At 65.0% G+C, this 46,761-nt stretch carries 44 protein-coding genes; 32 read left to right on the top strand and 12 right to left on the bottom strand.

All coding sequences use genetic code 11. The annotated features are described in order from the left end of the window. From glcF to Q7V20_RS17145, 8 genes are all read left to right on the top strand, one after another. A partial coding sequence (gene glcF, locus Q7V20_RS17180; protein WP_370652491.1) for a glycolate oxidase subunit GlcF occupies nucleotides 1-1,312 on the top strand: 1,312 nt, incomplete at its 5' end. Between the two features lie 269 nt (nucleotides 1,313-1,581). After that, complete coding sequence (locus Q7V20_RS17175; RefSeq protein ID WP_304793928.1) at nucleotides 1,582-2,028, top strand: type IV pilin protein; 447 nt, start codon at nucleotides 1,582-1,584, stop codon at nucleotides 2,026-2,028. 2 nt (nucleotides 2,029-2,030) lie between these two features. Beyond that, the gene (locus Q7V20_RS17170) at nucleotides 2,031-2,600 is read left to right on the top strand and encodes a GspH/FimT family pseudopilin (protein WP_304793925.1); all 570 of its coding nucleotides are present in this window, start codon (nucleotides 2,031-2,033) and stop codon (nucleotides 2,598-2,600) included. Between the two features lie 4 nt (nucleotides 2,601-2,604). Beyond that, entirely contained in the window at nucleotides 2,605-3,015 is a 411-nt protein-coding gene (locus Q7V20_RS17165; RefSeq protein WP_304793923.1) for a pilus assembly protein PilV, read from the top strand. Next, nucleotides 3,012-4,124 carry a PilW family protein gene (locus Q7V20_RS17160; RefSeq protein WP_304793921.1) on the top strand — a complete coding sequence of 371 codons (1,113 nt, stop codon included), beginning with the start codon at nucleotides 3,012-3,014 and terminating at the stop codon, nucleotides 4,122-4,124. Before Q7V20_RS17165 ends, Q7V20_RS17160 begins: the two co-directional genes overlap by 4 nt. Next, a complete protein-coding gene (locus Q7V20_RS17155) occupies nucleotides 4,121-4,795 on the top strand; it encodes a hypothetical protein (RefSeq protein WP_304793919.1) in 675 nt (224 codons plus the stop codon). Before Q7V20_RS17160 ends, Q7V20_RS17155 begins: the two co-directional genes overlap by 4 nt. Nucleotides 4,796-4,814: 19 nt before the next feature. Next, nucleotides 4,815-9,017: a pilus assembly protein gene (locus tag Q7V20_RS17150; protein WP_304793916.1), complete on the top strand. Its 4,203-nt coding sequence runs from the start codon at nucleotides 4,815-4,817 to the stop codon at nucleotides 9,015-9,017. A gap of 28 nt (nucleotides 9,018-9,045) precedes the next feature. Further along, complete coding sequence (locus Q7V20_RS17145) at nucleotides 9,046-9,639, top strand: hypothetical protein (protein ID WP_304793915.1); 594 nt, start codon at nucleotides 9,046-9,048, stop codon at nucleotides 9,637-9,639. Here Q7V20_RS17145 and Q7V20_RS17140 read toward each other — a convergent pair whose 3' ends face one another. Genes Q7V20_RS17140 through Q7V20_RS17130 form a run of 3 tightly spaced genes read right to left on the bottom strand, consistent with a single transcriptional unit; the run spans nucleotide 9,640 to nucleotide 12,383 of the window. Beyond that, nucleotides 9,640-10,494 carry a sulfurtransferase gene (locus Q7V20_RS17140; protein WP_304793913.1) on the bottom strand — a complete coding sequence of 285 codons (855 nt, stop codon included), beginning with the start codon at nucleotides 10,492-10,494 and terminating at the stop codon, nucleotides 9,640-9,642. Then, on the bottom strand, nucleotides 10,491-11,396 hold the full coding sequence (locus Q7V20_RS17135; RefSeq protein WP_304793910.1) for an alpha/beta fold hydrolase: 906 nt from the start codon (nucleotides 11,394-11,396) through the stop codon (nucleotides 10,491-10,493). The genes Q7V20_RS17140 and Q7V20_RS17135 overlap by 4 nt, the downstream gene beginning before the upstream one ends. A gap of 21 nt (nucleotides 11,397-11,417) precedes the next feature. Beyond that, nucleotides 11,418-12,383: a tetratricopeptide repeat protein gene (locus Q7V20_RS17130; RefSeq protein ID WP_304793908.1), complete on the bottom strand. Its 966-nt coding sequence runs from the start codon at nucleotides 12,381-12,383 to the stop codon at nucleotides 11,418-11,420. Between the two features lie 82 nt (nucleotides 12,384-12,465). Between Q7V20_RS17130 and purE the strand changes: the two genes are divergently transcribed. The 4 genes from purE (at nucleotide 12,466) to Q7V20_RS17110 (ending at nucleotide 16,676) form a co-directional block, all read left to right on the top strand. After that, a complete protein-coding gene (gene purE, locus Q7V20_RS17125; protein WP_304793934.1) occupies nucleotides 12,466-12,942 on the top strand; it encodes a 5-(carboxyamino)imidazole ribonucleotide mutase in 477 nt (158 codons plus the stop codon). Next, nucleotides 12,939-14,105 carry a 5-(carboxyamino)imidazole ribonucleotide synthase gene (locus tag Q7V20_RS17120; protein ID WP_304793905.1) on the top strand — a complete coding sequence of 389 codons (1,167 nt, stop codon included), beginning with the start codon at nucleotides 12,939-12,941 and terminating at the stop codon, nucleotides 14,103-14,105. The genes purE and Q7V20_RS17120 overlap by 4 nt, the downstream gene beginning before the upstream one ends. A gap of 10 nt (nucleotides 14,106-14,115) precedes the next feature. Then, the gene (locus Q7V20_RS17115; RefSeq protein WP_304793902.1) at nucleotides 14,116-15,177 is read left to right on the top strand and encodes an L-threonylcarbamoyladenylate synthase; all 1,062 of its coding nucleotides are present in this window, start codon (nucleotides 14,116-14,118) and stop codon (nucleotides 15,175-15,177) included. An 80-nt stretch (nucleotides 15,178-15,257) separates the two neighbouring features. Then, nucleotides 15,258-16,676 carry a hypothetical protein gene (locus Q7V20_RS17110; RefSeq protein WP_304793899.1) on the top strand — a complete coding sequence of 473 codons (1,419 nt, stop codon included), beginning with the start codon at nucleotides 15,258-15,260 and terminating at the stop codon, nucleotides 16,674-16,676. Nucleotides 16,677-16,681: 5 nt separating this feature from the next. Here Q7V20_RS17110 and Q7V20_RS17105 read toward each other — a convergent pair whose 3' ends face one another. After that, nucleotides 16,682-16,978 carry a SemiSWEET transporter gene (locus Q7V20_RS17105; RefSeq protein ID WP_304793896.1) on the bottom strand — a complete coding sequence of 99 codons (297 nt, stop codon included), beginning with the start codon at nucleotides 16,976-16,978 and terminating at the stop codon, nucleotides 16,682-16,684. Then, nucleotides 16,975-18,525, bottom strand: coding sequence for a D-alanyl-D-alanine carboxypeptidase/D-alanyl-D-alanine-endopeptidase (gene dacB / locus Q7V20_RS17100; RefSeq protein WP_304793893.1), 1,551 nt, complete (start codon nucleotides 18,523-18,525; stop codon nucleotides 16,975-16,977). The genes Q7V20_RS17105 and dacB overlap by 4 nt, the downstream gene beginning before the upstream one ends. Nucleotides 18,526-18,584: 59 nt before the next feature. Between dacB and tsaB the strand changes: the two genes are divergently transcribed. Genes tsaB through Q7V20_RS17085 form a run of 3 tightly spaced genes read left to right on the top strand, consistent with a single transcriptional unit; the run spans nucleotide 18,585 to nucleotide 20,751 of the window. After that, nucleotides 18,585-19,349, top strand: a complete 765-nt coding sequence (tsaB, locus tag Q7V20_RS17095; protein WP_304793890.1) for a tRNA (adenosine(37)-N6)-threonylcarbamoyltransferase complex dimerization subunit type 1 TsaB — start codon at nucleotides 18,585-18,587, stop codon at nucleotides 19,347-19,349. 17 nt (nucleotides 19,350-19,366) lie between these two features. Continuing rightward, a complete protein-coding gene (gene rimI, locus Q7V20_RS17090) occupies nucleotides 19,367-19,900 on the top strand; it encodes a ribosomal protein S18-alanine N-acetyltransferase (RefSeq protein WP_304793886.1) in 534 nt (177 codons plus the stop codon). After that, nucleotides 19,897-20,751 carry a uracil-DNA glycosylase family protein gene (locus Q7V20_RS17085; protein WP_304793883.1) on the top strand — a complete coding sequence of 285 codons (855 nt, stop codon included), beginning with the start codon at nucleotides 19,897-19,899 and terminating at the stop codon, nucleotides 20,749-20,751. The genes rimI and Q7V20_RS17085 overlap by 4 nt, the downstream gene beginning before the upstream one ends. A 5-nt stretch (nucleotides 20,752-20,756) precedes the next feature. On the opposite strand, the gene Q7V20_RS17080 is transcribed toward Q7V20_RS17085, so the two are convergent. The 3 genes from Q7V20_RS17080 to hemB form a co-directional block, all read right to left on the bottom strand. Then, complete coding sequence (locus Q7V20_RS17080) at nucleotides 20,757-21,593, bottom strand: hypothetical protein (protein ID WP_304793880.1); 837 nt, start codon at nucleotides 21,591-21,593, stop codon at nucleotides 20,757-20,759. Nucleotides 21,594-21,745: 152 nt separating this feature from the next. Beyond that, the gene (locus tag Q7V20_RS17075) at nucleotides 21,746-22,858 is read right to left on the bottom strand and encodes a magnesium transporter CorA family protein (RefSeq protein WP_304793877.1); all 1,113 of its coding nucleotides are present in this window, start codon (nucleotides 22,856-22,858) and stop codon (nucleotides 21,746-21,748) included. Between the two features lie 14 nt (nucleotides 22,859-22,872). Further along, a complete protein-coding gene (hemB, locus tag Q7V20_RS17070) occupies nucleotides 22,873-23,874 on the bottom strand; it encodes a porphobilinogen synthase (RefSeq protein ID WP_304793874.1) in 1,002 nt (333 codons plus the stop codon). A 289-nt stretch (nucleotides 23,875-24,163) separates the two neighbouring features. Here hemB and Q7V20_RS17065 point away from each other — a divergent pair, with 289 nt between their 5' ends. The 12 genes from Q7V20_RS17065 to Q7V20_RS17010 all read left to right on the top strand — a co-directional run bounded on the left by Q7V20_RS17065 (nucleotide 24,164) and on the right by Q7V20_RS17010 (nucleotide 35,577). Continuing rightward, nucleotides 24,164-24,592: a CopD family protein gene (locus tag Q7V20_RS17065; RefSeq protein WP_304793872.1), complete on the top strand. Its 429-nt coding sequence runs from the start codon at nucleotides 24,164-24,166 to the stop codon at nucleotides 24,590-24,592. 25 nt (nucleotides 24,593-24,617) lie between these two features. Beyond that, complete coding sequence (locus Q7V20_RS17060) at nucleotides 24,618-25,766, top strand: VanZ family protein (RefSeq protein ID WP_304793869.1); 1,149 nt, start codon at nucleotides 24,618-24,620, stop codon at nucleotides 25,764-25,766. A 33-nt stretch (nucleotides 25,767-25,799) separates the two neighbouring features. Next, nucleotides 25,800-26,078 (top strand): hypothetical protein, encoded by a 279-nt coding sequence (locus Q7V20_RS17055; protein WP_304793866.1) that lies wholly within the window; start codon nucleotides 25,800-25,802, stop codon nucleotides 26,076-26,078. Between the two features lie 17 nt (nucleotides 26,079-26,095). After that, nucleotides 26,096-26,419, top strand: coding sequence for a ferredoxin (locus Q7V20_RS17050; protein WP_304793931.1), 324 nt, complete (start codon nucleotides 26,096-26,098; stop codon nucleotides 26,417-26,419). A 22-nt stretch (nucleotides 26,420-26,441) separates the two neighbouring features. Next, a complete protein-coding gene (locus Q7V20_RS17045; RefSeq protein ID WP_304793864.1) occupies nucleotides 26,442-27,077 on the top strand; it encodes an alpha/beta hydrolase in 636 nt (211 codons plus the stop codon). A gap of 26 nt (nucleotides 27,078-27,103) precedes the next feature. Next, entirely contained in the window at nucleotides 27,104-28,315 is a 1,212-nt protein-coding gene (locus Q7V20_RS17040; RefSeq protein ID WP_304793861.1) for a D-alanyl-D-alanine carboxypeptidase family protein, read from the top strand. A gap of 29 nt (nucleotides 28,316-28,344) precedes the next feature. After that, the gene (locus tag Q7V20_RS17035) at nucleotides 28,345-28,650 is read left to right on the top strand and encodes a YbeD family protein (RefSeq protein ID WP_304793859.1); all 306 of its coding nucleotides are present in this window, start codon (nucleotides 28,345-28,347) and stop codon (nucleotides 28,648-28,650) included. Nucleotides 28,651-28,727: 77 nt separating this feature from the next. Beyond that, nucleotides 28,728-29,054, top strand: a complete 327-nt coding sequence (gene yajC, locus Q7V20_RS17030; RefSeq protein WP_304793856.1) for a preprotein translocase subunit YajC — start codon at nucleotides 28,728-28,730, stop codon at nucleotides 29,052-29,054. Between the two features lie 22 nt (nucleotides 29,055-29,076). After that, the gene (gene secD, locus Q7V20_RS17025) at nucleotides 29,077-30,981 is read left to right on the top strand and encodes a protein translocase subunit SecD (RefSeq protein WP_304793853.1); all 1,905 of its coding nucleotides are present in this window, start codon (nucleotides 29,077-29,079) and stop codon (nucleotides 30,979-30,981) included. A gap of 29 nt (nucleotides 30,982-31,010) precedes the next feature. Continuing rightward, the gene (gene secF / locus Q7V20_RS17020) at nucleotides 31,011-32,036 is read left to right on the top strand and encodes a protein translocase subunit SecF (RefSeq protein ID WP_304793850.1); all 1,026 of its coding nucleotides are present in this window, start codon (nucleotides 31,011-31,013) and stop codon (nucleotides 32,034-32,036) included. 65 nt (nucleotides 32,037-32,101) lie between these two features. Continuing rightward, nucleotides 32,102-34,501 carry a DUF1631 family protein gene (locus Q7V20_RS17015; RefSeq protein ID WP_304793846.1) on the top strand — a complete coding sequence of 800 codons (2,400 nt, stop codon included), beginning with the start codon at nucleotides 32,102-32,104 and terminating at the stop codon, nucleotides 34,499-34,501. Nucleotides 34,502-34,863: 362 nt separating this feature from the next. Next, a complete protein-coding gene (locus Q7V20_RS17010; protein WP_304793843.1) occupies nucleotides 34,864-35,577 on the top strand; it encodes a PEP-CTERM sorting domain-containing protein in 714 nt (237 codons plus the stop codon). A gap of 374 nt (nucleotides 35,578-35,951) precedes the next feature. Here the strand turns inward: Q7V20_RS17010 and Q7V20_RS17005 are convergent, their stop codons facing one another. Both Q7V20_RS17005 and htpX read right to left on the bottom strand, forming a co-directional pair. Continuing rightward, nucleotides 35,952-39,239 (bottom strand): EAL domain-containing protein, encoded by a 3,288-nt coding sequence (locus Q7V20_RS17005; protein ID WP_304793840.1) that lies wholly within the window; start codon nucleotides 39,237-39,239, stop codon nucleotides 35,952-35,954. A 129-nt stretch (nucleotides 39,240-39,368) separates the two neighbouring features. After that, nucleotides 39,369-40,220 (bottom strand): zinc metalloprotease HtpX, encoded by an 852-nt coding sequence (htpX, locus tag Q7V20_RS17000; RefSeq protein ID WP_304793837.1) that lies wholly within the window; start codon nucleotides 40,218-40,220, stop codon nucleotides 39,369-39,371. Between the two features lie 167 nt (nucleotides 40,221-40,387). Between htpX and Q7V20_RS16995 the strand changes: the two genes are divergently transcribed. After that, nucleotides 40,388-41,401 carry a VWA domain-containing protein gene (locus Q7V20_RS16995; RefSeq protein ID WP_304793834.1) on the top strand — a complete coding sequence of 338 codons (1,014 nt, stop codon included), beginning with the start codon at nucleotides 40,388-40,390 and terminating at the stop codon, nucleotides 41,399-41,401. Here the strand turns inward: Q7V20_RS16995 and fmt are convergent. Together fmt and def are read right to left on the bottom strand one after the other, a co-directional pair. Beyond that, nucleotides 41,381-42,328, bottom strand: coding sequence for a methionyl-tRNA formyltransferase (fmt, locus tag Q7V20_RS16990; protein ID WP_304793830.1), 948 nt, complete (start codon nucleotides 42,326-42,328; stop codon nucleotides 41,381-41,383). The two genes, Q7V20_RS16995 and fmt, sit on opposite strands and share 21 nt — an antisense overlap. A 10-nt stretch (nucleotides 42,329-42,338) precedes the next feature. Further along, on the bottom strand, nucleotides 42,339-42,854 hold the full coding sequence (gene def / locus Q7V20_RS16985) for a peptide deformylase (protein ID WP_304793827.1): 516 nt from the start codon (nucleotides 42,852-42,854) through the stop codon (nucleotides 42,339-42,341). 253 nt (nucleotides 42,855-43,107) lie between these two features. On the opposite strand from def, the gene Q7V20_RS16980 reads away from it, so the two are divergent. The 4 genes from Q7V20_RS16980 to Q7V20_RS16965 all read left to right on the top strand — a co-directional run. Next, a complete protein-coding gene (locus Q7V20_RS16980) occupies nucleotides 43,108-44,277 on the top strand; it encodes a LysM peptidoglycan-binding domain-containing protein (protein WP_304793824.1) in 1,170 nt (389 codons plus the stop codon). 19 nt (nucleotides 44,278-44,296) lie between these two features. Continuing rightward, nucleotides 44,297-45,421, top strand: coding sequence for a DNA-processing protein DprA (gene dprA / locus Q7V20_RS16975; RefSeq protein WP_304793821.1), 1,125 nt, complete (start codon nucleotides 44,297-44,299; stop codon nucleotides 45,419-45,421). Beyond that, nucleotides 45,421-46,101 (top strand): lipoyl(octanoyl) transferase LipB, encoded by a 681-nt coding sequence (gene lipB, locus Q7V20_RS16970; protein WP_304793818.1) that lies wholly within the window; start codon nucleotides 45,421-45,423, stop codon nucleotides 46,099-46,101. The genes dprA and lipB overlap by 1 nt, the downstream gene beginning before the upstream one ends. A 17-nt stretch (nucleotides 46,102-46,118) precedes the next feature. Then, the coding region (locus tag Q7V20_RS16965; RefSeq protein WP_304793816.1) for a lipoyl synthase at nucleotides 46,119-46,761 on the top strand (643 nt) is incomplete at its 3' end.

Below are 46,761 nucleotides of genomic sequence, written 5' to 3'. Positions count from 1 at the left end.
TCATTCGATCCCCACGGGGTGTTCAACACCGGTCGCCTTCATGCAAACCCAGCTGTCTCCTGAGTTCGAATCCACCGCAGAAGGCCAGCAGGCCCAGGCGGTGCTGCGCCAATGCGTGCACTGTGGTTTCTGCAACGCCACTTGCCCCACCTACAAGCTGACCGGCAACGAGCTGGACGGCCCGCGCGGCCGCATCTATTTGATGAAGCAGGTGTTTGAAGGGCAGGCACCCACGCGCACCACGCAAACGCACCTGGATCGCTGCATCGGCTGCAACCATTGCGAGAGCACCTGCCCCTCGGGCGTGCCGTACCACGAGCTGCTGGCCGTGGGCCAGGCCGCGGTGGACGAGCGCGTGCAGCGCCCACGCCAGGAGCGCCTGATGCGCTGGGCCCTGCGCACGGTGATGCCCTCACGCTGGTTCGCGCCCGCCTTGCGCCTGGGCCAGGCCGTGCGGCCCTTGTTGCCAGCCAAGCTGCGCGCCCAGATTCCCTTGCGCGCGCCTTTGCCCCCCGCCGCCTGGCCCGATCCCAAGAAAAGCCTGCACACCCGCCAGATGCTGATGCTCAAGGGCTGCGTGCAACCGGCCTTGCGGCCCCACATTGATGCCTCGACCGCGCGGGTGATGGACGCCGTGGGCGTGCGCGCCGTGGTGGCCCCGGCCTCCGGCTGCTGCGGTGCCATCCAGGGGCACCTGGGCGATGTGGAGGGTGCCAAGGACCGGGCGCGCACCAACATCGACGCCTGGTGGCCTTTGATCGAAGGCCAGACGCCCATCGAAGCCATCGTGGTGAACGCCTCGGGCTGCGGGGCGTGGACGCGCGACTACGGCAAGCTGCTGGCCGACGACCCGGTGTACGCCGACCGCGCCCGCCGCGTCAGCGACCTGGTGCGTGACCCGGGCCAGTTGCTGCCCGAGTGGGTGCCTATGCTGTCGCGGCGCATGGCGCGCCGACCGATCGGCTCGCTGGGCTCGGTCACCTTTCACCCGCCGTGCAGCCTCAGCCACAGTTTGAAGCTGAGCAGCGCGGCCAAGCCCGGCCCGATCGAAACCGGGCTGCGCCAGTTGGGTTTTGACGTGCGCCTGGCCACCCGCGACAGCCACCAGTGCTGCGGCGCGGGCGGCGCCTACAGCGTGCTGCAGCCTGAGATGTCGCAGCAATTGCGCGACCAGAAAGTGCAGGCCCTGGAGGCCGCAGGCTCGCAAGTGATTGCCAGCGCCAACATCGGGTGCATCTCGCACCTGCAGGGCGGCACCGCCACGCCGGTCAAGCACTGGGTGGAGTTGCTGGACGAGGCCTTGACCGGCTGAGCCCTCGGGCCGGGCCTGCGCCTCGCCTGCTTTTCAAACCTTGAAATAGACCGCCGCCGGGGGCTTTGTTCGCCCCAGCGCGGGGCGCTCGCCTGCGCGACGATTGACGCCTGACGGTGATGGCCAACTGTGAATTAAGTCCGGTTTGGTGGGCTGGGGCGATCTGTTTGGCACTTGGGCCGCGATCCGTGCATTTAGTAACGCCTGGTGATGCCGATAGAAGTCGGAAGCCGTGGGTGGCGTTTGCAATTTGAGCTGAGGGGTTTGTGATGAAAAACTGGTCTGTTTCTGGCCGATTGGCGCGGGGTTTCACCTTGATCGAATTGATGATCGTGGTGGCGATTGTGGGGATTCTGGCGTCGGTGGCCTTGCCCGCTTACAACGACTACATCAGACGCGGCTCCTTGCCAGATGCGACCAGCGGGTTGTCCAACGCGCAGATTCGGATGGAGCAGTATTACCAGGACCACCGCTCCTACTTGGATGGATCCACGTGTGGTTTCGTGCCGCCGCAAACCAAGTATTTCACGTTCACCTGTGTAGACGCCGACATTTCGGCCACCACCTACACGCTTCAGGCTTCTGGGAAAAGCGGCACTGCTGCAAGCGGACACGTCTACACCGTCAACCACGGGGGAATCAAGGCCACGACCAAATTCAAAGGGGCCGACGTTTCTGGCAAGGATTGCTGGATGACCAAAGGTGACGAGTGCTGATCATGAAAACGCAACGCGGTTTCTCCATGATCGAGGTGGTGGTCACGATCGCCATCATGGGCATCCTGATGGCGGCAGCCATGCCCAGCGTGGGCGATTGGCTGCGCAATGCCAAAGTGCGCAACACGGCCGATTCCCTCCTCAATGGCCTCCAACAGGCACGCAGCGTGGCAGTCAACCGCAACCGCCCAACGACGCTCTACCTTGTCAATAACCTGACTGGCTCCTGCGCCTTGTCGAACGCCGCTGGCTCTTGGGTGGTCAGCCATGCTTCTCCTGTCGGGCAGTGCGACTCGACCACAGTGGTCCTGGCCAAGGGCTCGGTGCTGGATGGTGGCGGCGCCACGGTGACCGCGTCTCAGAGCAATTACTCTGCGGGCGCCACGGCGGTGACCTTCAACGGGCTGGGCATGTTGGCGCAATCGTCGCTGAGCACCGCCATTCGCCGCATCGTCGTGGCCAGCGCCGATGGCAGCTATGACCTGCGCATCGAGATTTCTCCCGGCGGCGCAGCCCGCCTGTGCGAACCGCGCATTGATACCACGGGCGATAGTCGCAAATGCCTGCAGTGATGCCATGAAGAAAGCCCAAGCGCAAACCGGTTTCATGCTGATTGAGGTGATGATCAGTGTCCTGATCTTTTCCGTCGGCGTGATCGCCCTGGTGGGCTTGCAGGCCGCGATGACGCGAGCGCAGTCCGAATCCAAGGTGCGGGCCGATGCCGCCAACCTGGCTGCAGAACTGCTGGGCATGATCTGGGCCGATGCCGCCAACATCGCCAGTTATGCCACCGCTTCCTGTGCTAGCGCTCCGCAGTGCGCAGGCTGGAGAAACAAGGTGTCGCTGGTGCTCCCATCTTCTGGCGACTCCACGGTCACCGTGGTGCCCGCCACCGGGCGTGTCGATGTGATTTTGACCTGGACCATGCCTGGTGGCACGCCGCACCAGTACACGACGTCCACCATCATCACGACCAACCCGCCATGAAACGTACCCATGGATTCACCCTGATCGAGCTGATGGTGGGCGTGGCCTTGGGCCTCCTGGCCACCCTGGTCATCGCGCAGGTGTTCCTGCAGTCCGAAGGCAACAAGCGCGCTGCCACCAGTGGTTCAGACGCGCAAGTGGCCGGGGCCGCCACGCTCTTCACCTTGCAGCGCGACATCCAGGCCGCGGGATACGGCTTGACGAGCTGGCCAGATGGCCTGGGCTGTTCACTGTCCGCCAGCTATGGCGGCACCGTGATCCTCAACCCCGCGACCGACGTCCTGGCGCCCGTGGTGATCGGCTTTGGCGCCACCGCCAGTGCTTCCGACACGATCACGGTGATGGCCAGTGGCAAGGCCGGTTATTCCGTGCCCATCAAGGTGGCGTCACCACATGGTCAGACCGATGGCCAGTTTGCGGTGGCCTCGAATCTTGGCGTGGTGGTCAATGACCTGATCCTGGCCATGCCAGCCGCAGCGGGCGGTGCCTGCACCTTGTTTTTAGTGTCGTCTGTCACGCCGACCACTTCGATCACTCACGCGACCGATTCGGGCTGGAACGCGAGCACCGGCATTTTCCCCAGTGGGGGCTATGCCGCTGGCAGCATGCTGCTTGACCTGGGGGCTAATCCTGTTCGGCGACGCTATTCAGTGAACACCGACAACTGGACCTTGCAAGCGCAGGAATTGCTGACGGCCACCGGCATAGGCGCTGCGCAGGAGGTATTTCCCCAGGTGGTTTTGCTCAAGGCCCTTTATGGCAAAACAGCGCCCACTGGCGGCGCGGTAGTCACCTACAGCGCCACTCCGCCGGTCACCAATGCAGATTGGCGGCTGGTCCAGGCCATTCGCCTGGTGATTGTGGCGCGCAGCGCGCAGTACGAGCGGGAGGAGGTCACCAGCTCTTCCCAACTGATCTGGGATCTGGGCCCACTGACGCTTGAAGGTGTTTCCGACGACAAGCTGGGCGAGCAAAGTACCTGCAACACCACCAACCAGTGTGTGACCCTGGATGTCAGCGCCAGTGGCCCTGCCAATGAATGGCGGCACTACCGCTACAAGATCTTTGACACCGTGGTGGCCTTGCGCAATGTGATGTGGAATCCATGATGACGACCCGCCCCGTTCATCGAAACCCGCGCCAGCGTGGCGCATCATTGATCTTTGCGCTGATCACCCTGGTGGCCTTGATGCTGGCGGCCATCGCCTTGGTGCGTTCGGTCGATTCTGGCGCCAAGATCCTGGGCAACATTGGTTTTCAGCAGGACACGATCGCGAGCGCAGACATCGCCACCACTGCAGCGACGGCTTGGCTGACATCATCGGGGGCGGACCTGACGGCGAGTTCGGGGGCGACCAAGGACTCGGCCACCGAAGATCGCACAGGTTATTACGCCAATGCGAAAGACCCGCTGGATGCCACCGGGCAACAGTTGACGGCCGCTTCGGTCATTGCCAGCAGGCAGTTGATCGATTGGGACCTGGACAACTGCGCCTATGCCAGCGGGGGCGGAACCTGCGCCCTCATTCCACGCGATGTGGTCATGACCGGCAGCACATCGACCGCCCGCTATGTAATCCTGCGGCTTTGCCAGGGTGACGGCGCGATCAGTTCGGACAGCTGCTCTCGGCCGCTGGTGGGAAGCAGTTCGGATGGCCTCAAGCGGCGTGGTTGCTGTTCCCGTCTAGGGACCACCACGGGACAGTATTTCCGGATCGTGGTGCGCACGGTGGGTGCCCGGGACACCACCAGCTTCACCGAAACCATTGTCCAGTACTAGCTTGTAAAGGATGGGCAGCATGAACATCAAGACACTCATGGCCGCGTTGATGAGCCTGGCGTTGTGGGCGCCGGGTTCTGCGCTTTCCGCGGCCACCGATCTGGCCAACGAGCCACTGGCCACCTTGGTCACCACCAAGACCAAGCCCAACATCTTGTTCATCCTCGACAACTCGGGCAGCATGGGCTGGGACTACATGCCGGACGATGTCAAGGATGCGGCCTCCAGCTACATCACGACTTATGGCTACAAGTCAGCCCAGTGCAATGGGGTGGCCTATGACCCGACTTATCCCTACGAGCCCCCGGTGAAGGAGGATGGCAGCCCCTATCCGAATGCTTCGTTCACTGCGGCCAACCCCAATGGCTTCGGACCGACCCTGAAGGCGGGCACCGCCTATTACAGCGACAGCACGGTCACTACGGGCACCGGGAGCAAATCCTTCGTTTTCAAAAGTGGATTTCTGGCAGGTCTGTTCAATGGGTTCAACTTTCTGGGGGGATTGCCGGGCTGGTCGATCGGCGACACCATCACCGCCGTGGACGCCAATGACGACAATCATTGGGTCATTGGCACTATCACGGGCATCTCCAATTCAGGGATCTGCCTTTTTTCCTGTACCCGGACCGTCACCATCAATGTGACCAGCTACAACGGTACCGACTCTGCGGGTGACTGGAAAGTCAACGAGATCCAGGTCGACAACCTCAACAACAGCACCTACTACCAGTACACCGGCACTCAAACCAGGATGGGCTGGACCTACACCTCCAGTGGGGTCGAGGACACAACCTTCAAACGAGAGTGCATCAGCCACCCAGGCAACCCCACTGGCGAAGCGGGCGATGGCAAGTTCACCGGCGTGGTATTGACCACGGGTTCGGATGCGGTTCAAAAGCAAAGGTATGCCAACTGGTACCAGTACTACCGCACCCGCATGCTGATGATGCGCACGGCGGCCGGGCGTGCCTTTCAGCCGTTGTCCAACCAGTATCGGGTGGGCTTCTCGACCATCAACAACACGGGGATCACCGAGAGCTCCTCCTTGTCGACCATCTCGGCAGGCAATGCCTTCCTGAACGTGCGGGACTACGACAGCACACAACGCTCGCAGTTCATGTACAGGCTCTACAACACCACGCCCAGTGGGGGCACACCATTGCGCACGGCCTTGTCCAAGGCGGGACGCTACTTTGCGAAACAGGTTTCAGGGCAGTCTTACGACGCGGTGCAGTACGCCTGCCAACGCAACTATGCCTTCCTGTCCACCGATGGCTACTGGAACGACTCGGGCAACCCCAAGCAATTGGACGGCATCACCGACATCGGTCAACAGGACGGGGCCGATGTGCGCCCGTTCAGCGATGGGGGCACTTCCACCAAGGTCACGAAGGCCGAAGAGGTCACCCACGAACAAACCACGACGCCCGTCACGGTGTCCCAGCAGTACAGGTACGAGACCTACACCTATGTCTCGACCGGTTGCTTTTTCAGCTTCAAGGAGACTGTCACCCCCCGGACGTTCACGTCATCGATATCCGGGAACCTGGTGGTCAACACAGACAAGACCACCACCACCACGGTGAATGCTGTGACCACGGCGGGCACCACCACCTCGACGACCTCGGTGGCGGGCCCGGTGACTTCCACGTCGAGTTCCTCGCCCACGCCGCCCACACCCACCTACGCCGCCGCATGGGTGGTCGGCACGCCGGTCGCCAGCAACACCTGCGGTGCGAAGCGCACCACGCCGGGTGCCATCTATCCCGTGAACTCGCAGGTCATCACGCCCACGGGCTCAGCCGTGACGGTCTCCCTGCCCACGACCACCACGGGCCCCACCGTCACATCGACGGGGGGATCCGGCGGGTCGTCGAACAGCCTGGCCGACGTCGCCGAGTATTACTACAACACCGATCTGCGCACCTCTGCCTTGGGCAACTGCACAGCCGGGGCCGGCGGCTCTGGTGATGTTTGCGACAACTCGCAGATGAAGGCTGCCGACAGCGATACGGCCACCTGGCAGCACATGTCCACCTTCACCTTGGGCCTGGGCGTCAATGGGACGCTGGCTTACGATCCCAGCTACCTTGCCCGTGCGGGTGACATCACGTCCACCTACTACAAAATACTCAAAGGCGATGTGAACTGGCCCACGCCGACGAGTGGCAATGCCACAACCATCGACGATCTTTGGCATGCCGGGGTCAATGGGCGGGGTGAATACTTTGGGGCCAAGAACCCGACGGCGTTGACGGCGGCGCTCAACTCTGCTCTGGGCAGCATGAACAATGTGCCTGGCGCGGGTGCCGCGGTGGGACCCACCGACATCAAGAACATTGGATCCAACTACCTGGATTTTGGTGGCAGCTATGCCACTGTAAAGTGGACCGGCAACCTCGTGGCCCGGACCAAAGACGGTGCGGTGCGGCCATTGAATGGGCGGGATGGGGTCGAGAACCTGGCGCGCCGGGCCACCACGCAAACGGATCGTCGCAACATTTACTACGGCAAGAACGGTAGCCCCGATCTCAAGAGCTTCACCTTCACCAATCTGAACAGTCCGAGTGACGGATTGGGAAGCAATTTCACCGGCTTCTGCAACAAGTACGTGGCGGACACAGGAACTGTTTTGCCCCAACAGTGCGTGGGCCTGGACACGACAAAGAAGAACCTGGCGAACGATGGCGAGCAGTTGGTCAACTGGCTGCGAGGGCATGTCGACTATGAAATGTCCAATCCCGACAACCCGCTCTTCCGCAAGCGCGAGAAGGTGCTTGGGGACATTGTTGGAAGCCAGCCGGTTTATGTGGCCGGGCCTTCGTTCCCCTATGCCGACGCGGGCTACGCTGATTTCCAGACCCTTAAGGCTGGCCGCACTCCGGTGGTGTACGTCGGGGCCAACGACGGGATGCTGCACGCATTCTCTGCGGCGGACGACAATAACCTCGGCAAGGAACTGTGGGCTTTCGTGCCGACGAGCGTGATGCCGCGGATGTACCGCTTGGCCAACACAGACTATGCCAACAACCACCAATACTTCGTGGACGGCACGCCCGTGATCGGTGACATCTCTGTCGGTGGCGTCTGGAAGACTATCCTCGTGGGCGGTTTGAACTCCGGTGGCAAAGGCATCTACGCACTGGACATCACCGACCCTGCCAGCCCGAAGATGTTGTGGGAGTTCTCACAGGGCACCGGCGATGCCATGAAGGATGCCGACCTGGGCTACACCCACGGCAAGCCCATCATCACCAAGCTGGCTTCGGGCACCTGGGTGGTGGCATTTGCCTCGGGCTATAACAATGTCAGCACGGGCAAGGGCTACCTGTATGTGCGCAATGCTTATTCCGGTGCCAGCGTTGCCAAGGTGGCCACCACGGCGGGCAGTGCGGCCACGCCCAGTGGTTTGGCCCACTTGAGCGAATGGGTTGACTCCGTGAAGGACAACACCGCCAAGCGCTACTACGGCGGGGACATGCTGGGCAATCTTTGGCGCTTCACCTTGACGGAGAACGCCGGCGTTACCACCGGCTCGGCACAACGCCTGGCTGTGCTGCAGATCAACGCCACCACGCCGCAACCCATCACCATCCGCCCCGAGCTGGCCGAGGTCACGTCTGGCACCGTCAAGTACCCCGTGGTGCTGGTGGGCACGGGGCGCTACTTGGGTTCCACCGACCAGGCTGACACCACCCGCCAGGCAATCTATGGGATCAAGGATCCACTGACGGCCACGGACTGGGGCGATGTGCGGGCCGATGCGCGTTTGAAATCTGCCACCGTCACCAGTTCCGGCACCGCTGACCGCACGGCGACGACGTCTGCGCTCAACTGGGCCACCGACATTGGCTGGCGCGTTGACCTGATGCTGAGCAAGGAACGGGTCAATGTGGAGATGGAGTTTCAGTACACCACCTTGGTCGTGGCCGCGGGTGTCCCGGGTGCGGGTGGGGTCTGCAGCGCGGGCAAGGGCAGTGGATGGCTGTACGAAATCGACGTGGAAACCGGGGCGCCCATCAGCACCGACGGCGTCATTGCCAGATACCTGGGCGAGGGCATGCCAGTGGGGCTGGTCTGGAGCGAAGGCGGCGATGGCGATTCGGGCGTCATGGTCTCCAAGGATGATGGCAGCACCACACGCCTGAAAGTGAAGACAAAAGAGCCTCCAGGGCCGCCCCAACTGCGGCGGGCTTCATGGCGCGAGCTGGTCAACAACTGAACGGCTTCATGGGATGAGTGGGGCGACCATGCCATTGACGAACAACAAGCAGCTGATGGCCAGCGGGCTGGTGGCCGTCGCGCTGCATGGCCTGGTGCTGCTGTGGTCTCGCAGCGGGCTGGATGACGAGGTGTCGATCCGGGGTCTGTCTGGTCGATCGGTCCAGGTGCGCATGGTGAGCCAGGCACTGGTGGCCGAGCCTGTGGTGGAACCCACCGCGTCGCCATCCGCCAGCCCGCCGCCACAGCAGGACACGGCCGCCCCATCTGTGGCCCCTGTGGCCGACAGCGCCCAAGCAGAGCAGCCCACCGTGGACTTGGAGGGCTATGTGCCTCGCCGCTGGCTGACAGTCGCGCCCGAACCCACTGCGCCCATCCTCTTGCCATTTCCGACATCGTTCCAGGAGAACGCGCGCTACACCGTGGTCATGAACTTGTTCATCGAAGCCGATGGCCGTGTCGGGCGGGTTGAATTCGTTGGCATCGCATTGCCCGAGGTTCTCGAACATGCCGCGCGCGGTACCTTCGAGCGTGCTCGATTCACCCCTGGCCAGGTCAACGGCCGCATCGTCAAATCATTGATCCGGGTCGAAGTGGATTTCGACAACCTGGGGCAAGGCTGATCAAAGCCGCCCCTGGTCTGCACACCACTCGCTCCACGACCCTGCATACAGCCTTGACCCTTCCAGCCCCGCGTGCGTCATCGCCAGCAGGTTGTGGCAGGCCGTCACGCCCGAGCCGCATTGATGCACCACCGTGCCGACAGGCTGCGAGCCCAGCAGCGCCGTGAACTCATCGCGCAACACCTGTGCGGGTTTGAAGCCCCCATCGGCCCCCAGGTTCAGCTGAAAGAAGCGGTTGATGGCGCCGGGGATGTGGCCACCCACCGGGTCCAGGGTTTCGTTTTCACCGCGAAACCGATCTGGCGCTCGGGCATCGACCAGTTGCATCACATCGCGGTTGCCCAGATTGGTCTGCACAAAATCGATGCGGGTCAGGTGCTCGTCATGCGGGGTCAGCTGGACATTGGAGGGCGTGCGCGAAGATGCATCGGTGCTGATGACCTCACCGCCTTGCGCCTGCCATGCTGCCCAACCCCCATCCAGCACGCGCACCAACGGGTGCCCCATCCAGCGCAGCATCCACCAGGCCCGTGCCGCGAACATGCCACCGGCGTCGTCGTAGGCGATGACTTCGGTGTGGTCTTGCAGGCCCCAGCGACGCAAGGTGGCCAGGAAGGCCTCGGGCGTGGGCAGCGGGTGGCGGCCGTTCAGGCCGGTTTTGGGGCCGGACAAATCCGTGTCCAGGTTGGCGTAGATGGCGCCAGGCACATGGCCCTGCAAATAGGCTTGCTGGCCTGCCTCGGGCGCGGCCAGGCTGAAGCGGCAATCCAGCACCAGCACATCGTGGTCAGCCTGCTTCAACAAGTCGGCCAGCTCGGCGGCCGAGATCAAGGTGTGGTGATGATGAGCGTTCATGCGGATCGGTTCAAGGCGGCTTGAAGGGCGTGGATCACGGCGGCGGGCTCTTCATGCACCAGCCAATGCGTGGCCTCGGGCAGTCGGGTGACGTGCAGACTCGGTACATAGGCTTCCAGCCCATCGAGCAGGCTGGGTGGCAGGGCCAGATCGGCCTCGCCCCAGATCACGGTGGTGGGGATGCTCACGTGCAGCATGGCCTCGGGCAAGTTCAAATGCATGACCGCGTCGGTGGGCGCCGTGGGCGGGTGCAGTGGTGAGGCGCGGTAGTAGTTCAGCGGGCCATTCAAGCCCGCCGACCAGGCCTGGCGGTATTGATCGCGCAGCTCGGGCGTGAGCCAGGTGGCGCCACCAAAGCGCTCGAAGAAGGACCACATCTTGGCGAAATCATCGGCCTGCAGATAGGCTTCAACGCCGGGGCGGCGCAGCAGGTTCATGTACTCGCTGGCTTCCTGTTGGGCGGGGTCGTGGCGCAGCGCTTTCATGAACAGGGCCGGGTGGGGCGCGTTCAAGATCACCAGGCGCTCCATCATCTGTGGCGCCATGGCGGCCAGGCCCCAGGCCACGGCACCACCCCAGTCGTGCGCGATCAAGGCGGCCGCCGGGGCGCCCAAGGCCTGGATCAAGCCCACCACATCCCCCCCGATCAGCTGCGCGCGGTAGTCCTTCACCTCAGGGGGCGAGTACGAGCCTGGGTAGCCACGCAGGTTGGGCGCCACGCACCGGTAGTGCTCGCCAAAGTGGGCCAGCAGTTCGTCCCAGGCAAACGCCGCTTCCGGAAAGCCATGCAAAAACACCAGCAGCGGCGCGTCCTCGGGGCCAGCCATTCGACATTCCAGCCAGGCCTCAGGCTGGTTCGCATCAAGCAAGGGCAGGGCGATGCGTTGGCTGGTGATGTTCATGGGGTGCTTTCTTGAGGGGTGTCAGAACAGCGCCATGCTCAGTTTGCGTCGGTATTGGTCGATCACGGGGTCGGCGCTGGCGACCTCGTGCTTGCCGGCAATCTCCAGCTTGCCCTTGTTGTCAGCCGCCGCCGCTGGCTTGGCAGAGGCCTTGGGGATGGGCTTGGTCATCACTTCCAGGATGGCCACGTAGGTTTTGCGGGCCAGCTCTTCCGACCAGGCCTTGTCGCGCATGATGATCTCGAGCAGCTCGTCCATGGCCTGGGTGAACAGGCCGACGGCGAAGTGCTGCTGGGCCAGATCGAAACGGGCCTGGAAGTCGCGCTTGTTGGCGGCAATGGCGTCGGTCAAGGCCGTGGCCGGGCGCAAGTCGGGGGCGGCCTGGGCGGCGCTGATGTAGCGGCCAAAGGCGGTCACGCGGGGCTCGGCCAGCAGGCCGGAGGCGCGTGCGGCGATGGGCTCGAACACGCTGGCGGCGGCCACCGGGTTGCCCTGGGCCAGCAGCAGCTTGATCAGGTCGTAGCGGGCTTCGTCGTTGCCGGGGTCGCGGGCCACGGCGTCTTCCAGCAGGTCCAGCGCCGAGGCCGTGTCGCCTTCGGCCACCAGTTGCTCGGCCTGTTCGGTCTCCAACTCGGAGGCGATGGCCCCTTCGCTGGGCACGTGCTTGTCCAGGAACGCGCGGATCTGGGCTTCGGGCAGGGCGCCGACGAAGCCATCCACCGGCTGGCCGCCCACGAAGATCACGCAGAAGGGGATGGAGCGCACACCGAACATCTCGGACAACTGGCCCGCGATCTCTTGCTGCTCGTCGGCGTTCAGCTTGGCCAGTTGGAAGCGCCCGGCATAGTCGGTTTCCAGCTTTTCCAGCACGGGGCCCAGCGCCTTGCAGGGGCCGCACCAGGGTGCCCAGATGTCCAGCAGGATGGGCTGTTGGACAGAGCCGGCCAGCAGGTCGGTTTCAAAGTTCTCAAGGGTGATGTCGATCATGGTGGCAGCAAGCGCCTAAAATTGCAGGTTTTACAGCGAGGAGCGAGCCGTGAACAACGCGACTCCCTTGATTGGCGTGGTGATGGGTTCCAGCAGTGACTGGGACGTGATGCGCCATGCAGCCGACATTCTCACCGAGTTCGGTGTCCCCTTCGAGGCGAAGGTGGTTTCAGCCCACCGCATGCCCGACGACATGTTCGCCTACGCCGAGGCGGCGCGCCCGCGTGGGCTGGTGGCCATCATCGCGGGGGCGGGCGGCGCGGCCCACCTGCCCGGCATGCTGGCGGCCAAGACCACGGTGCCGGTGCTGGGCGTGCCCGTGCCCTCTCGGCACCTGCAGGGCGTCGATTCCCTGCACTCCATCGTGCAAATGCCCAAGGGCATCCCCGTGGCGACGTTTGCCATCGGCACGGCCGGTGCGGGCAACGCGGCTTTGTTCGCGGTGGCCATGCTGGCCCAGAACGATGCCCGCCTGCGCGATGCGCTGGATGCTTTCCGTGCCCGCCAGACCGAAGTGGCCCGCAACATGACCCAAGACCTGAGCCTGGACCCGAAATGACCCGTGACGTGATCTTGCCGGGCGCCACCTTGGGTGTCTTGGGCGGCGGCCAGCTTGGCCGCATGTTCGTGCACGCGGCCCAGTCCATGGGTTACGCCACGGCGGTGCTCGACCCCGATCCCGCCAGCCCGGCTGGCTTGGTGTCACACCACCATCTGAAAGCCGACTACCTGGACGCGGCCGCGCTGGCCGAGTTGGCCCGCCTGTGCGCGGCCGTCACCACCGAGTTCGAGAACGTGCCCGCCCAGTCGCTCGACACCCTGGCGCTCAGCCGCCCGGTGGCGCCCGCTGGCTCGGCCGTGCTGGTCTGCCAGGACCGTGCGCGTGAAAAGTCCCACTTCGTGGCCAGTGGCGTGCCCTGCGCCCCCCACGCCCTGATCGAAACACCTGCGCAACTGGCCGCCATCAGCGACGACCTGCTGCCCGGCATCCTCAAAACCGCCCGCCTGGGTTACGACGGCAAGGGCCAGGTCCGCATCAAGACCCGGGCCGAGCTGGCCCAGGCCTGGGACGAGCTGAAGCACGTGCCCTGCGTGCTGGAGAAAATGCTGCCCCTGGCTTTCGAGGTCAGCGTGATCGTGGCGCGGGGCCGCGATGGCCAGATCGTGCATTTCCCCGTGCAGCACAACCTGCACCGCGACGGCATCCTGGCCGTGACCACGGTGCCCGCGCCTGGTGTGAGCGAGGCCTTGTCCACGAAAGTGATCAACGCCGCCGAGACTTTGGCCGCCTCGCTGAACTACGTCGGCGTGCTGTGCCTGGAGTTTTTCATCTTGCAGGATGGCAGCCTGGTCGCCAACGAGATGGCGCCGCGCCCGCACAACTCTGGCCACCACACGATCGACGCCTGCGACGTCTCGCAGTTCGAGATGCAGGTGCGCGCCATGACCGGCCTGCCCCTGGTGGCCCCGCAACTGCACAGCCCCTGCTTCATGCTGAACCTGCTGGGTGATTTGTGGTTCGACGGCGCTTCGACCACCCAGCGCGAACCCGATTGGGCCGCCGTGCTGGCCTTGCCTGGCACCCACCTGCACCTGTATGGCAAAACAGACGCTCGCCGTGGCCGCAAGATGGGCCACCTCACCGTGACCGCCGCCACCGCCGACCTTGCGCGCGAAGTGGCCTTGAAAGCCGCTGCCGTCCTGGGCATCGAGCCTTTCTAAACTGTCACCCATGCGACTGCTCGATCCCGCCACACAACCCGATGCCATCGAACAAGCCGCCCAGCGCCTGGCCGATGGCGGCCTGCTGGCCCTGCCCACTGAAACCGTCTATGGCCTGGGCGCCCGCGCCGATGATGATGCCGCTGTGGCCCGCATCTTCGAAGCCAAGGGCCGACCCAGCAACCACCCGTTGATCGTGCACGTGGCCAATGCCGAAGCCGCCTGGCAGTTCGCCTCCGCCGTGCCCTTGGTGGCGCAACAGCTGATGGACCGCTTCTGGCCCGGTCCCTTGACCGTGATCGTGCCGCGCGCCCCGGGCATGGCCGCGGCCTCGGCGGGCGGGCAGGACACCATCGGCCTGCGCTGCCCCGATCACCCCGTGGCCCTGAGGTTGCTGCAAGCCGCCGCCCGCCTGGGCGTGATGGGCGTGGCCGCGCCCAGCGCCAACCGCTTTGGCCGCATCAGCCCGACGCGCGCCGAACACGTCATCGACGAGTTCAACAATCAGGGCACTGGCCTGGATGAGGTTTGGGTGCTGCAAGGCGGCCTGTGCGATGTGGGCATCGAGTCCACCATCGTCGATTGCACGCGCGCCCACCCCGTCATCCTGCGCCCCGGCCGCCTGACCCGCGACGAGATCGAAGCCGCCGCGGGCGAGCCGGTGGGCCTGTCCACCTCCGAAGCCCCGGACACCGATGCCCCGCGCGCCTCCGGTACCCTGGCCGCGCACTACGCCCCGCGCGCCAAGCTGCGCCTGATGAGCGACACGCAACTGTCCTCGGCGCTGGACCTGATCGAACCCGAGCTGACGGCCAAAGCGCTGGCCAACAAAGTGGCCACGCCGCCGGGCATCGCCGTGTATTCGCGCAGCCTGTGGGCGCACCGCCCGGCCAGCCCCGGCGTGGTGCAGCGCGCCATGCCCGCCGACGCTATCAGCGCCGCGCACCACTTGTTTTCTGACCTGCGCGAGCTCGACGCCCTGGGCGTGGACCTGATCTGGGTTGAAAAACCCCCGGTCGACCCCGTCTGGGACGGCGTTCGCGACCGGCTCGCCCGCGCGGCGGCTGCTTAACACCCCCTTAACACTCGCACGGCGCGACTCTAGTAAGCTTCGGCCCTGCTTGACCGCCTCTCATCCATTTTGGAGTGTCCATGTTCCGCATCCCCGATACCGCCCGACTTTTGAATTCACGCCGCACGGGCGTGGCGGTGGCCGCCTGCCTGAGCGCAGCCGCTTTGGTGGCGGGTTGCGGTGGGGGTGATCGGGTCAAGTCTTTCCAGCCCACGCAGATCATCGCGTTCGGGGATGAGAACAGTGCGTTTGATGACACGGCGACGACTGGGGAACCATTGGTGGATTTCAGGACCATCCCGAATGCGCCTTCCTCAACCGCGGACGTGCCTTATCGGGCGCGCTACACCATCAACGTGGTGGCTGACAGGCCGAATTTTTGCAAGACCAGCTTGCCCACTGATGTTTTCTGCGCATCCAGCGCCGCCTTGATCGCGGCTGACTACCCAAGCGACGACTCGTTCTTTGTCCCACAATCGTCCATTCCCGGCGTGTACCGCTACAGCGTCGCCAGCAGCATCATTCCCGTCGTGAATGAGGTTTTCACCGGCTCATTCAACGATGCCGGTTCGTCGCCTCCGACCATCTACCTCACCACCGATCACACCTATTACTGCTCCACCGATTTTGCCGACGACCACGGCAACTGGGTGCAGCGCCTGGCCCATGGCCTGGGTGGCGGTGGTTTGAGCCTGGGCGGCCCTACCGGCTGTCCACAGGATGGTGGTGGCAGCCGTTCATACGCCAAGTGGGGCGCCAAGGTGGCCGACGTGGTCACGCAGTTCAACGCCCACCGTGGGGAGTTGCGAGACGGCGTCTTGGTGACTCTGCTGGCGGGTCAGAACGACATCATGGCGGCCTACGACGAGGTTAAGGCTACACCATCGACCGAGGAAGCCGCCAAGATTCGGATGAGCGAACAAGGGGCGATTCTGGGGGCGCTCATCAAGAGCATTGTGGCCACGGGCGCCCGCGTGGTGTACCTGACGGTGCCCGACATGGGCAAAACGCCCAGAGCGGTGATGGATGGCAAAACCACACTGGCCAGCGACTTGACAATAGCCTTTAATGAGGGGTATCTCAACAGTGGTGGTCTGACCTACAGCACGGGGACCAACGGCCACAAGATCGTGAAAGTAGACGGTTACAGCCTGATCGCTTCACTGGGCGCCAGCTATTCAGCTGCCGCTTGCCAGTCAGACCCAACCAAGGTCACGATGCCCAATGGCAAAACATTGACGGCTGCTTTTCCGGGCATCGATTTCGAGGCGCCTGTGAACGCTGACTTCAGGGCCAAGACGCTGTTGCTCAATTGCCGGTCCAACAATCTGGTCGTGCTCACGGAAAGGGTTTTGAACCCCACGTCGCCTGCAGTGCCCAACGACGAGGTCCGTGCTTATTACGGCAATTACCTCTGGGCTGATGACCGGCGCCTTGCCCCGCTGGGGCATGGCAGCCTGGCCAGCCTGGCCATCTCCCGTATCCGCGATCAGCTTTGATCTGTCTACCTGCGCATGAAGCGCACCTTCATCCCCAGAATGGCCACCGCCAGGGTGAGGGTGATGACATTGGCCACGGTCATGGGCCACGAGCCCAGGGCCAGGCCGTAGATCAGCCACAGCAGCACGCCCAGCGTGAAAGCGCTGTACATCCCCAGCGAGATCCCGCTGACATCGCGCGTGCGAAATGTCAGCAAGGCTTGGGGGATGAAGGAGCCGGTGGTCAAGATGGCGGCTGCCGAGCCAATGGTCTCCACGCAGGTCGGGTCCAGAAAAGTCACCAGGTGTTGAAGCGCGTTCATCGGTCGTGCACCGCCCATTCGATCAGCGCCCTCAGCACGGGCCGGGCGGTGTCGGCCTTGGGGTCGTTGACCACGCCCACGACCACATAGCGTCGCCCCGAATCACCCAGCGCCACCCCGGCCACCGAGGCCACGCCGTCCAGCGAGCCGGTCTTCAGGTGGGCTCGGCCTGCCACCGACGCCATCCTGCGCGCCGTGCCATCCACGCCCGCCATGGGCAAGGAGGCCAGCAGGTCGGGCATGGCCGGGCTGGCCCACAGGGCCTGCAGCCAGCGCCCCACGCACGCGGCCGAGGCCTGCTCCGTGCGCGACAAGCCCGAGCCGTTGTCCATCAGCAGCACCCCGTGGCCGCAGGGTGATGTGCCCGTGGCCGAATCCATGGTGGCCTGCACCACGTGCTGCGTCACGCGGGTGCGGGCGGCGTCCAGCGTGGCCGGGCCCAGGGGGCTGAGCGCGGTCGGGGCGGCATCGCGGCCCAGGGTCAGGAACAATTGCCGCGCCATCACGTTGTTGCTGAATTTGTTGATGTCGCGCACCACGGTGGCCAGCGGGGGGGATTCCCAGGTGAACCAGGCGGGGGTTTCGAAGGGCCAGGGCCCCGAGGTCTGGACCTGCCCTTTGAGCAGCCCGCCCGCGCGGCGCCACGCCATGCTCAGCACGCGCTCGGTGTGGTCCTGGTGCGCGCCACCGGGCCAGTGCACGGGCCAGTCGCGTTCGCCACAGGCGCTGGGGTAGCGGCCTGTCAGGGTGATGGTCCAGCCCAAGGCAGGCGGCACATCCGGGCGCAGCTCCAGGGCCATGGACTCGCGCCAGTCGCTGCAGGCCGCCTTGTCGTCCAGCGGAACCTTGGCGACCAGGCGCACGCCGCTCAGCTCGGGCTCCATGCTGATCTTGGCCCAAGCCGGGTTGGCCATGTCAGGACGCAGGCGCAGTGTCAGCGCCTGGTGGGCCACCAGCAGGGCGTCGGGGCCGGCGTTGTGGGTTCTCAAAGGCTGCTGGTCGAAGGCCGCCGGGTCGTGCGGCGGCACGGCGGCGAAGGCTGATCGGTCCAGCAGCCAGTCGCCGTGCACCTCGCGCAGGCCGGCGGCGCGCAAGCGGCTCATCATCAGCGCCACCCGCTCGGTCACCAGGCTGGGGTCGCCATCGCCGCGCATCAGCAGCGGGCCTTCCAGCACGCCATTGGGCCGCAGGCGGCCACCCAGCGCCACCTGGGTGCGCCAAGTGAACGCTGGCCCCAGGGTCTGCAAAGCCACGCCGGTGGTGAACAGTTTCATCACCGAGGCCATGGTGCGCACCGTGTCGGCGCTCTGGCTGAGCCGGGCCGGGCCGCCATCGACCGGCAGCACCAGCATCGACACCGCCGAGGCGGGCACCTGGGTGGCTTGCAGGGCCTGGTGAATGCTGGGCGGCCAGGGGGGCTCCGCAGTTGGTGCGGCGGAGGGCTCGGGCGCGGCTTGACCGTGGGCGCTCAGCGGCGCCCAAAAAAGCGCCAGGAGGAATGAGCCCCACCAGGGCGCGGCGGGGCGATGTGAACAGGAGACCGTCATGGTCGCATCATAGAAGGGCGGCGTTGGCTACACTCCCGGCCATGCCGCCTGTTGATCCGATGTCTCCTTTGCCCGCCGCCGTGCCCACCCCGGCCAAGCCATGCCTGCTGGTGCTGGACACCGCGACCGAGGTGGTGCACCTGGCCCTGGTGCAGGGTGACCAGGTGCAGGCGCTGGCCGTCGGCGGTGGCGCCCAGGCGTCCAGCACCACCTTGCCCGCCCTGCAAAAGCTGGTGGCCGACGCGGGTCTGAGCTGGTCTCAACTGGACGCCATCGCCTTTGGCCGGGGCCCGGGCGCCTTCACCGGCCTGCGCACAGCCTGCTCCCTGGCGCAGGGCTTGGCCCTGGCGGCCGATTGCCCCGTCATCTCGCTGGACACACTGATGGCCGTGGCGGAAGACGCCCGCCAGTCTGATCCTGCGGCCTGGTCCGAGGGCGACATCCTGTGGGTGGCCCAGGATGCCCGCATGGGCGAGTTCTACGTGGCGGCCTACCGCTGGCAAGGCACCCACTGGCAAGCCGAGACCGAGCCCAGCCTGTGGGCCCTGGGCGTGCCCCGCGATCGTTGGGCTGGTGGCGCTGCTGACGAAAACGCGCCGCTGCGCGTCGCTGGCAACGCCTTGCTGGCGCACCCAGCGGCTTTTGAAGGATTGACGCAGATGACCTGGCCGCAAGCCGCACCGCGCGGCGCCGCCCTGGCCGCCCTGGCCCGCCAGGCCTGGGCGCGCGGTGAGCTGCTGGATGCCGCCCTCGCGCTGCCTTTGTACGTGCGCGACAAAGTGGCGCAAACCACCGCCGAGCGCCTGGCGGCCAAGCGCCTGTGAGCGCGACAATCCACCCCATGTCCGCGCCTTCACGCTCACCGTCACCCCTCTTCGGCCAGGCGCCCGAGGTGTTGGCCTTCGCCGACCGGCCCATGACCGAGGCCGACATCCCCGCCGTGCTTGAGATGGAGCGCCAGGCCTGCCCGCACCCCGCGCACGCCTGGTCCGAAGACAATTACCGGTCCTCGCTGCGCAGCGGTTACTGGACACGGGTGCGAACCCAGCCTGACACCGGCCGCATCGTCGGCGTGTGCGTGGCCATGGACGGCGTCGAAGAGATGCACCTCCTCAACATCGCGGTCGACAAGGCCTTGCACGGGTCTGGCCTGGCGCGTGGCCTGCTGGACACCTTGTACGTGTTCTGCCGCCAGACGGACGTGCCCTTGCTGTGGCTGGAAGTGCGCCCCTCCAACGAACGCGCGCTGGGGGTGTACCGACGCCAGGGCTTTGTCGAAGTCGGCGTGCGCAAGGGCTACTACCCCGCGCCCGGTGGCCGCGAAGACGCGCTGGTGATGCGCCTGGATTTGACGAAGAAGGCCGCCCAGCCATGACCTGGTCCGAACGCCAACGCGCCATGCTGCGCGAGATGGGCATCCCGGCGTTCTGGCCGGTGCCGCCGGATGCGCCGGTGGAAGACGCGCCAGTGGCGGCGTCCGCTGTGGCTGATGTGATCTCACCGGCCCGCCCAGCCATGCCAAGCGCCAGCGCTGAGGCCGTGGCGCCGCCACCCTCGGCCAGGCCAGCCCGACCCGAAGCCAAGCCGCCCGTGTCCCTCGCCGCCGCCGCCACCGCTGGCATTGAAGCCATCCTGCGCGAGCGCCCCGAAGGCATCGACCAGATGGACTGGCCCACCCTGCGCCAAGCCGTGTCCGGCTGCACCGCCTGCGGCCTGTGCGAAAGCCGCCAGCAGACCGTCTTCGGCGTGGGCCACGAACACGCCAGCGTGATGATCATCGGCGAAGCCCCGGGCGAGCAGGAAGACCGTCAGGGCGAACCCTTCGTGGGCCGCGCCGGCCAGCTGCTCGACCGCATGCTCAGCCCCGTCGGCCTGACCCGCAGCGAGGCCGAAGCGAGCCGCCAGGTCTTCATTGCCAACGTGCTCAAGTGCCGCCCGCCGGGCAACCGCAACCCGCTGCCCGCCGAAGTGGCGCAGTGCGAGCCCTACCTGATGCGCCAGATCGCCCTGGTCAAGCCGCACGTCATCATCGCCATGGGGCGCTTCGCCGCGCAGTCATTGCTCAAGACCAGCGAGCCCATCGGCCGCCTGCGCGGGCGCCTGCACGAGGTGCAGGGCACGCCCGTGGTCGTCACCTACCACCCGGCTTACTTGCTGCGCAACCCGGTCGACAAGGGCCTGGTGTGGGACGACCTGTGCCGGGTGCGCGAGCTCTTGCTGGCTTGAATTGATCAGGCCTTGCGGCTGGAGCGCTGGGTCGCCCACAGCGCCAGCATACCGGCCCCGACCAGGGCGAAGTCGCTGGGCTCAGGCACGGTGGGTGTGCCTGTCAGATTGGCTGTAAAGCTGAGCGTGCCCCAGTCTTTGTGGGGGTCATGGAACAGCCGGACAACGTTCTCGTCTGGCGCCGTGGGCAAGCCCATCCCCACCAGAATCAGATCGGCGGTGTTGCGGTCCAGGCGCAACACGCCATTGAGATTGCCGCTGGCGTGTGCCAGGCTCTGGCCTTGAGCGTTGGTCGTGTCCAGGACGATCTGACCTTCGGAGTCGATATTGGGCTCCCCAAGCCAGCTTGTGTGGAAAACGGCAACCCTGCCCAGATTAACGGCCGAGCTTTGGTGCTTGCTGGTGTGCATTTCCGCGTAAACCGTCGAAGAGGGAAGATCGACCTCCCAGTTCGTCAGGAACACCGACCACAGGTGCATGAACCCTTCGTCATCTTCGAACCCCCTTTTGATTTGCAGCAAGGAGCCCTTGGCGACCAGGGAAATCAGCGAATCACCGGTGGTGGAACCGCTGGTCAAAGGCAAATCCAGGTGGGTTGTGACTTTGTTGAGCTTCGCCGTATTGACGCTGCCTGGGTTGCCCAATCCCGGTACGACTGGTGTCGTGGCTGGCGTGCTGAGGTTGCCGCCCGCGGCGCGGATCGAAGAGTAGCCATCGTGGCTGAACGCCAGGCTGATGTTGCCTGAGGTCAAAGTCCAGTCATGGCCGGACGCGGCATGGGTTGCGCTGCCCACGACGAAGGCCGCCGCGGCCACCAGCAACGGTTTGAATGAGAATTTCATGGATCTCCCTTGAACTGCAAAGTGAAACGACTGCTTGGCGGTGCTCGCTGCAGTTTTGTTCGAAGCAACTTGGATTCTGCCAAAGGCCATGCAAGATCAGGGCGCGCTGCACAGGCTTGACCCCGCAAGGCAGGGGTGGGTTTGCACCCGGCCTAACTTTCCAGATAGCGCCGCCTTCTGAACAGCACCAACAGCGACACCACCACCCCCGCCATCAGCCCGCACGCCACCCAGAAGCCCAGCTTGGTGTGGATCAGCGGCAGGAAGTCGAAGTTCATGCCAAAGACGCCGGTGATCAGGTTCAACGGTAGGAACACCGCCGTCATCACCGTGAGGGTGCGCATGATGTCGTTGGTGCGGTTGCCCTGCAGCGAAAAATGCATCTGCACCGCGCCTTCGGATGACGACTCCAGTCGCCGCACATGGCCCAGCACCCGCTCGATGTGCTCCAGCACGTCGCGCGAACGCACGCGCAGCACCTCGCGTTCGCGCGCAGCGGTGGGCTCGGTGGGCATGGGCCAATCGTCCAGCGCATCGATCCATTCCTGCACGGCGCTGCGCTGGTCTTCGCAGGTGTCTTCCAGCAGGTGCAGGGTGTTGCGCGCCTCCAGCAGCGATTGCCAGTGGTTGAACTGCTTGCGGTTGCTCAGCAGCTCCTGCTGCAGGTAGGCCGATTGTTTGGTCAACAGGCGACGCAAGTCCAGGTAACTGTCGACCATGTGGTTGACGATGCGCACCATCAGGTCGGCCGAACTGGGCGGAAGGCGGTTGACCGCGCCGCGCCCTTCCGTGCGGTTCTCGTTGCGCTCGTCGGCGCTGACCATCTGATTGAGGCGCCCTTCGAAGAAATCGCGCACCGAGCAATCGGCCGGGTGCACGGTCAGCAGCACACGGTCGAACACCACGAAGCCCACCGGGCTGGTGTCGATGCTGGCGAGAGCCTGGCGCGCGCTGCTGAGCGTGCCATGCGTGTCGTCCAGGAACATGCCTTCCGTGCCCTGCGCGGCAGCCAGGCGGCGGAACACCAGCATGTCGTACCAGGAGGTGTAGTCGTACTGCGAGGGCAACTGCGCGTTCAGCAAGTCCATCACGTGCAGGTCCACCAGGTTGCCGCCAGTCAGGTGCTGCAACTGGGCCTGGACCTTGCCCAGTCCGACTTCGAACTCGCGCCGCGCCGTGGTCACCCACAGGAAGCCTTGCGTGGGCGGCGTGTCGGGCCAGTCTGCCAGCTCCTGGAAGCTTTCATTGATCAGGAAGAAACGCACTCAGACTCCAGCGCTCAATCGCGCAACAACTCGGCCGCTTGCAAGGCGAAATAGGTCAGCACACCATCGGCGCCCGCGCGCTTGAAGGCCAGCAAGGCCTCCATCATGGCGGCGTCGTGGTCCAGCCAGCCGTTCTGGGCGGCGGCCTTGATCATGGCGTACTCGCCGCTGACCTGGTAGGCGAAGGTGGGCACGCGGAACTCGTCCTTCACCCGGCGCACGATGTCCAGGTAGGGCATGCCGGGTTTCACCATGACCATGTCAGCGCCCTCGGCGATGTCCATGCCGACTTCGCGCAGGGCCTCGTCGCTGTTGCCCGGGTCCATCTGGTAGACCTTCTTGTTGCTTTTGCCCAGGTTGGCTTTGGAGCCCACCGCATCACGGAAGGGGCCGTAAAAGGCGCTGGCGTACTTGGCGCTGTAGGCCATGATCCGGGTGTGGATCAGGTGTTGTGATTCCAGCGCCTGGCGGATCGCGCCGATGCGCCCGTCCATCATGTCGCTGGGCGCCACGATGTCCACGCCGGCTTCGGCTTGCACCAAGGCCTGGCGGGTCAGCACGGCCACGGTCTCGTCGTTGAGGATGTAGCCCGTCTCATCCAGCAGGCCATCCTGGCCGTGGGTGGTGAAGGGGTCCAGCGCCACGTCGGTCATCACACCCAGTTCTGGAAAGCGTTGCTTCAACTCGCGCACGGTGCGGGGCACCAGGCCTTCGGGGTTCAGGGCCTCCTGGCCATCGGGGGTTTTCAACGCCAGGTCGATCACCGGGAACAAGGCCATCACCGGTATGCCCAGCTTCACGCACTGCTCGGCCTGAGCCCACAGGGCGCTGCGGCCCAAACGTTGCACGCCCGGCATGGAGGCAATGTCTTGCACGCCGTCGTCTTGATCCAACACGAAGACCGGGTAGATCAGGTCGGCCGAAGTCAGTGCGTGCTCTCGAACCAGGCGGCGCGTGAATTCGTCACGGCGAAGGCGGCGAGGGCGGTGCTGCGGGAAATGGTGCAAGAAGGACATGCGGGGAAAGGTGTGAAAACCGTGTGAAGGAATGCAAAGAGAACAAAAAAATCGGTAGCAATCCCGGGTTTGCGGACATGGGTTAGAGACATGGCGCCGCAAGCCCTCTATAATCGATCCTGAATGATACGCCGCAAGGCCTTCATTCCCTGCTTTTCCTCCCTGAGCAGGTGCCTTACCGTGATGACAGCGTTAAGGCTTCCATAGCCCCGGCCATGCCGGGGCTCTTTTTTTTGTGCCGCCCATGTTGCGCCGCCGCAATCGATCCCACTGCTGGCCATAATCGGCCATGCTCTGGATCAAAGCCCTCCACATCGTTTTCGTTGCCAGCTGGTTTGCCGGCCTGTTCTACCTGCCGCGTTTGTTCGTCAACCTGGCCATGGTGCCGGGCGACAGCCATGCCGAGCGCGAGCGCCTGCTGCTCATGGCGCGCAAGCTCTACCGCTTCATGTCCCTCTTGATGATCCCGGCCGTGGTGCTGGGCCTGATCCTGTGGCTGTATTACGGGATTGGCAAAGGCCCTGGCAATGGCTGGATGCACGCCAAGCTGCTGTTGGTGATTGGCGCCATTGGTTATCACCACGTCTGCCGCAAGATCCTGCGCGAGTTCGAGCAACTCAGCAATCGCCGCACGCACCGATGGCTGCGGGTGTTCAACGAGGTGTCGGTGCTGGTCTTCGCGCTCATCGTCATCCTCGTGGTGGTCAAGCCTTTCTGATCCGCCCTCGCTGCAAGGCTTGCTGATGTCGCCGCACCGCAGCACCGCCTGGCCGCTCACCTGGGTGGCGGTGGCCCTGATCGTCTACGCCACCTTGTTCCCCTTGAGCGGCTGGCATTGGCCCGATCGTCACGTGTTCACCTGGGAATTGCCCAAGCTGCCCCACGAGGTGCCCTCCGACCTGGTGGCCAACTTGCTGGGCTACCTGCCCCTGGGCCTGATCCTGACGGTGGCCCACCTGCGCAGTGGGCGGGGTGCTGTCATGGCGGCGGTGCTGACCTTGCTGTCGGGCTCGGCCTTGTCCTACCTGCTGGAGTTGGCCCAGTTCACGGTGCCCCACCGCGTGCCCTCGATCTCCGACTGGGCGCTCAACACCCTGGGCATGGCTTGGGGCGCCTTGGCCGCCGTCACCCTCAACGCCCTGGGCCTGGTGGACGTGTGGCACCGGCTGCGCGAGCGCTGGTTCATCCCGCAGGCGGGCTTTGGCCTGGCCCTGATCTGGATGTGGCCGCTCGGCCTGCTGTACCCGCCGCCCCTGCCTTTGGGCGAAGGGCAGTTCCTGCCGCACCTGCTCATCGGCCTGATGGAGATGACCCGTGACACGCCCTGGCAAGAGTGGGTGTTGCCCGACGATCCCTTGAGCCTGTGGACCGACAACATTTCCGCCGACCCGGATTCGCTGTGGCTGCCAGCGCGCGAGGCCACCACCGTGGCCCTGGGCCTGCTGGCCCCCATGTGCGTGGCCTGTGCCCTGGCCCGTCCGCGCAGCACCCGTGCTTTTCTGCTGGCGGGGGCTGTGGTGATGGGGGTGGGCACCACGGCGCTGTCCACCGCCATGAACTTCGGCCCGGAGCACGCCCTCACCTGGATGAGCTTGCCCACCATCACCGGCCTGCTGGTGGGCGCGCTGGGCGGCACCTTGTTGCTGGAACGCACCCGCACCACCTGCGCCAGCCTGGGCGTGTTGACGCTGGCCGGGCTCATCGCCCTGGTGCACCAGGTGCCGCCTGACCCTTATTACGCCCTGGCACTGGAATCGTGGGAGCATGGGCGTTTCATCCGCTTCCACGGCTTGTCGCGCTGGTTCGGCATCCTGTGGCCCTACGTGGCCATGGCCTGGCTGATCACCCGCATCTTCGGGCGCGAAAGCCGTCACGCTGATGCGCCCAACTAAAATCCACTCACCCATTCACCTTCGGAGCCCTGCATGGTCAAGGTCGTCAAGATTTTCGGGCAGCAGCTTGAACGGATCACGTTGAAAGCGTTCGATCCCGACCACTGCCTGGCCGACCACGCCAAGACCGGCGAAGTCATGCAGGTGTCGCGCATGGCGGACCTGGCCATCGTGCTGATCGCCTACGCGGACGACATCAGCGCCACCACCTACGTCGGCAAGTTCTCGGACTGGACCGGCCCGAAGCTGGACGAAGGCATGAGCCAGATGTCCTCGCCTTGGGATGAGCCCAGCGAGGAGCCGCTGGATTGACCTCGGAATCGAACCCCATGTACTACGAACGCCACATTTTTTTCTGCCTCAACCAGCGCATCAACGGTGAAAGCTCTTGTGGCGACCACGGTGCCCAGGACGGTTTCGACCATTGCAAAAAACTGGTGAAAAACGCCGGTTTGAATGGCCCCGGCCAGGTGCGCGTCAACAAGGCGGGTTGCCTGGACCGCTGTGCGGGCGGCCCGGTCGCGGTGGTCTACCCGGAAGGCACCTGGTACACCTTCGTCGACAAGTCCGACATCGAAGAGATCGTCGAATCGCACCTGGCCCGCGGCCAGGTGGTTGAGCGCCTGGTGTTGCCGCCAGACGTGGGCCGTTGAACTCGCGCGCCAAAGCAAAGCCATGATCGGACGCCCTGATTCCACCACCATCGACGGCCCTTCGGGCTTGATCGAGGTCGTGCTCGAAGACCCTGCCACCGCGCCCATCGGCCTGGCCGTGATCGCGCACCCGCATCCGCAGATGGGCGGCACCATGGACAACAAGGTGGTCCACACTTTGTCGAAAGCGTTTGTGCTGGCGGGCTGGCGGGCCGTGCGCTTCAACTTCCGCGGCATCGGCCAGTCGGAAGGCGCCTGGAACGAAGGCGTGGGCGAGGTCGATGACCTGTTGGCCGTGCTGGCCCACCACCGCACCGACCCGGCCGTGCAAAGCCTGCCCGTGGCGCTGGCTGGGTTCTCGTTCGGGGGCTTCATCGCCGCCAGTGCCAGCGCGCGGCTGCCTCAGGCGCCAAGCGAGCTGGTGCTGGTCAGCCCGGCCACCCGCTATGGCGTGCCGAACGTGCCAGCCCACACCCTGGTCGTGCAAGGCGAAGAGGACGATGTCGTGTCCATGACCAGCGTGCTGGATTGGGCGCGGCCCCAGGCCTTGCCGGTCACGGTGGTGCCGGGCGTGGGCCATTTCTTCCATGGTCAACTTGGCGTTCTGCGCGACCGGGTGCTGCGTCACCTGCGCGGCACGGCGGGCACTTCGGCCTGATTGACCTCACCTGCTTTCCTGATCCCATGCTGTTTTCATTCTCCCGACGCGGCCTGCTGGTCGCGCTGACCGGCGCTTTGTGCTGGCCCCTGGCCTGGTCGCAAGTGGCGACCGTGGCGCCGGTGTTTCCCTTCGCCGCGCCCAGCGCCGCCATGCCGCTGCCGCCCGAGCTGGCCGCCCGCGCTTTTGTTTTGCAAGACCTGAGCAGCCAGCAGACCCTGGCCGCTCGCAATGCCGACCAGCCGGTCGAGCCCGCCTCGCTGACCAAGTTGATGACCGCCTACCTGGCGTTCCAGGCCATGAAGTCGGGCAAGCTGACCTTGTTGCAAGAGGTGCCGGTGTCCGAGCGGGCCTGGCGCACCGGCATCACGGGCACGTCTCGCAGCTTCCTGGCCGCCAACAGCCGCGTCAAGGTCGAAGACCTGCTCAAGGGCATGATCGTGCAAAGCGGCAACGATGCGAGCGTGGCCCTGGCCGAGGCGGTGGGCGGCACGGTTGAGAATTTCGTGGCCATGATGAACCGGCAAGCCCTGGCGTTTGGCCTGAAGGCCACCACCTTCAAGAACCCGGAAGGGCAGACGGCGCCAGGGCACCGCAGCACGGCGCGCGAGCTGTCCGTCATCGCGGTGCGGCTGGCCACCGATTTCCCGCAGGCCCTGCCTTACTACGGCAGCAAGGAGTTCACCTTTGGCGGCGTCCGCCAGCCCAACCGCAACCTGCTGCTGTGGCGCGACCCCACCGTCGATGGCCTGAAGACCAGCTACACCGACGCCTCCGGCTACTGCCTGATCGCCACGGCCCTGCGCGCCACGCCCGCCGGCCCGCGCCGCCTGTTGAGCGTGGTGATCGGCGCGACCTCGCCCGAAACCCGCGCCAACGAAAGCCAGAAGCTGTTGAACTGGGGCTATGGGTCTTTTGACATGGTCAAGCTGTTTGACGCGAACAAGCCGGTGACCACCGCGCCCGTCTGGAAGGGCCAGTCGTCCAGCGTGAGGTTGGGGCGCGTCAGCCCGGTGACGGTGGTGGTGCCGCGTGGCCAGGCTGGCGGCCTGAAAGCCACCGTGGCCCGCAATGATCCTCTGGTGGCCCCGCTGATCCAAGGCCAGACCGTCGGCACGCTCAAAATCACCCTGGCCGGGCAACCCTGGCAGGATGTGCCCCTGAACACCCTGGAGGCCGTGCCCAGTGCTGGCTGGTTCGGCCGCCTGTGGGACGCCATCCGCCTGGGCGTCAAATGAAGACTGAGCAGTGAGCAAGGAGTATCCGCATGAATGATGAACCCGTGGTTCCCCCCGCCCCCCCCGAGATCCCGCCTGAAGAGTCGCTGATCCAGTACCCCTGCGCCTTCCCCATCAAGGTGATGGGCCTGCACGAGCCGCCTTTCGTGGAAACCATGGTCGCGCTGGCTGTTCACCACGACCCCAGCTTCGACGCCAAGACCCTGGAGCTGCGCCCCAGCAGCGGGGGCAAGTACATGGGCCTGACCATCACGGTCAACGCCATCAGCCGCGAGCACCTGGACGGCATTTACCGCGCTTTCACCGGGCACCCGCTGGTCAAGTACGTGCTCTGACGGGGCCTGCCCCCCACGGCATACAATCGAACGGATTTGGCCCGCCTTGGTGGCCGTTCGTTTGAAGGATTTTCACCGTGTTCATTTCCGACGCATTCGCCCAAGCCGCTGCCCCTGCCGCCAGCGGTACCGCTGGCCTGCTCAACAGCATGCTGCTGCCGATCGTGATGATCGTGGTCCTGTACTTCGTCATGATCCGCCCGCAGATGAAGCGCCAGAAAGAGACCAAGACCATGCTGGACAGCCTGGCCAAGGGCGATGAGGTCGTCACCCAGGGCGGCGTGATCGGCAAGATCAGCAAGCTGGGCGAATCCTTCGCCACGGTCGAAGTGGCCAATGGCGTCGAGCTGCAAATTCAGCGTTCGGCCATCGTCCAGGTCTTGCCCAAGGGCAGCTACAAGTAAATAAATCGCAGGATTTCAAACCATGAACCGCTACCCCTGGTGGAAGCACCTGATCATCGCCATCGCCTTGCTGGTGGGCCTGATCTACACCTTGCCCAACTTCTTTGGCGAGGCGCCGGCCGTGCAACTGTCCAGTGGCAAGTCCACGGTCAAGCTCAATGCTGAATCGCTGGCCAAGGTGGAGGCTGCGCTCAAGCAGGCCAACATCGCGGCCGACTTCGTTGAGTTTGATGGCAATTCCATCAAGGCGCGGTTCGCCGACACCGACACCCAGTTGAAGGCGCGCGACGTGCTCGGCCGTGCCTTCAACCCCGACCCGCAGGACGAGCGCTACATCGTGGCGCTGAACCTGGTGTCGCGCTCCCCGCATTGGCTGCGCACCCTGCACGCCAACCCCATGTTCCTGGGCCTGGACTTGCGCGGTGGCGTGCACTTCCTGATGCAGGTCGACATGAAGGGCGCGCTCACGCAAAAGATCGAAAGCCTGACGGGCGACATCCGAAGCCTGCTGCGCGACAAGGACATCCGCCACAGCGGCATCCGCCGTGACGACCAGACCATCACCGTGCGCTTCAACGACGATGCCGGGCGCAAGGCCGCCCGCAACGTGCTGACCGACGCCCTGGGCGACCTGCAATGGACCGATGGCACAGACAGCGACGGCAGCGGCACCCTGACCCTGGTCGGCCAGCTCAAGGCCCAGTCCGAGCGCACCATCCAGGAAAACGCGCTCAAGCAGAACATCACCACCTTGCACAACCGGATCAATGAGCTGGGCGTGTCCGAACCCATCATCCAGCAGCAAGGCCTGGACCGCGTGGTGGTGCAGTTGCCCGGCGTGCAAGACACGGCCAAGGCCAAGGACATCATCGGCCGCACCGCCACACTGGAAGTGCGCATGGTGGACGACAGCACCGAGGCCCACGCCGCCTTGGCGGGCGGCACCGTGCCCTTCGGCACCGAGAAGTTCTCTGACAGCCAAGGCGTGCCCATCATCGTCAAGCGCCAGGTGGTGCTGACCGGCGACAACCTGACCGACGCGCAGCCCGGCTTCGACGAGAACCAGGAAGCCGCCGTGCACCTGACACTCGACGCCCGTGGCGCCCGCATCTTCCGCGACGTCACGCGCGAAAGCATCGGCAAGCGCATGGCCATCATCCTGTTCGAAAAGGGCAAGGGCGAGGTCGTGACGGCCCCGGTCATCCGCTCCGAGATCTCGGGCGGCCGCGTGCAGATTTCCGGCAGCATGCAGGGCGACGAAGCCGCCGACACCGCGCTGCTGCTGCGCGCCGGTTCGCTGGCCGCGCCCATGGAAATCATCGAAGAGCGCACCGTGGGCCCCAGCCTGGGCGCCGCCAACATCGAGCAGGGCTTCAAGAGTCTGATGTACGGTTTTGCCGCCATCGCGGTCTTCATGATCGCCTACTACCTGCTGTTCGGCGTGTTCTCGACCCTGGCACTGGCCTTGAACCTGCTGTTGCTGGTGGCGGTGCTGTCGATGCTGCAAGCCACGCTGACTTTGCCAGGCATCGCGGCCATCGCCCTGACGCTGGGCATGGCCATTGACGCCAACGTGCTGATCAACGAGCGCGTGCGCGAAGAGTTGCGCAATGGCGCGGCGCCGCAATCGGCCATCCAGGCGGGTTATGAGCACGCCTGGGCCACGATTCTTGACTCCAACGTCACCACCATGATCGTGGGCGTGGCGTTGCTGATGTTCGGCTCGGGGCCGGTCAAGGGCTTTGCCGTGGTGCACTGCCTGGGCATCCTGACCTCGATGTTCTCGGCGGTGTTTTTCTCGCGTGGGCTGGTCAACTTTTGGTACGGCCGTCAGAAAAAGCTCAAGAGCGTGTCCATCGGTCAGGTCTGGAAGGCCGCTGCCAAACCCGGCAGCCTGTCGACCGACGTCGACACCGTGGACCAATGACCCCCCGCACCCCCTGAAGGACACTCGCCATGGAATTTTTCCGCATCAAGCGCGACATCCCGTTCATGCGGCATGCGCTGATTTTCAACATTGTTTCGTTCCTGACTTTCGCCGCAGCCGTGTTTTTCCTGGTCACCCGGGGGTTGCACCTGTCGATCGAGTTCACCGGCGGTTCGGTCATCGAGGTGCAGTACGCCCAGAGCGCCGACCTCGAAAAAGTGCGCCACACCGTGGATTCGCTGGGCTATGGCGAAGTGCAGGTGCAGAACTTCGGCACCTCGCGCGATGTGTTGATCCGCCTGCCTTTGCGGGGCAGCCTCAAGCAGGCCGAGGTGGTGGACAAGGTGTTCGGCATCCTGTGCAGCGCTGAAAAAGGCACAGTCACCATGCTCGCGCCCACGCCGGGCCACCCCTCGTCCACCAAGGCCTGCCAGGCCGGGGGACAGACCAACCTGACCTTGCAGCGCAGCGAGTTCGTCGGCCCGCAAGTGGGCAGCGAGCTGGCTAGAGACGGCGCGCTGGCGCTGGGCGTGTCGGTGCTGGGCATCATGATCTACCTGGCTTTCCGCTTCGAGTGGAAATTCTCGGTCGCGGCCATCATCGCCAACCTGCACGACGTCATCATCATCCTGGGCTTTTTCGCCTACTTTCAGTGGGAGTTTTCGCTGTCGGTGCTGGCGGCGGTGCTGGCAGTTTTGGGGTATTCGGTCAATGAATCCGTCGTGATCTTCGACCGGATCCGCGAAACCTTCCGCCGCTACCGCAAGCTGAGCACGGCGCAGGTCATCGACCACGCCATCACCAGCACGATGAGCCGCACCATCATCACGCACGGTTCCACCCAGATGATGGTGCTGTCCATGCTGATCTTTGGCGGCCCGACTTTGCATTACTTTGCAGTGGCCTTGACCATCGGCATCCTGTTCGGCATCTATTCGTCCGTCTTCGTGGCGGCGGCGATCGCGATGTGGTTGGGTGTGACCCGTGAAGACCTCATGAAAAGCACCAAGAAAGAGGTCGATCCCAACGATCCGAACTCCGGGGCCGTGGTGTAGAGTTGATCAACCATGACATGCTCGGCCAGGAAGGTTAGGCCGAGCTCTGCGGATCAACCGACCACATGTCCTCCATAGGCTCTTCGCGTGCATTGGCCATCACGGCCCGAAAAACCTATTTGGAAACCCTCCTGCGGGGTGCCTCCGGGCTGATCCACGCCTGTGCCAACGGGGCCAAACTGCTGGCCTCGCAAACGGCCGAGCCTGGCCTCTACATGCGTCGGCGCGATCTGGTGCTCGACATGCCGATCAGCCTGGACGCCTGGCAACGGAGTCTTGAGCACCGCATCCAGTCGGCCCTGACGGCGGTGCGCCTGGCCCGGCCGCTGGACACCAAACCCGTCAGCCAATTGGTGGCCGACCTGACGCTGGTCGAAGACAGCGCGGTCGAGCAAGACATGATGGCCTCGCGCCTGGGGCAGGCCATCGCTGACCGGGCTGGTTGGGAATACACCGATTTGTGCTCGCGCCTGAACGCCCTGGAAGCCGGAGGCGCCAACCATGCGGATCCCGCAGGTGACGTGCTGCGGCCTCAGGTGCTGGCTCGCTGGCTGATCGACAGCTGGACCGATGCAGGCCTGGGCGGCGCGCACTGGATGACCTTGCAGACCGTGCTGCACGACGAGGCCACGCACCTCGCGCAAGAGGCCTACCACGACGCCAACCATGTGTTGCTGGACCACGGCGTCAAGCCCGAGATCGACTTGCGGCCCTTCATCCGGCGGACCAAGGACACCGGTGTGGGTCCGACCATCCAGAAGGCGTCCAGCAGCGGCGGCTATGTCAGCGGCAGCGCGGGCATTGGCGCCTCCATGCCGGGTGTTCGTCAGCCGCAGCATTCGGCCCCCATGGTCCACTCCGGCATGAGCACGCCTTCGCAGATGGGCGGCAACAGTGGCCTGCAGCCCATGGGCGGCGCCCATGAAGAAACCCGTTTGATGACCCAGACGCCTGCCCTGCGTCGCTCGGCGGTGCCCGCCCAGGCCGTGCTGGGCAAGCTCAACCAGTTCGTGTCCAACAAGGTGCCTGGCTTCGCCCCTACCCAGGTGATCGGGGGCTCGGCCAATGTGGTCGTGGGCGTGGTGGCGCCCGCCCTGGGCCAGGCCATCCAGGATGTCGGCCAGGTGGTGCGCCGCCATGTGGATGCCGAATCGGGCACCCCCACGGGCACGCCCGCCGCCTTGTTGCAAGACCTGCAGGACAGCAAGCGCGCCCTCAAGCAGGCGGCCAGCACACCCAACGAGCGCGCCATCATCGAGATCGTGGCTTTGCTTTTCCAGAGCATCCTGACCGAAGAGCGCCTGCCCGCCGCCATCCGCGTGTGGTTCGCGCGCCTGCAGATGCCGGTGCTGCGCGTGGCCGTCACCGAACCCGATTTCTTCGCCACCATCGACCACCCGGCGCGTGCACTGATTGACCGCATGGGGGCTTGCGTCATGGGCTTTGCGGCCGGTGCCAAGGGCCAGGAAGATGCCCTGCCCGGCGAGATCAAGCGCATCGTGCAAGTGGTCGAGGCCTATCCTGACACCGGGCGGCGCGTGTTCCAGACCGTGCTGGTCGAGTTCGAGAAGTTCCTGGAGCGCTATTTCCGCGACGAGAACGAGTCCAGCCGCAAGGGCGTGTCCCTGGCGCAGCAGGTGGAGCAGCGCGAGACCTGGGCCATCCAGTACACGATCGAGCTGCGCAAGATGCTGGCCGATGTGCCGGTGCACGAGGGCGTGCGCGAATTCCTGTTTCGGGTGTGGGCCGATGTGTTGGCGCACAGCGCTGTGCAGACCAGCCCGTCCAGCGAAGAGACGAAAGTGCTCAAGCGCGCGGCCGCCGACCTGATCTGGTCGGCCAGCGCCAAGCATTCCCGCGAAGACCGCGCCGATGTGCTGCGGCGTCTGCCGCCTTTGCTCAAGACTGTGCGCGATGGCATGGCGCGGGGCGGCATGGCGGTCGAGAAGCAGGACGAGCATGTGCACGAGCTGAACACCGCCCTGGCCGCGGCTTTCTCTGCGCGTTCGGCCACGATCTCATCGGCGCACTTGAAGGAGGTCACCGAGCGCCTGGAAGCGCTGGACGACATCCTGCCCAACCTGGCGGAGGTCGAGCTGGATGCGCAAACTTTGCGCGACCTGTCGGGCCATGAGAGCAGCGATCTGGAGGTGGTGGCCGAAGGCGGCACCATGCCCACGCCAGCCATGATGGCCTGGGCGCGTGAGTTGCAAATTGGCGCCTGGTTTCAGCTGGATTACCGGGGCACGCAGGAGTCGGTGCAGTTCGCGTGGTCGGGCTTGCAAAAGCAGTTGGCGCTATTCGTGACGCCGCAAGGGCGGGGTGTGCTGTTCCAGTTGCACCGGCTGGCTGCGTTTTTGCAGGCGGGGTTGCTGGTGCCTGTTGAAGATGAGTCTTTGACCGTGCGGGCCACGCGTGAGGCGCTTGCCAAGTTGGATGCTGATCCGGCGCGGTTGCTGAATTAGTTTTTGCTTTTGCGGTGAGCGCGAGGCTGGGATGAGTCGGTGGCTGGCAGGGCTCCGATGGTGGCGGCCCACCGCGTAGCAAAGGACTGCTCTCGGTGCTCGGGTCGAGGTGGTGCCGTGGAACTCGTTTCGCGGCCTTTGGCCGCTGCACTCAAACAACTACGGCAAGTCAGTCATTGATGCGCGCTGTCGCGCGCCCACCTCTACCCTGTGCGCCTCGACGCCCCCGACGTCGCCCTGCCAGCCACCGGCTCATCCTTGGACGCCTCGCTGGTGGCGTGGCACGAGGTGGTGTGTCGGCAGGGCGCGGATAGAATCCGGACCGGTTTCGCAATTCCAGATCAATCAGAAGCAGGGCGGCAATGAAGTTCAAATCAATGGCGTTGGCCATCTTGGCATCCGCGGTGTCAACCTTGGCCATCGCCAACGTATCCGTGGCCGATCTCGCGGCGCGTGGAGACGGCCTGCTGGTCGTGGACTCGCAATCCAATCTGGCTTGGTTGGCATTGACGCAAACCCGGGGGCAGTCCCTGGACCAGGTCACGGCCGCAGGCTGGTTGGCCCAAGGCTTCAAACTGGCGACCCAAGTCCAGTTGGATGCCTTGATCGAGGAAGGCGAAACAGTCCCTTTGCTGAGCTGGCTGGACGGCCAGAAGCTGACGGGGCCCCTCACCCCCGAGGGCTTTGCCTGGTACCGCAGCAGCGTGTCTGGCGCCATTGCGGGGGACTTCGCAAGTCAAGGCCAGATCGTGGTCAAGACCTTGAGCTACGGCCCCATCATCACGTCGCCGACCAATCCCTATAGGGAGGTTACGCCCGGTGACCGAGGCTGGTGGAACGAGGGCGACAACACGTCATGGACTCCATCAACTTTGCCTGACCCCGCGAGCCTGGGCGGCTACGAGGTCTTCTCCAGCACCTCGGCTACCTGGTTCACCGCCCAGGACAGCAACATTCGCACAGGGTTCTTCCTCGTCAAGGACCTGCCCGCCGTGCCCGAGCCCACCACATGGCTTCTGATGGGCTTAGGCCTGGTCGCCTTGAGTATCGCCCGGTCTCGGCATCATCCTGGTTGATCCTGCGCCTGCTGAGTCAGCGCCTTGTTGCCGAGTGCGAGTTCATCGCTAAGCCACCAGCGGCAAGATACTCACCAAGGGGCCGTGCGTGCCACACCACCAGCGGGGCGAAGAAGGGCTGGGGCGGTTGTCGGCAGGGCGCCTGGCTTGGTGCTGAGAAGCGCAATGCCGAGGTGGGCGTGCGTAGCACGCATCAACATCTGACCGGCCGTGGTTGTTTGAACGAAGCGGATGAAATTCGCGCAGTGAGTTCCACGGCCCCACCTCGGCATGAGCATCGGAAGGCAGTCCCGCTGACAGCGGGACCACCAAGCTGAAGCCCTGCCGACAACCGCCCCAGCCCGCGCCCCGCGCTCCATGGCAAGGCGAACAAACTACAGCGCCTGATTCTTCGCCGCCACCGAGATCCTGGCCAACGCATCCTTGGCCGCGCTGTCCCGGCTGTGTTCCATCAGCAAGGCCTCGAACGCCGGTTCCGCCATTGGGCGCGCCAGGAAATAGCCTTGGCACTCGTCACACCCATGCGCCTTCAAGAAAGCGTTCTGCGCCTCGGTCTCCACCCCCTCGGCCACGATGCCCACCTCCAACCGGTGCGCCATGGCAATCATGGCTGCGGCCAGGCGGGCGTCGCCCGGTGAGTTCGGCACATTGCTCAGGAAAGACCGGTCCATCTTGAGCCTGTCCACCGGCAACTCGCGCAAATACGAGAAGCTCGAATAGCCCACGCCAAAGTCGTCGATCGCAATACCCACGCCCAGCGAGCGCAGTTGCGTCAACACCGCTGCAGCGCGCAGCGATTCACGCACCACCACGCTTTCGGTGATCTCCAGTTCCAGGGCCGTGGGCGGCAGGCCGGTTTCCTTCAGCACGCGGTCCACCACATCGGCAATGTCGGGCTGGTCCAACTGGATGGCCGACAAATTGACGGCGATGCGCATCGGCCAGCCGCTGCGTTCGCGCCAGGCCTGGGCCTTCTGACAAGCGCGGCGCAGCACCCATTCGCCCATCGGCACGATCAGCCCGGTTTCTTCGGCCAGGGGGATGAAATCGCCCGGCGGCACCAGCTTGCCGCCATGCTCCCAGCGCACCAGGGCTTCGGCGCCGGTGATGCGGCCGGTCATGCAGTCGAACTGGGGCTGGAAGTGCAGGCGCAGCTCGTCGCGCTCCAGGGCCTTGTACAGGTCGTTTTCCAGTCGCAGCGTGTCCAGCGTGGGCGACTCCATGTGCTCGGTGTACATCTGCACGCGGTTGCGGCCATGGCTCTTGGCCTGGTACATGGCCAGGTCGGCGTGGCGCATCAGCGTGATCGCATCAAGGCCATGCGCGGGGTAGATCACCAGGCCGATGCTGGGGGTGACGCGCAACTCGTGCGGGCCCACGCGCAGTGGCTCGGCGAAGATGTCCAGCAGTTTTTGCGCGACCACGGCGCCGTCTTCGGCCAAGGCGATGCGCGGCAACATCACCACGAACTCGTCACCACCCAGTCGGGCCACGATGTCGGAGGTGCGCATCTCGGAGCGCAGGCGGCGCGCCACCTCGATCAGCACGCTGTCGCCGATGTGGTGGCCCAGCGTGTCGTTGATCTTCTTGAAGCGGTCCAGGTCCAGGAACATCAGTGCCAGGCTGTTGCCATCGCGCTCGGCCAGCGTCACCGAGGCCTTGAGTTGCTCTTGCAGCATGTTGCGGTTGGGCAGGCCGGTCAGCGAATCGTGCAGGGCCAGGTGCTGCAACTGGCTTTCGGCTTCGCGGCGCGAGGTCACGTCCGAGGCCATGGCCAGGTAGCCGGTCATCTCGTCCATCTCGTTGCGCAAGATGGTGACGGTGATCTCGGCGGTCAGGTGGCGGCCGTCCGCGCGCACCAGCGTCCATTCACTGGGCAGGCCGGGCGATTCCTGCGCCAGGTGCGACAGCACCTGCATGTGTTCGACCGGCCGGTTCAGGCGCAGGGCCAGCATGCGGGCGCGCTCGTCCACCTCGGCGCTCTCGAAAAAGCGTTCGGCGGTGCTCTTGCCGATCAGCTCATTGGACCTGTAGCCCAACAAGGCCTCGCCCGCCGGATTCACGGTTTGTATGATGCCGTGGCGGTTGAGCACGAAGATGGCGTAGGGCGCGTTGTGCACGATGACGCGGCGCATCTCGTCCACCTCGTTGAGCTGGCGCTGCGCTTCCTGGATGGATTGCTCGGCCAGGTACTCGGAACTCAGATCACGCAGGATGCCGACGTATTGCTTTTCGCCGTCGACGTCCATGTGGCTGATGGCCAAATCCAGTGGCAGGGTGCGGCCGTCCTGGTGCTTGCCGTCCACGCGGTGCCCCACGCCGTCAAAGCTCACCTGCTGGGTCAGCAGGAAGTCTTCCATGGGCTGATCCAGACCGTGGCTGCGGATGCCGGGGATCAGGCGGCTCAAAGGCTGGCCGACCATCTCTTGCGCCTCATGCCCGAAGATGCGGCTGATGGCCGGATTGACCGTCAGCACGGTGCCAGCCTGGTTCACGGTGACGATGCCATCGACCGTGTTGTCGATCACTGAGCGCAGGTGTTTTTCGCTGGACAAGGCCTGGCTGCTCAGTTTGCGCGCCATGCGCGTGGCCTGCCCGTATTGCGTGGCAAAGCCGCGCAGCGCCAACCACAAACCGGCGGTGACCAACATGCCGCTGATCAGCAGAGTCAAAGGGTAGTGTTGCCATGCGGCATTGACCGGTGGGCGCACCATGGTCAGCTCCCAGCGTCGGCCGGCCACTTCCACGGTTTGCAGCCGGTGGTCCTCGTCGGCCACAGGCTGCTTGGGTTTGAAGGCGGTGGCGGACAATTGCGCCGTGTCGAACAACTGCTGCGCCGGGGCTGGTGCCACGGTGCGCTCGGCCGGGCCCACGTCGCGCACCACCCATTGGCGTGAAGCCCAGTCGTCAGGGTTGACGATGGTGCCCAGGATGGATTCGGCCTGGAAGGCCGCGCCAATCTGCCCGATGAAGGCCTGGCGGCGTTGCTCAACGGTGGCCAGCGGGCTGTGGGGGCGGTAAAGGGGCGCGCGGATCACGAAACCCAGGGCCTCGCGGTCGCCCGACACCAGGGTCAAGGGGGCGGATGCCATGGGTTGGCCAGTGTCGCGGGCCTGCTCGGTGGTGCCGCGCCGGTTGGCCTCGTGGATCTGGTCGTAGCCCAGGATTTTTTCATTGCGGATCGCGGGCTCCACATAGGTCACCGCCATGTACTCCGGGCGGTTGCCCGGTGGGTGGATGGCGTAGCCCGGTTTGCCCTTGGCGTCCAGGCTCTTGTCGGCACGCACCGAGGCCTCGAACGCTGCCTTCTGCTCATGCGGCACCCGTTTGGAGAACTGCACGGCCACCAGGCCCGGGTAGCCGCTGTCCACGTCCAGACCCAAAAAATGGCGGTGAAAGTCGTCGCGCGAGACGGCGTCGGTGGCGGTGAACAGCGCCTGAAAACTGCCAATCAGGTTGACGTAGTAGATCAGTGCCTCGTTGAGCCGGTGGGTGCTTTCCATGGCCGCCCGATTGAACTGCTCGTCCGCGGTGCGTTGCACTTGCCGGGCCGCGTTCTGCCAGGCCAGCAGGCTCAAGCAGAGGCCCACGACCAGGGTCACGCGGGACAGCAGTTTCCAGCGGTCCGACCAGCGGGTGACTTGATCCAGCGTTTGATCCATGCCCTTGTCCTTGTGACTGACGCAGCCTTCGGGAAGACGAAAGCTCGTTCTAAGGACTATCGGACGGAATCAAGGGGCCTTGAACTCAAAACCGGTGGTTCGGCGCACCTTGGGGCACGGCGCGTGACTTTAAGCCGCGCCGCGCGCCATGGCCATCAAACGCTCAACGCGCTCTTCGGTGGCAGGGTGCGTGGAGAACAGGCCGCGCAGACCGCCACCCGACAAGGGATTCATGATCATCATCTGGGCGGTTTCGGGGTGGCGTTCGGCCGCTTCCATGGGCATGCCTTGGGCATAACGCTGGATTTTCTGCAGGGCGCTGGCCAGGGCATGCGGGTCGCCGCTGATCTCGGCGCCGCCTCGGTCGGCCTCGAATTCGCGCGCACGGCTGATCGCCATCTGGATCAGGCTGGCAGCCAGGGGTGCGAGGATCGCCACGGCGATGCCCGCGATCGGGTTGCTGGGGCGGCCTTCCGAGTCGCGCCCGCCAAAGAACATGGCGAAATTGGCCAGCATCGAGATGGCACCGGCCATGGTGGCGCTGACGGTGCTGATCAGGATGTCGCGGTGTTTAACGTGGGCCAACTCGTGGGCCATGACGCCCCGCAACTCGCGCTCCGTCAGCACGTTCAGGATGCCGGTGGTGGCGGCCACGGCGGCGTGGTCGGGGTTGCGGCCCGTGGCAAAGGCGTTGGGGGCCGATTCGTCGATCAGGTAAACGCGGGGCATGGGCAGCTGCGCGCGTTGGGCCAGCTCCTGGACCATGCCGTAAAAACGCGGCGCGGTCGTGGCATCGACCTCGCGGGCGTTGTACATCTTCAGCACCATGGTGTCGCTGAACCAGTAGCTGAAGAAGTTCATGCCAATGGCCACCAGCAGCGCAATCATCATGCCGCTACGCCCGCCAATCATGGCGCCGATGGCCATGAACAGGGCCGTGATGGCGGCCATCAGAACAGCGGTTTTCAGGATGTTGAACATGGTCGAAATACTCCTTCGTGCCCTGTCAGATGCGGCCGGGCGGACAAGGTTCAAGTCGGTGGGGCGATTTTTGTGTTTTTCTCACCCCCCAAACCTTAGGGGGTGGGTGATTGCGGTTGCAAGGTCCGAAATTCACACTGCGCGCTCAATCATTTGGGAGTGAATGCATGTCTTTCGTCAAAAAATTCGCGGTGGGTGCCACCGTGCTTGCCTCCAGCTTGTGGGTGGCCACACCAGCCATGGCCGCCGTCACGGTGTCATGGGGCAGCCCCCTGAACAACAGCGTGTTCGACGCGGGCTCGGTGGTCAGCCTGACGGGCGCGGCCAATGCCAGCGGCATCATCGGCGGCACGGGCCTGGACCTGGCCCTGGTGCTGGACTCCTCGGGTAGCATGGCCACGGTCACCAGCGGGCAGAGCCGCCAGGCCTGGGTGCGCCAGGCCGCCGCCGCGCTTGTCAACGCCGTGCCCCAGGCCAGCACCTCGGTGGCGGTGGTCGAGTTTGATTCGAACGCTGTCATGCTGGCGGGCCTCACACCCCTGTCCACTGGCAAAGCGACCGTGCTGACGGCCATCAACTCGGTCGATGCCTCGGGCAGCACCAACATCGGCGCGGGCATCACCCGTGCCACGACCGAACTCACCGGGCCCAATGCCACCGCCGGGCGCGTCCAGGTCCAGGTGGTGCTGTCGGACGGCATCAGCTCCGGCAATCCCGCCACCAACGCGGCCGCCGCCTTCCTGGCAGGGGTTGACGCGGTGCATGCCGTGGGCATCCCTGGCCATTCGCCCGCCACCATGCAGGCCATCGCCACGGCGGGCCATGGCACCTACACCAACGGCAGTGACCTCACCGCCCTGATCGGGCTGTTCAGCGGCACGGCGGGCAACCTGGTGGGCATCGATTCGGTGGACATCCTCCTGAACGACGGCACCTTGCTGGACAACGTCGCGATCGACGGCCTGGGCAACTTCGTGCTGCCTGCGGTCACGCTGTTCGAGGGCAACAATGTGTTCAAGGCCACCGCCTTTGACACCTTGGGCAACTCCGCCACGGCCGAATTGACCTTGGTGGGTGCCGCCGTGGTGCCTGAGCCCGAAACCTTGGCCCTGCTGGTGGCGGGCCTGGCCGTGTTTGGTGTTCGGGCCCGCCTGCGTTCCTCAGCCCAGTCGCGCGGGTAAGTCGCCACCCTGGCTTTGCAGGAAGTCCCGGGCGGCGATGCGCTTGCCGCCGGGGCGTTGCAGGGTGTGCAAGGCGAGTGATTGCTCGCCGCAGGCCACCACCAGGCTGTCGCCATGGGCGTGCAGAACCTGGCCAGGTGTGCCGCTGGCTGGCAGCACAGAAGCCGCCCACAGCTTGATGGTCTCGCCGGCCAGTTGAAACGTGGTGCCCGGGAAGGGGTCAAAAGCACGAACCCGGCGCGCGATCTGGCTGGCGGGCAGTGCCCAGTCGATCGCGGCCTCAGCCTTGTCGATCTTGTGCGCGTAGGTCACGCCTTCGCTTGGCTGAGGCACGGGTTGCAGCCCGCCACAGGCCGCCAGCTCCAAAGCCTCCACGATCATCCGCCCGCCCAGGCGCGCCAGGCGGTCGTGCAGGGTGGCCGTGGTGTCCTCGGGCCGAATCGGCTCTCGCTCCATCAGCAGCATGTCGCCCGTGTCCAGGCCTTCGTCCATCTGCATGATGGTGATGCCGGTCTCAGCATCACCAGCTTCGATGGCGCGGTGGATGGGGGCGGCGCCCCGCCAGCGTGGCAGCAGCGAACCATGGATGTTCAGGCAACCCAGACGGGGCAATGTGAGCGCCCACTTTGGCAGAATCAAGCCATAGGCGGCCACCACCATCAGATCGGCCTGAACCGCTTGCAGGGTGGCTTGCGCGGCCTGGGCCGCTTCGGCATGTTTGCCGTCCAACTTCAAACTGGGCGGTTGCGCCACGGCAATCCCATGGTCCAGCGCAAACTGCTTGACCGGCGAGGCTTGCAACTTCATGCCTCGGCCAGCCGGTCGGTCGGGTTGGGTCAGCACCAGGGGGATCTCGAACCCCGCGGCGTGCAGGGCAGTCAGCGCTTCCCGGGCGAATTCGGGCGTGCCCGCGAAAACGATTTTCATGGGGTGGTGATCAGTCCGAGGTGTCGCCGTCTTTGCCGCGCTTTTGCAGCTTGGTCTTGATGCGGTTGCGCTTGAGGGGCGACAAATACTCCACAAACACCTTGCCCATCAGGTGGTCCAGCTCATGCTGAACGCACACGGCCAGCAACTCGTCGGCGTCAAATTCATAGGTTTGGCCGTCGCGGTTCAGGGCGCGCACCCGCACGCGGGCGTGGCGTTCCACCTTGTCGTAGATGGTGGGCACCGACAGGCAGCCTTCTTCCCAGATGATCATCTCGTCGCTGGCGCCGATGATCTCGGGGTTGATCAGCACGCGGGGGTCGTCGCGCTCCTCGCTGGTGTCGATGACGACCAGGCGCTCGTGCACGTCCACCTGCGTGGCGGCCAGGCCAACCCCCTTGGCGTCGTACATGGTTTCCAGCATGTCGTCGACCAACTGGCGGACACGGTCATCGACCGCGGCGATGGGGCGTGCCACCTTGTGCAGGCGGGCGTCGGGGTAGCAAAGGATGGGCAGCAGGGCCATGGGACTTCTCAGCGGGGCAAAGGGCCGGTCAAGGGCGTGGTGGACAAGGGCAGGGTGTTCCCGCGCGGATGTGGAAGCGGCGCAACGAACCCCACGGCGCCCGGGTAAATTCAGCGCGCAACTGAGGACAATTTTCGTTGCGATTGCTTGTCTTTTCCGGGCAGAATCAAACGATCATTGACCAGATTTTGCCGGTTATTGGGAATCCTTATTGTCAGGGATCTCATCGGCGGGTGGATTGGAGAGAGTTTTCATGACCCAGCGATTGCTGCCCCTTGCTCATGCCATGGCCTTGTCGGCTGCGGTATCCCTGGGTATTTTGGCCACCACCGCACAAGCTGCCGATGGCCCCAACTTCCCCATCACCAACCAGCAAAAGGCCACCGCCAAGCAGGTGGCGCAAGCCGGGATTCCGCTGTCCGAGCTCTCGCCCAACGCGCCTGATTCGTACGTTGTCAAGCGTGGCGACACGCTGTGGGACATCTCCAAGCTCTTTCTGAAAAGCCCCTGGCGCTGGCCTGAGCTGTGGGGCATGAACCTGCAGCAGATCCGCAACCCGCATTTGATTTTCCCTGGCCAGGTGTTGTACCTGGACAAGTCCAATGGCCGTGCGCGCCTGCGCCTGGGCCAGCCGGTGGGGGCAGGTGGCGATGCCCGCCTGTCGCCCCGCGTGCGTGAAGGTTCGCTGGAAGACGCGATCACGGCCGTGCCCTTGCACCTGATCGAGCCCTTCTTCAACGAGGCCGTCATTTTTGACACCAGCCAGGAATTGCTGAGCGCGCCGCGCGTGGTCGCCACGCAAGAAGGCCGCGTGATGTTGTCGCGTGGTGAAACCGCCTATGTGCGCGGTGACCTGGGTGGCCGCCGCGAGTTCCGCATCTTCCGCGAACCCAAGCCCCTGCGCGACCCCACCACCAAGGAAGTGCTGGGCTACGAGGCCGCCTACGTGGGCACCATGAACCTGGTCCGCGAAGGCGTGGAAGGCACGGGCGCCGATGGCCAGCCCATGGTCATCCCCTCCACCTTCACCACCAGCATCCTGCGCCAGGAAGGCATGATTGGCGATCGCCTTGCTCCCGTGCCCCCGCGCGAGTTCGACAACCTGGCCCCTCACGCGCCCACCCAGGATCTCAGCGGTCAGATCGTCTCCATCTACGGTGAGAGCCTGACCGCTGGCCAGAGCCAGATCGTGTCCCTGAACAAGGGCACCCGCGATGGCATGGAACGTGGCCATGTGCTGGCCTTGTGGCGCGAGGGCAATACCATCCGCGACATGACCCTGCCCGACAAGCCCACGATCAAGCTGCCGGATGAGCGTCATGGCCTGCTGTTCGTGTTCCGCACCTTTGACCGCATGTCCTACGCCCTGATCCTGAGCGTGAAGGACCCGGTCAAGCCTGGGGACAAGTTCACCCAGCCCTGATGACCCCGTGAGTTGACAGATGGAACGCGACGAAATTGGCGCGTGGCTGCGGCTATTGCTGACGCCACGCGTGGGGCCGGCCTCCGCCCGGCGGCTGCTGGCGGCACTGGGTTCGCCTCAGGCCGTGTTTGCCGCCACCAGCGAAGCCCTGGGCCAGGTAGTGTCCGCCCGCGAAGCCACCGAACTGCTGAAGATCCCGGCGGATTTGCCCGAGCAACTGGCGGCCACCCTGGCGTGGCTGGAGGCCGCTTCAACCACACAAGAACGTGCTTTGATCACCCTGGGTGACGAGCACTACCCGGCCGCTTTGCTGGAAACCGCCGACCCGCCATTTTTGTTGTTCGCGCAAGGCCGGGTGGCACTGCTGCAAAGGCCGAGTGTGGCCATCGTGGGCAGCCGCCACCCCACCGCGCAAGGCAAGGAAAACGCATTTGCTTTTGCCCAGGCCTTGAGCCAGGCGGGCATCACCGTGGTCTCGGGCCTGGCCTTGGGCGTGGATGGGGCGGCGCACGAGGGCGCTTTGGCGGGAGGCCGCCTGGGCAGCACCGTGGCGGTGGTGGGCACCGGCCTGGACCGCGTCTACCCCAAAGCCCACCGTGACCTGGCGCACCGCATCGCGCAAGACGGCCTGCTGATCAGCGAGTTCACCTTGGGCACGCCGCCGCTGGCCGCCAACTTCCCCAAGCGCAATCGCATCGTGGCGGGCCTGTCGCGTGGCACTTTGGTGGTCGAGGCGGCGGTGCAGTCGGGCTCGCTGATCACCGCGCGCCTGGCCATGGAGATGGGCCGCGAAGTGTTGGCCATCCCGGGCTCCATCCATTCACCGCAAGCCAAGGGCTGCCATGCCCTGATCAAGCAAGGCGCCAAGCTGGTGGAGACCGCGCAAGATGTGCTGGAAGAAATGAACTGGCGAGTTGCCACATTGGCATCGGCCGACCAGGGCGGCGACCAGGCCGATGAAGCCACTGGCCACGAAGACCTGGTCCTCGGCGCCATGGGCTACGACCCGGTGGGCCAGGACGCCTTGTCGGCCCGCACCGGCATGGGCCCGGCCGACCTGGGTGCGCGCTTGCTGCAACTGGAAATGATGGGTCAGGTGGCCCGCCTGCCTGGCGCCTTGTTCCAGCGCGTGGGGTTGGGCTGATGCTGACCAAGCTGCTGGGCCGGGTGGACTACGCCCCCACGGCCCAGGCCATGCAAGCCTTCACCGAAGCGCGCCTGCCCGAGACCCCCGATGAACTCTGGGTCTGCGAGCACCCTCCCGTGTTCACGCAAGGCCTGGCGGGCAAGGCCGACCACGTGCTGTTCAACCCGCCCGGGCCTGACCACATCCCCGTCGTACAAACCAACCGGGGTGGCCAGGTGACGTACCACGGCCCCGGCCAGGTGGTGGGCTACCCACTGGTGGATCTGAAGCGCCAGGGCATCTACGTCAAGGAATACGTGTTCCGGCTGGAGCAGGCCCTGATCAAAACGCTGGAAGTGCTGGGTGTGACAGGCCACCGCGTGGCGGGCGCGCCCGGCATCTATGTCCGGTTGAACGACCCCGCCGGCCACGCGGCCCTGACCGCGCCTGCCGACCCGCGCGATCCCTTCAAGGGCTTGGGCAAGGTGGCCGCGCTGGGCATCAAGGTCAGCCGCCATTGCACCTACCACGGCGTGGCGCTGAACGTGGCCATGGACCTGTCCCCGTACGGTCGCATCAACCCTTGCGGCTACACGGGCTTGAAGACGGTGGACCTGGCCTCTCTGGGGGTGACGGTGTCCTGGGACGAAGCGGCGGCCTTGCTGGGCAGCAAGCTGGGCACCTGGCTTTCGTCCTGATCGGCTAAAGTGGCGGCATGGCCACCGAATCCACGCCCTACGATCCCACCATCAAGCAAAAAGCCGAGGCCAAGATGGCCCGCATCCCCATCAAGGTGGTGCCCATGGGCGAGGTGCTGAAAAAGCCCGACTGGATCCGCGTGCGCGCCGGCTCGCCCAGCACGCGCTTCTATGAGATCAAGCAGATCTTGCGCGAGCACAAGCTGCACACGGTGTGCGAAGAAGCCTCCTGCCCCAACATCGGCGAGTGCTTTGGCAAGGGCACGGCCACCTTCATGATCATGGGCGACAAGTGCACGCGGCGCTGCCCATTTTGCGATGTGGGACACGGGCGCCCTGATCCGCTGGATGTGGACGAGCCCGCCAACCTGGCCAAGACCATCGCGGCTTTGAAGCTCAAGTACGTGGTGATCACCAGCGTGGACCGCGACGACCTGCGCGATGGCGGCGCGGCCCACTTCGTGGACTGCATCCGCCAGGTGCGCGAGCTCAGCCCCGCCACGCAGATCGAGATCCTCGTGCCCGACTTCCGTGGCCGTGACGACCGCGCCCTGGAGATCCTCAAGGCGGCACCGCCCGATGTGATGAACCACAACCTGGAAACCGCGCCGCGCCTGTACAAGGAAGCGCGCCCCGGCTCGGACTACCAGTTCTCGCTGA

The sequence above is a fragment of the Aquabacterium sp. genome, from assembly GCF_030652515.1.
GTDB lineage: Bacteria > Pseudomonadota > Gammaproteobacteria > Burkholderiales > Burkholderiaceae_C > Aquabacterium.
The sequence above is the reverse complement of the archived record's forward strand: the minus strand, read 5'-3'. Positions and strand labels throughout refer to the sequence as shown.

Bases quoted from the DNA above. Each gene is read 5' to 3' on its own strand.
- Q7V20_RS17175 (WP_304793928.1), top strand. From the start codon at position 1,582: ATGAAAAACTGGTCTGTTTCTGGCCGATTGGCGCGGGGTTTCACCTTG.
- Q7V20_RS17170 (WP_304793925.1), top strand. From the start codon at position 2,031: ATGAAAACGCAACGCGGTTTCTCCATGATCGAGGTGGTGGTCACGATC.
- Q7V20_RS17165 (WP_304793923.1), top strand. From the start codon at position 2,605: ATGAAGAAAGCCCAAGCGCAAACCGGTTTCATGCTGATTGAGGTGATG.
- Q7V20_RS17160 (WP_304793921.1), top strand. From the start codon at position 3,012: ATGAAACGTACCCATGGATTCACCCTGATCGAGCTGATGGTGGGCGTG.
- Q7V20_RS17155 (WP_304793919.1), top strand. From the start codon at position 4,121: ATGATGACGACCCGCCCCGTTCATCGAAACCCGCGCCAGCGTGGCGCA.
- Q7V20_RS17150 (WP_304793916.1), top strand. From the start codon at position 4,815: ATGAACATCAAGACACTCATGGCCGCGTTGATGAGCCTGGCGTTGTGG.
- Q7V20_RS17145 (WP_304793915.1), top strand. From the start codon at position 9,046: ATGCCATTGACGAACAACAAGCAGCTGATGGCCAGCGGGCTGGTGGCC.
- Q7V20_RS17140 (WP_304793913.1), bottom strand. From the start codon at position 10,494: ATGAACGCTCATCATCACCACACCTTGATCTCGGCCGCCGAGCTGGCC.
- Q7V20_RS17135 (WP_304793910.1), bottom strand. From the start codon at position 11,396: ATGAACATCACCAGCCAACGCATCGCCCTGCCCTTGCTTGATGCGAAC.
- Q7V20_RS17130 (WP_304793908.1), bottom strand. From the start codon at position 12,383: ATGATCGACATCACCCTTGAGAACTTTGAAACCGACCTGCTGGCCGGC.
- purE (WP_304793934.1), top strand. From the start codon at position 12,466: ATGGGTTCCAGCAGTGACTGGGACGTGATGCGCCATGCAGCCGACATT.
- Q7V20_RS17120 (WP_304793905.1), top strand. From the start codon at position 12,939: ATGACCCGTGACGTGATCTTGCCGGGCGCCACCTTGGGTGTCTTGGGC.
- Q7V20_RS17115 (WP_304793902.1), top strand. From the start codon at position 14,116: ATGCGACTGCTCGATCCCGCCACACAACCCGATGCCATCGAACAAGCC.
- Q7V20_RS17110 (WP_304793899.1), top strand. From the start codon at position 15,258: ATGTTCCGCATCCCCGATACCGCCCGACTTTTGAATTCACGCCGCACG.
- Q7V20_RS17105 (WP_304793896.1), bottom strand. From the start codon at position 16,978: ATGAACGCGCTTCAACACCTGGTGACTTTTCTGGACCCGACCTGCGTG.
- dacB (WP_304793893.1), bottom strand. From the start codon at position 18,525: ATGACGGTCTCCTGTTCACATCGCCCCGCCGCGCCCTGGTGGGGCTCA.
- tsaB (WP_304793890.1), top strand. From the start codon at position 18,585: ATGTCTCCTTTGCCCGCCGCCGTGCCCACCCCGGCCAAGCCATGCCTG.
- rimI (WP_304793886.1), top strand. From the start codon at position 19,367: ATGTCCGCGCCTTCACGCTCACCGTCACCCCTCTTCGGCCAGGCGCCC.
- Q7V20_RS17085 (WP_304793883.1), top strand. From the start codon at position 19,897: ATGACCTGGTCCGAACGCCAACGCGCCATGCTGCGCGAGATGGGCATC.
- Q7V20_RS17080 (WP_304793880.1), bottom strand. From the start codon at position 21,593: ATGAAATTCTCATTCAAACCGTTGCTGGTGGCCGCGGCGGCCTTCGTC.
- hemB (WP_304793874.1), bottom strand. From the start codon at position 23,874: ATGTCCTTCTTGCACCATTTCCCGCAGCACCGCCCTCGCCGCCTTCGC.
- Q7V20_RS17065 (WP_304793872.1), top strand. From the start codon at position 24,164: ATGCTCTGGATCAAAGCCCTCCACATCGTTTTCGTTGCCAGCTGGTTT.
- Q7V20_RS17060 (WP_304793869.1), top strand. From the start codon at position 24,618: ATGTCGCCGCACCGCAGCACCGCCTGGCCGCTCACCTGGGTGGCGGTG.
- Q7V20_RS17055 (WP_304793866.1), top strand. From the start codon at position 25,800: ATGGTCAAGGTCGTCAAGATTTTCGGGCAGCAGCTTGAACGGATCACG.
- Q7V20_RS17050 (WP_304793931.1), top strand. From the start codon at position 26,096: ATGTACTACGAACGCCACATTTTTTTCTGCCTCAACCAGCGCATCAAC.
- Q7V20_RS17045 (WP_304793864.1), top strand. From the start codon at position 26,442: ATGATCGGACGCCCTGATTCCACCACCATCGACGGCCCTTCGGGCTTG.
- Q7V20_RS17040 (WP_304793861.1), top strand. From the start codon at position 27,104: ATGCTGTTTTCATTCTCCCGACGCGGCCTGCTGGTCGCGCTGACCGGC.
- Q7V20_RS17035 (WP_304793859.1), top strand. From the start codon at position 28,345: ATGAATGATGAACCCGTGGTTCCCCCCGCCCCCCCCGAGATCCCGCCT.
- secD (WP_304793853.1), top strand. From the start codon at position 29,077: ATGAACCGCTACCCCTGGTGGAAGCACCTGATCATCGCCATCGCCTTG.
- secF (WP_304793850.1), top strand. From the start codon at position 31,011: ATGGAATTTTTCCGCATCAAGCGCGACATCCCGTTCATGCGGCATGCG.
- Q7V20_RS17015 (WP_304793846.1), top strand. From the start codon at position 32,102: ATGTCCTCCATAGGCTCTTCGCGTGCATTGGCCATCACGGCCCGAAAA.
- Q7V20_RS17010 (WP_304793843.1), top strand. From the start codon at position 34,864: ATGAAGTTCAAATCAATGGCGTTGGCCATCTTGGCATCCGCGGTGTCA.
- Q7V20_RS17005 (WP_304793840.1), bottom strand. From the start codon at position 39,239: ATGGATCAAACGCTGGATCAAGTCACCCGCTGGTCGGACCGCTGGAAA.
- htpX (WP_304793837.1), bottom strand. From the start codon at position 40,220: ATGTTCAACATCCTGAAAACCGCTGTTCTGATGGCCGCCATCACGGCC.
- Q7V20_RS16995 (WP_304793834.1), top strand. From the start codon at position 40,388: ATGTCTTTCGTCAAAAAATTCGCGGTGGGTGCCACCGTGCTTGCCTCC.
- fmt (WP_304793830.1), bottom strand. From the start codon at position 42,328: ATGAAAATCGTTTTCGCGGGCACGCCCGAATTCGCCCGGGAAGCGCTG.
- def (WP_304793827.1), bottom strand. From the start codon at position 42,854: ATGGCCCTGCTGCCCATCCTTTGCTACCCCGACGCCCGCCTGCACAAG.
- Q7V20_RS16980 (WP_304793824.1), top strand. From the start codon at position 43,108: ATGACCCAGCGATTGCTGCCCCTTGCTCATGCCATGGCCTTGTCGGCT.
- dprA (WP_304793821.1), top strand. From the start codon at position 44,297: ATGGAACGCGACGAAATTGGCGCGTGGCTGCGGCTATTGCTGACGCCA.
- lipB (WP_304793818.1), top strand. From the start codon at position 45,421: ATGCTGACCAAGCTGCTGGGCCGGGTGGACTACGCCCCCACGGCCCAG.